We start from the raw sequence: 57671 nt of genomic DNA, 5'->3' as shown, positions 1-57671 counted from the left end.
GTGGCAAATTTTCGACAGGAGAGAGACAGCGTATAGCCATAGCACGTGCATTTTTGAAAGATACATCAGTTTTGATTTTTGATGAAGCCACATCTTCCATAGATAGAGCAAATGAGATGTATATTCAGAAAGCCTTTGAAAATTTAAGAGGCGATAGAGCTATTTTTATTATAGCTCATAGACTTTCAACCATAAAAATGGCTGATGAAATATGTTATATAGAAAATGGCAAAATCATAAATAGGGGTAGTCATAAAGATTTGTTGGTTAACTCTGCTTCATATAGGAGGTTGTTGGGAGGTATAGACTAGTATGGGACGATTAAAGTATGTTTTTTTGCTTTCTGGGTATATTAGTAATTACAAGGTAAGGATGTTTTTTTGTATTGTAATTCATAGTTTATATAAAATGATGCCAATTTGTCTTGGATTTGAAACAGCATTTATTATTTCAACAGCATTTAGTGGAAATTTATATAATCCAGAGCAACATTTTTTTATAGTTTTTGTTATGATTATTTCAACAGCATTGCTAAATTATTTAGATATTCTGATATCACATGATGTTGCGTACAAAATCTTAACTGAATTGCGAAATTTGTCCTATGAAAAAATAGCTCAAATATCACCAGCTGGTTTGGAGGATGAAAAAAGTGGGAATATAATGTCCATTGTTTTGGAGGATATAGAGATTTTGGAATGGTTTTACGCTCATTCCATCATTCAAATTTTTGTTGCAATTATTTTGCCAGCATTGGCGCTGGTAATAATGGGATATTTTTCTGGTTATATATCTATTTTACTATTGTTATTCATTATTTTAATGGTTTCTATTCCATATATATCGAGAAAAAAATCTGACCATCAGGGAATAAAAATACAATCTAAATTAGGTGCTTTGAATGCAATAATAATCGATGGTATACAGGGAATAAAGGATATTGTGACATTCCAGTGGCAAAAAGAATATTTTAGAAGAATGTATAAGAGTAATGATGATTATAATTTATCATTTTATGAATATTCAAAGAGATCTTCCAGTGAAGTTGCAACTATAAATTTTTTAATCGGAATTTCATCGGTAGCTTCCACTTTAATAATCATTTACTTTTCACATATCGGAAAATATTCATCCCAGTGGATATTACCATTGATATCTCTTTCAACATTAATCTACGCTCCATTGCAGGAAACTTTGTCAATGAGCAGTAATTATGGTAGAATTTTTGGTGCAGCAAATAGAGTTTTTGATTTTCTTCAAACTCAGCCTATTGTGAGAAACGATGGAAAAATGAAATGTGATTGTGTTGCAGATGCCGTTAAGAATAAGATTTTTTTTGATAATGTGTTTTTTAGCTATGAAGATAAAGCTTCCGGTAAAAAAAACGATATTTTGAAAGGTATGTCATTCGAGATAAATGAGGGTGAAACTGTAGTTCTTGTAGGGAGCTCTGGGTGCGGTAAAACGACTTGTAGCAAACTTTTACAACGATTTTGGGATGTTGAAAAAGGCGGTATTTATATAAATAATATCAATATCAAGGATATAGATTTGTCAGAACTTAGAAAGCTTATAACAGTTATTCCTCAAGATGTATATATTTTTAATAGAAGCATTAAGGATAATTTAAAGCTAGCAAATAGAAATTCATCAGACGATGATATAATAGCAGCATTGAAAAACGCAAATGCAACTGATTTTGTTGACAATTTAAAATACGGAATAGAAACTGTTGTAGGAGAAAGAGGGATGAGACTATCCGGTGGAGAAAAGCAGAGGTTATCAATAGCACAGGCTTTTTTGAAAGATTCTTTGATTCTGATAATGGATGAAGTGACATCAAATCTGGATTATAACAATGAAAATATTATTAATCAATCACTAGAAAAACTAAAAAGAAATAAGATTACATTGATGATTGCACATAGGTTATCTACAATAAAAGCCGCAGATAGAATAGTATATATAAAAGACGGTATATGTGCTGCTGAAGGTTCATTTTATGAGCTGATGGAAAATAATGAAGATTTTAGAACGTTAATTGGCGACGTAAGTAATAGTTGAAGCTGTAATAATAGCTATTAAAACAACATAAATTATAGTTAGCTTTATAAGCCTTATACCATAGGCGGAGGTCCTATGGTATTTTTCTGAGCAAAATAAACCACCACATGATATAATGTTAGTAATTATGAAAAAAGATAGAGTAATTACAGGATATTATTACAAATTTTAAAATATATAGAAATATTAGGGAGGATTTATGAGTAAAGGGCTTATATATGTTGCAGATGATGAATTAGAAATTAGAGAGCTTTTGAAGCGTTTTTTGGAGGAGGCAGGTCATAAGGTATTAGTATTCGAGAATGGAGAGCTATTACTTGAGGCTTTTGAAAGACAACCAGCGGATTTGGTTATTTTGGATGTGATGATGCCCGGTAAAAATGGATATGAAATATGTCATATCCTGCGCCAGAATTCACTAGTTCCAATATTTTTTCTGACGGCAAAGGATAATGATGCGGATTTTATCATGGGATATACCTCTGGATGTGATGACTATTTTACCAAACCATTTTCTCCGATAAAATTGATGATGAGAGTTGGAGCAATATTAAAGAGACAAAAACTGGAATCAGAGCAGTATAGTAAAGAAAGTATACTGAAATTTGAAGATTTGGAAATGGATGTTTTAGGCAAAAAATGCAGTCTTTCGGGAAGTAATGTAAAATTGACCAAGACGGAATGGGATTTACTATTATATTTATTGGAGAGAAGAGAGCAGGCTGTTTCAAGAGAGGAATTATTGAATTCAATTTGGGGATATAGTGCAGAGGTCGAAACAAGAGCTACAGATGATACCGTAAAAAGGCTTAGAAAAAAGCTTTCTCAGAGTAAAAGCATCAAAATAGATACTGTTTGGGGCTTTGGTTTTAGGCTTTCAAGGATTTAGAAATGGTGGTGAATAGATTTGTTTTTTGAAGCTAAGATGTCTGCTATTAAAAGCAAAAAATCAATTATTAAAACTATGACCAGAAATTTGATTGCGAGTCTATTTATTATTTCAATTTTAAGCTCGGTGGGAATAAATCTGGTTATGAATAATTATATATATAAAATCGCAAAAGACTCTCTTGAATATGAGTTAGAAAACACATATTATTCTGATTCAGTAGATGATACAGGCAATAGAGATGATAAAAGTTTAAGATTACCAACAAATATTTTTATCATAGATGAAAATAGAAGAAAAAAGGTATACTCATCAAATGGTCTATATGATAAGGAAAACAAAAAAGTTAAGCTGTTAAATGAGAAATTATCTAAGGAGGATTTTTCGGATGGAAAAACAAAAACTGTTGAAATAAATGGTGAGAGCTATTTTGTTGAGATGAGAAGCTATAGTGGTTTTTTTGACATTGATAAAATTGTGGAGACAAGATATGATTCAGGTGTAAAGGGTAATGAAGATTCAAAGAAATATCGTGTTTTTGCTTATGTAAATATAACAGAGGCTAAAAAACCATTTATCGACCTGAGCTTGTGGTTTTTGGGAATTTTTGGGATTACAGTATTATTAGCAGGCTTTTTTAATTTTTTTGAGCAAAAGAAATTCTCAAAAGATTTAGTAGAAACTCAAATTTACTTAAAAAGTATTGGTAGCAAAAAGTCAAATATGAAAAAGCCTGAAACTAGCTATGATGAATTTGAAGAGATTTGTGAAGCTGTGGATTTGGTAAATGATAGTCTTTTAAAGAAGGAAAAAATACAACAGGAATTTTTTCAAAATGCATCGCATCAGCTAAGAACTCCGCTGATGTCTATTCAGGGATATAGAGAGGGCTATGAGTCTGGTATTATAGCAAAAGCTGAAGCATTAGATGTTATAAGAAAGCAGACTGAAAAAATGTCTAAGCTTGTAGAAGAAATACTATATATATCCAGATTTGAAGAGCGTGAACTCGACCTGTCAAAGGTAGATTTATCACAACTGTTGTTACAATCATGTGATTTTAATAGACCAATTGACAGAAATATTGAGGTAGAATTTGATTTAGAAGAAAAAATTATTGCTGAGGTTGATGAAAAATCCATAGAAAAGGTATTTGATAATTTGTTTTCTAATGCATTTAGGCATTGCTGTCATAGGGTGATTGTAAAAATATATACGATTAAAAAGAGTGTCTCGGCTTGCTCTGAGATAATAATTCAAATTTCGAATGATGGTAGACTTATAGATAAGAGAGATTTATCTCGTATTTTTGATAGATTTTACAAGGGATATGGTGGCAATACCGGCTTGGGATTGTCCATAGCCAAGGATATTTTAAAAAAGCATCAAGGCAATATTACAGTGGAGGTTGATTCTGAGTTTAATAGATTTACGATTGTTTTGCCACAATTATGCCACAAATAAACAGCTTTTGCCACTTTTTTTATAAGATTTCTCCTAGGTTATTTTGTTAAAATAATTGTAGGTAGTAAGGCTACCGAAAAAGATAGAACACAAAGTTTGTGTAGTTTTTGGTCGTATCAAACTATTTTTCAATTGAGTTGGTAAATTCAACTGAGCTAAGGGATGATTATTTTGAAAACTTCAAGAAAAGGAGTGAGGGATTATGAAATTTACGAAAAGAAAAACAATTAAGGTGATGCTATTGACAGGATTGGTTTTTGCAGGTGCTGGAGTTGCTGGTTTGACAAACTCCTCTGCAGCAGTTAGGTATGAATCAAGCCCCAAAAATTCGAGCATTGAGGAGAGTATTGATTCTTTAAAGAGATTGACTAAGGATGAAGAAGAACAGCTACTAAAGACTGAGTTAGAATTAGAAAGCACGTGGAATGAGATAAGTAATATATTAAAAAAGATAGATGAGATAAACCTTAGAATTTTTGGTAGTGATGAAAGGATTGCAGCTTTGTCAGATGATGAATATGACAAGCTAGAAAAGAAGTCTTTCGATGAAACAGCCGAATTGAGAAATAAATTGGATGAACTATATGAGATAGTGGAAAAAGCCGAAGCCAAGGATGAGCCTATATTGCAAAAATTAGATAGGGAAGAAGGCATTGAATACTAAATAGTGTAAAATAATTTTTCGAGAATAATATAAAATAATACCTTCCTATGCTATAATTAATTTTAGATGATTAATATGGAATAGGGAGGTATTTTTATGGATTTTCTCACAAAGATACACTTGATAAAGGAGAATGCATTTGATAGATTAAAATATATTTTATGTATGAGAAATAAAGCCGTTGATGAAAATATAAATAGAAAATTTAGCAAAATAACTCTTAAATTTAATAGATATTTGAGACAAGAAAGTCATGAAATAAAAGAGAATGATGGCTTGGAAGTATTTCCTTGTATATATTCGGAACAATTGGAAATAAGCTCTAAAAAGGGTACTATTGAGATAAAACAGCATTTTGATGACGAATTGGAATGTGTAAAAATATATTATATGCCTGAGGCTGTTGAAATGTTGTTTGAATATTATAGAACGATAGGTGTTTTTTCTGATTTTTATGAATTGAAGGAGCCTATTATTAAGGAAAATAATAACGATTTTATTGAAGCCGTAATTGACGAATATATATTAGTATTGGAATATTGTAAATCGAAGAAAATTGAAGTAAGAGGCTCCTTTGATTTGTCAGGGCTTCCGAGAAATTATTCAGAGTTTGTAAATCCATTGTTGGATTTCCTTGAATTTTTTAATATTACTGAAATGTTTAATTCACATTTATATTTAAATAAAAGAACAAAATAAGGTATGGGAACGTATTCGAAATAAATAATAAAATAAATTATCTCTTTGTTAGAAAAACATTGACTATTAATTAGAAATATAGTATCATTAGTCTAATTTATTTAAGGAGGTAAACATGAATTGAACAAAAAATTTTCAAAAACTTTATTAGGTGTATGCTTAATAGCAGCTACATTAACTTTACAAGGCTGCACAAATCAAGAAACTAAGGATGCTAAAAAGGAAGATTCCTCATCGAAAAAGGTAAATACTCAGCTGACAGGAAAGGATTACGATCCGGAGTCTGGTGCTGATGGATATGCAAATGCTGGTGACAATAAGGAATCTAGATACTATAAAAATCCTGATTTTTACAATTTAAAGAATGATGATACTCTTACTATCATCGAAAATTTTAGGACTATGCAGCAGACAACAGAGTGGTCTTGTGGTAATGTTACAGCACTTATGGTTTTAGAAAACATGAAATTAAACAGTGATAAGCTTACAGAAATGGACATTGCAAAATCAATGAAATCTTCAACCGATTTAGATAAGCCAAACTCTTTACCTGGTAGTGCTGACAATTTTGGCGAATATGGAACAGATGTAAAGCAGATGTATGAGTTTTTCAGTGGGATAAAGGGTGTTAAAGTTGTTGAATCAAGCTATATAAAGAATCCAAAACCGGAGCAGCTTTACTCTGATAAGAATAATGTTCCAAAGGCTGATGTAGGGAATACAAGGAGAATCTTTGAAAGCACAAGCTTGTACTCAAGTGAAAATAAGGCTGACACTGATAAATGGGTTAATGATGCAAAGGATTCTTACTTTGTAAAATGGTTGACAGGACATTTGAAAAAAGGTAGACCTGTAATGGTCGAATGGGCTGATTGGAATGGACATTGGCAAGCTATCATTGGCTATGATAATAATGGAACTCCTGGTATTGGTGATGACACTCTTATTTTTGCAGATCCATATGATACGAGTGATCACTCTCAAGACGGATACTATGTATACCCGTTAGAAAGATGGTTTTATATGTGGCATGACAGAAGTGTTGCAGTCAAGCCTATGCAACTTCAATCATACATAGTAATCGAAAAACAGTAATTATTGATTGTATTATAATAAAAATATATTGAGATAATAAAGTGACATTGAAATAATAAAATGAAAAAATAATGTAAATAGATAGAATAAAAAAATAGTTAAAATATAATAATTGAATGATAAACGAAAGCCTCTGCTATCAATGAATTTAAAATCATAGCAGAGGTTTTTTTGATATTGCTTTTATTTATTGAAAAAATGTATTACAATAATAATATAATATGACGTTTAAAAGCGTTAAATATTTTAGTTTTATTGGGGGAGGCGATTTAATTTTGGAATTATTTACAGAAAAAAACTGGATTGGTAAGCACATCAAGGGATTGATTCTTTGTTTGGCAATTGCGATTCCAAGTGACTTTTTGGGGCATAAATTTCCAATTGTCGGTGGTGCTGTTATCGCCATTGTTTTTGGAATGATTATTGGAATGACAATTAGTGATAAGTCAGCCTTTGAAGCTGGTATCAAGTTTACTTCGAAAAAAATACTTCAGCACGCTGTTATTCTGCTAGGCTTTGGAATGAATCTAGGTATAGTAATGCAGACCGGTAGGCAATCACTACCTATTATTTTAACGACTATATCAACGTCACTTGTTATCGCATTTTTATTATATAAGCTTGGACATATGCCTGAGAATATTTCGACGCTAATAGGTGTAGGCTCTTCTATTTGCGGTGGCTCGGCAATTGCTGCAACTGCACCAGTTATTGATGCTAATGATGATGAAGTTGCTCAAGCTATTTCGGTTATCTTTTTTTTCAATGTATTAGCTGCAATTCTATTCCCTACACTAGGTGGAATGCTTGGTTTTTCAACAACCTCTGGAGATGCATTCGGTATTTTTGCAGGAACTGCTGTCAATGATACATCATCTGTAACTGCTGCTGCATCAACTTGGGATACACTTTACAATTTGGGAAGTCAGACACTTGATAAGGCTGTGACAGTAAAGCTTACGAGAACGTTGGCGATTATTCCAATCACATTATTTTTAGCTTTCATCAGAGCAAAAAAGGAAAATAAGTCGTCAGGAAAAGGTATTAGTATTAAATCAATTTTTCCATTTTTTATATTATATTTTATGCTTGCAAGCTTAATAACTACTATATGTTCGTATTTTGGCGTAGATAGCTCTTTTTTTGAACCAATGAAAAAATTGTCAAAATTTTTCATTGTTATGGCAATGTCTGCGATTGGATTAAACACAAACCTTGTGAAGCTGGTAAAGAATGGAGGAAAGCCACTTTTGCTGGGGTTATCATGCTGGCTTGGAATTACAATAGTTACTCTTGCTGTGCAACATCTAATAGGAGTATGGTAATCGAATAATACAGTTAATTTTAAGGTCTTTAAATTTGTTAATATTTATAAATAATGTTTAAAAATAAGTATAATGGATATATATCTAACTAGATATAACCATAAAAATATATGTGAAATTATGGTAATACTGTATGGAAATATGGTAGCAGTAAATAATTATTAATAACAGAAAATATAGTAAATTAAGAACAAAATTATTTAGATGATAATAAATGAAAGGACTTTAAAGGTGATTGTTATGGAAAGAAAAATTAAAGCGAAGGTTACTGGTTTCAGAACTGTTGATGGTGCAGGTGTGAGTTTGGTAAGAGTTTTGGGAAATGAAACGGCAAAGATGTTTGATCCGATTTTGATGCTGGATTCTTTTGATAGCACGAATCCAAGCGATTATATAGCTGGTTTTCCGATGCATCCACATAGAGGTATTGAGACAGTTAGTTATCTTTACAAGGGAAAAATGATTCATAAAGATACTTTGGGAAATGTGGATTCGATTGGAGATGGTGAGGTTCAATGGATGAATTCTGGATCTGGTATTGAGCATGAAGAACAAGTTCCAGCGTCTGAAAGGCTTTTGGGAGTTCAATTGTGGTTAAATTTACCTCAAGCAGATAAGATGAGCCCACCTACTTATACAAAGATTAAGAGAGAGGATATCAAAGAGATAGAATTTGACGGTGGTTTTTTAAGACTATTGTCGGGACGCTACAAAGGTGTTCAAGGTCATAGAGGTGGGCATTTACCACTTGATTATTATGATATTCATTTAAAGGAAAACTCAGAATTTGTAATAGAAACCGAAGCTGATGCTTCAGTAATGGTGTTTACACTTATTGGAGATGCTTATGTATCAGACCAATTGATAAAAGAAAAAACTGCTGTAAAGCTTGCTGATGGTGATAGGTTAACTTTGAAAAGCACTGACAAGCCATCTCAGATTTTATATATAAGCTCAAAAGAGTTAAATGAGGAAATTTCATGGGCTGGTCCAATTGTTATGAATACCAAAAAAGAAATTCAAGAAGCATTTTCTGATTTAAGAAACAAGACATTTATTAGAGATATAATAAACTTTAAAAAATAAATATATTTCGTTGTATTTATTAATATTAATCTAATTTAAAACACTTGTACTGTTAGTTGTTAAAAAATCATTGAATTTTATAGTGTTTTGTTTCATTTTCTAAAATACAAATCAAAAAATTATTACTTTTTTCTTTGATGTCATTTTTGTTGGAGTCAACTCAAGGGCTAAATTGAGCTTGAAATGAAGTCTAAGATGGGGTGTTAACGTAGTATTTCACATCCATTTAGATTGTTTATAAAATTGAAGCTACAGATAAAAATAAATATTATATGCTTTAAAAACATGGTATAATAATGGAAGTAAGTACACTGTGTTTTAGGTGTGCAGAGTAGGAGCTAGGATATATCTGCATAGCGAAGCTTTAATACTATTTAGTTTTTTATTTGTAATGGAGGATGATGACATGGATTTTTTAGATTTGGCTAGAGAAAGATATTCTGTAAGAAGGTACAGTGATCAAAAAGTTGAGAAGGAGAAAATTGAAAAGCTTATTGAAGCAGCAAGGATTGCTCCGACTGCGGTTAATCTTCAGCCTCAGAGAATACTTGTGGTAGACAGTGAAGAGGGTATAAAAAGGTTAGAAAAAAGTACGCCCTTTATGTTTGGTGTAAAAACTGCCTTTATTATATTTTACGATCAAGGAGAAAGCTGGAAGCAAACCTACAATCGTACTGACTACGGTCCCATAGATGCTGGCATCGTGGCTACTCACATTTTACTTGAAGCTACTCAGCTAGATTTGGGAGCAGTATTTGTCGGTCACTTTAGAGCTGATGTAGTTTGTGAGGAATTTGATGTTCCAGAATTTTTAGTTCCTATAGCCATTATACCTATTGGTTATCCTGCAGAAAATTCTAGACCGGCAAAATTACATACACAAAAGAAAGATATTTCAGAAACTGTATTCTATAATTCACTAGATGGAGTGAAGCCGGGTGTTGGAAAAGACTATAAATTGGATTAAATTATTATGCATTATATAGTGTTATATAAAAAAAGAATTTTTATATTTTGAAAAAATATATCAGAGCTAATAGAATGAAAAATTATTAAGCTGTCAGTTATTGTACTATTAAGTATTATATTACGATAACTGACATTTTTTGTATTTTTTATAAGTTTTATATGTTTTTATTATCCTGACTTCTTTGATAAGTTGACTTTTTTGTTTATTAAGTATATAATGTGTCTTAATGAACAGCACATTGAAAGGGGGGATAGTATTTTGAAGATTGTAATAACTAATAGTTCAAATATTCCACTATATCAACAAATAAAAGCTCAGATAAAAGATAGTATTTTGATTGGAGAGTTATCGGATGGTGATAGCTTACCATCTATAAGAGTTTTTGCAAACGACCTAAAGGTGAGTGTATTGACGATAAGAAGAGTGTATAGTGAATTGGAAGCTGAGGGATTCATTATCAGTCAAGCTGGACTTGGCACATTTGTATCAGCAGGAAACATTGAGCTCATAAAGGATGCAAAGAGAAGAGTTGTAGAGGAAAAAATGTCGGACATTATTAAAACAGCTAAATCTTTGAAAATATCAAAAAAAGAGTTAAATGATATGATGGAAATATTATTTGAGGAGGAATAACTATGGAAAATGTTTTGGAATTAATCGATTTATGTAAAAAATACAATAAGTTTGAATTAATGGATGTTTCTATTAAGATACCAGAAGGGTGTGTCGCAGGCTTTATCGGTTTAAATGGTCAAGGGAAAACTACGACCATCCATACTATGCTGGGATTATCCAAGAAAAATTCCGGTACAGTGAAAATATTAGGGCTTGATTTTGATGATAATGAAAAGGAAATCAAGGATAGAATTGGAATAGTGTTTGATGAGGGGTATTTATATGATGGATTAAAAATAAAAGATATGAAAAATATTGTTTCAAATTCATATTCGAGATGGGATGATGTTCAATATCGAAAATATATGAAAAAGTTTAATTTGGACGAAAATCAAACCATTTCTACTCTATCAAAAGGTATGAAAATGAAATTTGCTCTGACTCTTGCGCTTTCACATAATGCGGAGTTTTTGATAATGGATGAACCAACTTCAGGTTTAGATCCATTAGTAAGGAAGGAATTGCTAAATATACTGGCAGATTTTATGGAAAGTGGAGGCAAGGGAGTGTTGTATTCGACTCATATAACCTCAGATTTAGATAAATTTGCTGATATCATCATACTTATTGATAATGGTAAAATAATTTTTTCAGAGGACAAAGATTACCTTTTAGACACCTATGCTCGAGTAAAGGGAGATAATAAATATATTAATGATTCTGTTAAGAGATATTTTACTAGCTTAGAGATAGGTGAGTATAGCTTTATGGGCATAACAAAAGAATCAGATGCATTAAAAAAACTGATTCCAGATATGGTTATTGAAAAGATAGTAGTAGAGGATCTAATGCTGGCTTTCGTAGAGGGTAAAGCTGGTAAAACTGAAGTAGAGTAAAAAATTATTACGTAAAGGATTTAAATGTTATAAAAACATTATTAAAAAGGGGGAAATAATATGTTTAATTTATTGAGAAAAGATTACTATATAGCAAAGAAGATGTGGATTGCTATTATGATAATGGCTGTTGTTATTCCAATATTTGTATCATTTGTTGGTAGTGACTTAATAGTTCCTTCAGGTGTTGTATTGCCGATAATAACAATATTGCTCTCTCAAATGCTTCTTAATGCGATAGTTGATGAAGAAGAAAAATATCCAAAGGCAAAGGCTCTAATAACTTCAATGGGGTATAGCAGGAATCAGCAGGTAATAAAGAGCTTTATTCTAATGGTTATAATATTTGTATATTGTACAATCATATACTCAATTGAATCGATTATCATTAAAAACATTGAGGTTTTAAGCTTTGTTGATATAGCAGCTTCTGCACTTATATTTGTATTTGTCACTTCTCTTCACTTAACTATGATGATAAAATATGGCAATAGAGCAGGAAAATATATTTCGATGATGATAATATTAATTATTTCTCTAGGTCCGAGTATTTTTAGTAAGCTAAAAATAGATATAAATTTGAGCTTACATTTGAGTGGCACGCAGACTATTATAATGTCATTAATCGGTGTTGCTATAGTCTATGTTGTTTCTATAAGAACATCAATAATTGCCTATAATAATAAAGAATTGTAGAAAGCATTTTTTTGCTAGTGACACTTAAATACTCATGAAAAATTGGTATCGTTTTTTTAAGATTTTTTTCAGATATGGCTATTAAAATAATAAATATTGGTGTAAAATTACAATATCATGGTATTAATCTATTTATATTGGTAGTGATAAGAAAATTATTGAAAAAATTTCTGCACCAAAAATATTGCTACTATGGAATTGATAAATGAAAAGGAGTGATTTGATGTATAAGAGTATTCTCTCTAGAGTTAGAGAATTTAAGAAACATTCTTTTTTAGCACCTATGTTTATTACCTTAGAGGTTTTTATGGAAATCTTGATTCCATATATGATGGCTAAAATTATTGACGTGGGTATTAAAAACTCAGATATTTCTTATATTGTAAGGCTTGGAATAATATTGTTTGCTATGGCGATGTTGTCGCTATTTTTTGGTGCCATGGGAGCTAGATTTGCTTCTATTGCAGCAACTGGTCTAAGCAAAAATATTAGATCCGATTTATTCGAGAAAATTCAAAAATTCTCGTTTAAAAATATCGATAAATTTTCATCTGCAAGCTTGGTTACAAGACTTACTACAGATATAAATAATGTTCAGATGGCATATATGATGGGAATTATAATGGTTGCAAGAAGTCCGATTATGATGATTGTAGCACTTGTGATGGCTTTTATCGTGAATTCAAAGGTATCGATGATATTTTTGGTCGCAATTCCGATACTGATAGCTATTATGTATTTCTTGATAAAAAAAGCAGATCCAATGTTTGTCAGAGTGTTTGAAGAATATGATACCTTGAACAATACAATATCAGAAAATGTAAATGCTCAAAGAGTTGTAAAGGCTTATGTTAGAGAAGCTTTTGAAAATGAAAAATTCAAAAAATTATCATTAAAGATTTTTAATCTATTTGTGGATGTTGAAAAATTAATAGCGCTTTTTAATCCATCTATAATTTTAGTAGTGTACTCTGTGATAATTGGTGTATTTTTGATTGGTGGAAGGTATGTTGCCAGTTCAGTGATGACTACAGGTGAATTGACAAGCTTGGTCATTTACTCTATTCAGATATTGATGTCTGTGATAGCAGCTTCGTTTGCATTTATTCTTTTGATTATTGCCGAGACATCTATTGAAAGAATTTGCGAGGTGTTTGATGAGGTTCCTTCTATGGATATAAATGAAGACGGAGAGAAAGAGCTTGAAGATGGAAGCATAGTATTTAAGGATGTCGATTTTAGCTATAGCGAAGATGGAGATAGATTGGCTCTTAGAGGTATAAATCTCGAAATAAAATCTGGTGAAACAATTGGAATAATAGGTGGTACTGGTAGCTCAAAATCCACATTTGTGAGTTTGATTCCTAGATTATATGATGTTACAAGAGGAGAGATATTGGTTGGTGGAAAAAATGTTAGAGAGTATTCACTATCAAATTTGAGGGACTCTGTATCTATGGTACTACAGAAGAATACTCTTTTTACTGGAACTATTGCTGATAACGTTCGCTGGGGTGATGAAAATGCATCGCTTGAAGAAGTGGAATATGTGTGTAAATTGGCTTGTGCAGACGAGTTTATTCAAGGATTTCCGAACAAATATGATGAATTGATAGTTGAAGGTGGAAACAATGTCTCCGGTGGTCAGAAGCAAAGGCTGTGTATTGCTAGAGCTCTGCTTAAAAAACCAAAAATATTGATTTTGGATGATTCGACTAGTGCTGTTGATACAAAAACCGATTCAAAAATAAGAGATGCCTTGAAAAAAGAAATGAAGGATACTACGAAAATAATAATTGCACAGAGAATTTCATCTATAGAAAATGCCGATAAGATAATAGTTTTGGATAATGGCTGTGTAGTTGGGTTTGATACTCCAGAAAACTTATTGCGAGAAAATGAGATATACAGGGAAAACTACGAATTCCAAAAGAAGGGCGGTGTTGTAATTGAGGAGTAATCTTGGCTCTAAAAAAACAATAAAAAGATTGTTTGGGTACATCGTCGGAAAAAATAAGGTTAAATTTTCGATTGTTATAATAGGTATAATGCTTAGCTCTCTTGGGACTGTGGCAATTTCGCTATCATTAAAGGTATTGTTAGACGACTATATTGTTCCATTGATAGGGAAAATAAATCCGGATTTCTCAGCATTTTATAGGTCTCTAATTGTATTGGGTTGCATATTCTTTGTAAGCCTAGTTGCAAGCTTTGTCTACAATAGGCTGATGGTTACAATAGGTCAAGGTGTGCTAAAGCGGTTGAGAGATGAAATGTTCGAAAAGCTACAGACTCTTCCAATCAAATATTTTGATAATAATACAAATGGATCCATCATGAGCTTATTTACAAGTGATACTGATGCGTTGAGGCAGATGATTGAACAATCCTTTGCGCAGGTATTGTTAAGTGGGATGACAATCGTTGCTACTTTCATTTCGATGCTAATTCTAAGTCCAATTCTTACTATTTTGGCAGTTGTAGTTGTGATTGTTCTATTTACAGTGACTAGAAAGATAGCGAGACATAGTGGTAGCTTTTTTATGACACAGCAGAAAAATGTAGCATCACTAACTGGATTTATTGAAGAAAGATTTGCGGGTCAAAAAGTAGTTAAGATTTTCAACCATGAAGAAAAATCTATTAAAGATTTTAATAAATTGAACGATGAGTTGTTTGAAAGTGCGAAAAATGCAAGTCTTTATGCTAGTATTGTAGCACCAATAGTTTCTAATATTGGTAATATATTCTTTGTTTTGACTGCAATTATAGGAGGAGTATTGTCAGTAAATGAAGTTGGTGGTGTGACTATTGGGGTGTTAGTTGCGTATATGCAATTTTCGAAAAACTTTACTCAACCATTTATGCAGATTTCTCAGCAGTTAAACTCAATAAACTTGGCTTTGGCTGGAGCGAGTAGGATTTTTGAGCTATTGGATGATGAAGCTGAAGAAGATAATGGATATGTAAGCTTGGTAAATATTGTAGAAGAAGATGGTGAAATAAGAGAAGCTGAGAGTAAAACTGGCTCATGGGCGTGGAAACATCCACATGGCGACGGTACTTTGACTTATACAAAGTTATCGGGTGATGTCAGAATCGAAAATATGTCATTTGGATATACTCCCGAAAAGCCAGTATTAAAAAATATTTCCCTATTTGCAAAGCCTGGTCAAAAAATCGCATTTGTAGGTGCTACAGGTGCTGGGAAAACTACAATAACCAATTTGATAAATAGATTTTATGATATAGATGAAGGAAAAATTAGATATGACGGAATAAATTTATCAAAAATTAAGAAGGAATCTCTCAGAAGATCTCTTGGAATAGTGCTGCAGGATACACATTTATTTACCGATACGATTATGGAAAATATCAGATATGGTAGGCTTGATGCATCTGATGAAGATGTTATTAATGCTGCAAAGCTTGCGTATGCAGACGGGTTTATAAATATGTTACCAAACGGATATGATACTGTATTAACAGGTGCTGGAGATGAATTGTCTCAGGGTCAAAAACAGTTATTGTCTATAGCAAGGGCTGCAATTTCCAATCCGCCAGTGCTAATACTTGACGAGGCGACTTCAAGTATAGACACGAGAACTGAAGCAATTGTTCAAAAGGGGATGGATAATTTGATGAAGGGAAGAACAGTATTCGTTATTGCTCATAGATTATCTACAATTAGAAATAGTGATGCTATAATGGTGATGGATCATGGAGAAATCATAGAGAGAGGCTCACATGACGATTTGATAAAGCTGGAAGGAGCATATTACCAGCTTTATACTGGAAAGGTCGAATTGGAGTGATTAAATACTCAAGGATACAGATTCAAAAGCAAAAATAGTAAAAAAACTCGCAACATTCATTACGTTAATGTAATGAAAATGTGCGAGTTTTTTATACCTTGAAGATTAATAATGCTTCAATAGTTACATATCATTTATAACAATTTATAATTATTACTTCCAGAAATCTGTATCTTGCTTTAAGCTGATATCGGCAGCTTTGAAGTGAGGATCTTTTCCAGCCTTTTTCTGTTTTTCATAATCCTTCAATGCACTTACTGCAATACCACCAAGAATCAAGATTGATGGAACATTTGTAATTACCATTAGACCCTGTGCCAGGTCTGCTGTGTCCCATACGAAACCGGCATCTGCAACTGCACCTACGAAGATTAATACTGTGGCAATTCCTCTAAAAATCATTGTTTCAGTTTTTGTTACATCTCTGTTCAATATAAATCTTAAGCAGCCTTCACAGTAAGAATAATTACCAATCAAGGTAGTAAAGGCGAATAGTGACATTGCGACAGCGATAAATATAGGTCCGAAGCTTCCTAATGTAGACCCTATTGATGCTTGAACGTATCCGGCAGCATCAGCACCACTAGAAGATGCGAAATTAGTAGGCGATACATTAGTGCTTAGACACATAAAGGCTGTAGCTGTACAAATTAATAATGTATCTATGAACACAGATAACATCTGAACTAGACCCTGCTTAACTGGGTGAGATACGTCAGCCATTGCAGCTGCATTAGGAGCAGAACCCATACCTGCTTCGTTTGAGTATAGTCCTCTCTTCAGACCCCACATCAAGCAAGAACCAGCAAAACCACCAAATATTGCCTTGAAATCTAGTGCACTTGAAAATATTCTTCCAAACATATGAGGTATATTTCCAAAATTCATTATAAGCACTATTATTGATACCATAACATAGATAACTCCCATAATAGGAACTAATAATCCAGTTACATTTATAAGCCTCTTTGCTCCACCAAATATGATGACACCGAATAATACCATCAATATTGCACCTATTATAGCCGCAGTTCCACTTCCGTAGAAGCTGAATACCTTAAATGTAGATTGAAGATTATATGCTGCCAGCATATTATAACCAACCGCATATGTGAATATAACAAAACATGAAAAAATAACTCCTAGCCATCTTGCATTCAAAGCATCTCTCATATAGAATGCCGGACCACCATAACTTGATCCATCAGGATTTTTCTTTTTATAAACCTGAGCTAGTGTTGATTCTATAAAGGCAGTGGCTCCACCTATAAAAGCAGTAATCCACATCCAGAATATAGCCCCTTCTCCTCCTAGAATAATAGCTGTACAAACACCTATAATATTACCAGTACCAACTCTTGATGCTGTGGATACCATTAAGGCACCAAATGATGAAACTCCGCCATCTTGACTTGGTTTTTCAGTTACAACTCTGATTGATTCACCGAAGTGACGAATCTGCATCAAACCCGTTCTGAAAGTGAAGTATATTCCTCCTGCAATTAGAAGTAAAGGAACACACCATGGTTGATAGATAACATCAACGATTGCCAATACAATTTTGTCCATTGCTTCAAACATATCTTTTCTCCTTTTTTGCAAATAAAAATAAAGTATATTTTAAAATAACTTAAAATATAATACGATTACTATAAATAGTTTATCATATGCTTAAATATATGTCTATATGTTTTGATCGATTTTAGTCAAAAAATATATTTGAATAAACGTTTTCTTGAATAAAGATAACATATCGCAATATTCTGAATAATGAATATAGTTAATACTTTTCTGGTATTTATATTCGAAATGTTATTAATATAAAAAGTTAACCGAGATATATTTTAGTTTCATTAGGTTTTTCATATAAGTAAATGTTAGTATCTGATATTGTGAATTGAAATGAATAAATTTTAAAAATCAGAAAAAATTTTTGTTAGATAATGGATTTATTAATTTGTTTTTTCTATATATATAGTTGCTGGTTATCAAAAAAAACTATAGTGTTGGTTTAAATGATAGGAAATGAATTATAATTATTGAATAAAAGGTAATTATTGAGTAGAATAGTTATTACGATGAGGTAAATATATGTAGAGAGGTTTTGAGATAAACTATGGAAGAAAGTAAAAAAACAGTAGAAATTGTGGATAAAAGTATAAATGATAAAAGTATAAAAAATGAAAATACAGAGGAGAAAATTAAAAATTCAAATTTAATAAAAAAGGCTACGATTGTTATTGGATTGATTTTTTTAGTAATTATATATAAAAGATATTTGAGTAACATAACGGCTCAAAATATTAGAGTCTGGATTTCAAATTTTGGGGCTTTGGCTCCAATTGCATATATGTTCGTATGGGCATTGCTGCCGATTTTCTTTTTTCCAGTCCCGGTATTGGCTCTTGCCGGTGGACTTTCATTTGGGTTGATTGAGGGTACTGTTTTTACATTGATTGGTGCGATAATCAATAGCTCACTGATGTTTATTATAGCCAAAGTTCTTGCAAAGGATATGGTTAGAAGCTACTTGGAGAAAAAATTGCCAGAAAAGTGGTGGAAGCTTTTTATGGAATCGGAGGGCAGGCAGGGATTTATAATTATTTTTATTTGCAGGCTGATACCTATTATGCCGTATAATGTAATTAACTATGCTGCTGGATTGACAAATATAAGCTTTTTAAATTATTCTCTAGCAACAGCGATAGGAATATTACCGGGAACTTTGGTGTTTATCAATGTCGGCGATAAGCTATTAGATGTGAAATCGCCAGAGTTTGTCGTATCCATCATCTTATTGATTATGTTGATGGTCGTGTCTGTTTTACTTGGAAAATATGCGACAAAAAGACATGATCAAAGATAATAAATAAGGAGGGATGGTCGTGGAAAAAAATTCAGGAATTATATTAGACGAAATTACAGATAGATGTAGCTTGGGTGAAATTACAGAAAAATGTGTCGATACTAATGATAAAAGCTCAAGTGAAGGAAAAAGGTACTCAATGGAATGTATTCATTGTGGGTTATGCACAAAAAATTGTACATTTCTATCAAAATATAGGATGGATTTATCAGATTTTGAAAGTAGACAGGATTTGGCGTACAATTGCTTCTTATGCGGAAGGTGCAAAATTGTATGTCCAAAGGATATAGATGGAAGAAAAATTGCGATTTCAATGAGAAGGAAGCATTTGAGAGCGAATAAGGGAAAGATAAATTTTAAGGGATACAACGGAATAATTTGGGAAAAAAAGAATTATTTGTTCAAAAATTATAGGCGTGCAAGGGTAGGCAAAAGTGCCATTTTCACTGGCTGTAATTTTCTTTCATATTTGCCCAAAACTGCTGATAAATTGATTGACTTGATGAGCAAGTATGGAATAGGTGCTATTTTTGATTGTTGTGGTAAGCCAATTTCTGAGCTTGGGTTTGAGGACAAAGAAAAAAATATTATCGAAGCACTCAATAGACGACTTAAAGAAAATGGTATAGAGGAATTGATTATGGTATGTCCGAACTGTTACTATTTTCTAAAAGGAAAATTAAACGTAAAAATAGTCGATATTTATTCGAAGCTAATTGAACTTGATGCTGATATTGGATTACTCGGCGATGAACACAAAGCGTTTGATAAAGATGTGAATGGTGTTGGGCATGATGATAAGGTATTTTCTTTTTTTAGACCATGTCCGGATAGAGAAAGCAATGAATTATTTGGTGTTGTAAGGTCATTTTATAAGGATGGAAAAATAAATGCTCTTAGAGAACAGTGCTGTGGTGCTGGTGGATGTGCTTCTGCCAGAGAAGGCGAACTTTCAAGAGGATTTAGAACCGACATAAAAGAGCAGTTAAAAGGTGAGATTCTGTATACATATTGTGCAACGTGTGTTGGTTTCTTTAGAATGGAGAATATAGCGACAAAACACGTTTTGAGCGATATTTTAGATATTGAAGAAGATAGTACAGGCAATTCGCTAATAAATAGAGCCAAATATGCTTTTAAATAATTATTACAGAATGTGTTTTAAACAGGTTGTATAATATTTACAATCAACGCTAAATATTATACAACCATAAAAAGACATACCCTACATTCATTTTCATACTGTGGAGAATGTGGGTATGCCATACTTATTTTATACTAATCAACCAATACAAACTAGAATTTTTATTTTACCATAAGAATATTATCAAAAATCTTGTTTGTTTTATCCATAAACAACTTCTTTTCCTGCTGATTTTCTATATGGGTATCTATCATTGAATTATATAAATCTTTCACTTCATTAATATTTAAATATCTCAACCTTTCTCTAACAATATGAAAATTTTCTATTAAGTATTGAATATCTTTCACCTCAAAGTTACTATTTTTTTTCAAAACAGAATATATCACATATTCATTGTAGTTAATTTTTATATTGTTCAAACTAGGATCAAGAGCATTATTTTCGATTATCAGATTAGAAAATTTTTTATAATCGTTTTCCTCTTTTCCTATATCTCCGTCAAAATAGTTCATTCTTTCTAACATAGAATAGAAAGTTTCCATTTTATCAATGAAGTTCAGTAATTCTTCTTTGTCATATTCTTCTGAAACTTCAAGTTTCTTAAACTCATCCATAAATAATTTCTGAGTATTTATGGTTGTTGCATTTCATTTACCAATTTACCATATTCTCTATTATTATAATTCTTTACTACATTCATTGATACAGCTGCAACTATTACCACTGTAGCAACTACTAGACAAGTAATCAATATCTTTTTCATAATACTACACCATCCCTGTATAATATAGTTGTAGCTAATACTACTTTTTTCTTTTTTGTTCTCTATTTTTTTATGTTATGGAGAGTTTTCTATATCTAATTTTTCTGATGAAAATATATTTGTTATTAGAAATTTAACTAGATATAGTATTTGCCTTAGTTTATGAATGTTCATACTGGAAAAGAAAGCTTGTCGCCATACTTGGCAAAGTTTTTCCAGAGTACTCAAGTCTATTTTCAAAATTATATGGTGTTACTCCAAAGGAACTATTGTTAAAATATCCTTTACTAGAAGATATGCTAGCTATTTCCGCTGAGGAAGTTGGTAACTTACTTTGTAAATGTAGCAAGGGATATGTTGGTATAAACAAAGCCAAAGAAATTGGTACAGTTACAGGAGTTGTAGCAATGAAAATGACAAATATTATATTCACGGTACTAAGAAATCAAGAAATTTATGTTCCAAATATTTAGTTTTATTATTATATTTTTTTAAAAATATTCAATCAAGCTTATTTGTTATGTAAGAATATCAATGCAAAACTTATTTATTATTGATATTTGATTAGCCGTTCTTTAAAATGTAAGTGTTTCTTGAACTATTTTTTCGCCTCTCACTCTTTTTAATAATGAATTATCAAAGTTACCGCCAGAATGGTCATAGTACCAATAGTCATTTGTACCCCTCTTACCACCTACAATTATAGTGTGTCTAGCCTGTCCCGTATTTTTTCTTATTATGGAAATAGGAGTTCCATACTCTGTTCTAAAATAGATGCGACTTGTATCTTTAGGTACATCATGTACCGAAATTCCAGCTCTTGCTCCCCAATGATGTTTAAAGTTACTTGCTTGTGCCCATGTGGCTGAATATTTATAAGGGAAACTGTTTCCATTACCATAATAGTACCAATTACTATTATTATACTTGTCTCCATTTACTTCTCTCATTTCCATTCCGCCGCCCTCATACAAACACTGTGAAATGAAATTCGCACAATCTCCGCCATCTTGATGAAAATTATAGTATCCAGGTGCTGTTCTTTTTAAATTTGCTTTTGCATATTCTACAGCACCTTTTGCATTATAACTTGGTAAGGCTCTTGTTGAAATTAAATCCACATTGTATTTTTTAAAATATTCAGATTTACTAGATATATCAGATATCAGTTCGCTGTTTACATTATTTGAAAAATCATTTAGTCTGGTCATTAACGAGTATAGCAAATCCACATACTCTTCCTCCTCTAAATAATAATACTGCTGTTTTAACTCATCATAATGTTGAATAATATACTTCATTTTTGCTTCATCAAACGTTTCTATTCCATCAACAAAGTTTTCGTTCAAAAAACGATTCATTACATATTCATTAAAAGCTATCTTAATATCATACGAATTTGGTTCAAAATAATCACCTATTTCATAAATATAGTCCAAAAAGTTCTTTGCCTCTTGTTCGCTTAAATCATTATCTCTAACAAAGCTAATAAAAGATTTTCTTATATTAGTTGCGTCTTCACCATATAGCATGTCATTCATTTTATTTCGTGCAACATATATATTACTATTTGCACTGCTATTTCTAATAATCTGATTAAGTTTAGAGTTGATATCATCTGTCAGATTTAAATTGTCCTTACCTATGTTAGCATGATAAAGCATACGTTTTCCTGAGCGATTCAAATCAATGGAGTATATGCCTGTACACATAGAAAATACTTATACAATTGATAAAAATACGATCTTTTTATTCATAATTAGAACTCCTTTCAAAGTACTTAATATTAAAAATACAACCAATACTAATCGCGATTATTTCAATTTCATCTTAACATATTTTATTTGACGTGTCAAGTAATTTCAACTAATAGAAAGTTAATGGAAAGCCGATGATTAATGGAAAATTAGTTGTGTTCCAAATAATCGTCGCAGACACATTATATTATAGTGAGGAAAATTATTTGTATTGTATGGATAACTCTTATGAGTCAGGCATTTTTTTGTTGCTATTTATTAAAAATAGGGTATTATAGATATGTATAAAATAATTATTATGTGAGGATAGATATGAAAGATTTTTTATTAAAACAAGGAGTACCTGAAAAATTACTGATTGAGTTAGATCAGTTTAAAAAATATTATAAAGTAGATGAAAGTGTAGCTGGAAGAGTTCCATCTCCAAGATACAAGTATTATGGTGGAGAAGTATTGAGTAAATCAATTGCAGCATTGCTATCAGGCTATAACATTTTGCTGACAGGTCCAAAGGCAACTGGAAAAAATGTTCTATCGGAGAATCTGGCATTTCTTTTTGGTAGACCATTGTGGAATATATCTATGAATATAACATCTGATAGTGGAAGCCTTCTTGGAAGTGATACCTTTGTTAATAATGAGGTTGTTCTGAGAAAAGGTCCTGTCTATAGCGTCTCAGAATATGGTGGTTTTGCGGTTTTTGATGAAATCAACATGGCAAAAAATGATTCTCTATCAGTTATTTACTCGGCGCTTGATTATAGAAGAATTATCGATGTTCCAGGCTATAGCAAGCTTGATATGCACGATGCGACTAGATTTATTGGAACTATGAACTATGGATATATAGGTACAAAGGAGTTAAATGAGGCATTGGTTTCAAGATTTTTGGTTATCGATGTTCCAACTATTTCAGAGGACAACTTCAAGCTGATTTTGGAAAATGAGTTTGATTTAAATGAAGAGTTTTTAGGCTTGTTCACAAAATTATTTATGGATCTTCAAACCAAATCACTCAATGCAGAAATTTCATCAAAGTCAGTCGATATGAGAGGATTGCTTTCAAGTATTGAAACTATGAAGCATGGATTAACTGCAAGACAGGCGCTTGATATGGGTGTGGTAAATAAAACCTTTGATAGCTATGAGAGAGAAGTAGTAGAAGATGTCATCAACACTTTGTTTGGAAAAGATGTGTCATACAAAGAAGTGTTCAAGAATGTTGATCAGAAAATAGTTGATTTTTATTAGAGAAATGGTAGGAGAATTATGAATAGTAAGTTGAGAAATGAGAATATTGTTTGGACGGTATCAGAGGACTATTCGGTTGTTCCTGCTTTAAATTTATTTGATGAGTATGATAATGAAGAGCTTCAGTTTTATAGAATGATGCTGTTGGGTCAGGTGTATAAAGACGTCAATATGGAAAAACTGCTAGAATATCTATCAATAACTATTCCAAAAACTGGTCTAAAGAATGCATTTTTAAAGCTGGTTGAAATTTATCTTGATGATTGCTTTTCGGAAAATCTGTTGAGAAACAGACCTGGAGCCAAAGAGTATAGAGAAAAATTTTATAGAGAAATTGAAGAAAAGTATGTCACTTGTGATTTTGAAAAAATGACTGTGGAGGAGGAAATAGAGTTTGTCTATTCATCAAGGATTATTGGCAAATATGTTGTAATCAGGGATATTACTGATGAAATGATAGGCTTTATGAGAAAAAGAAATAATGAAAGAGACACAGATGAAATTATAAAGGTACTTAATGCCTGTTTTCTAAAATATTTTTATAAAAACTATAGAAATTCAAATTCGAATGATGCTGAATTTGAGCTTTTGAAAATTGAAGAAGAGAAATCTGAGAATGAATTGAAGGAAGATGCTGAAAAAGAAAAGCAAAGACTGAACTTCAAAATGAAAAAAAAGCATATAAAAAAATTTAATCCGAAAGACTTAATAGGCGAGATTTCAATCGAATCTGCTGAATTTACAAAAGCTATTGACGAGCATAAAGCTGTAATAGATGAGAAATCAGATGATAAGCAATCTAGTAGTAACAGCTTAGAGTGCTCTAAAAGCGAGATGGAAAAAATAGTGGAATCAAGATATGGTGAGGCGATTTATCCACAATTTGTGCTTGAAAATATTGAAAAAGACATAAGTACGGGTATCCATGAAGGAATCAAGCTTCACATTACTGAGGGGAATTTCATAAAAGGCAAATATGACCAGTATTTTGCAAAAGTCATAGAGAATCAAAGAGAATTAAATTACGAATATTACAAGGATAATGAGCTGATTTTCAGAAGAACTATAAATGAATTGAAAGAGGTTATTAGAAAAAAATTTATTTCTGATGAAGAGGCTGAGGATAGCTTTTCAAATAGTGGGAGACTTATTTCATCAAGAATTTGGAGAAATAGATTTTTAAATGATGACAAGCTTTTCGTGAAAAACAATTGCTTTGAAATGGAATCTATTACGGTAGACATTCTTTTGGATGCTTCGGCTTCACAATTGGAAAGGGAAGAGTATGTTTCTGCACAGGCATATATTATTGCGGAAGCATTGACATCTTTAAATATACCAACGAGAGTAGCAGGTTTTTGTAATTTTTTTAATTATTTGGTTGTAACGCAATACAGAGATTACAATGATTCAAGAGAAAAAAATATAAATATTTTTAAATTTAGAGCATCTGGCAGTAACAGAGATGGCTTGGCATTTAAGTACATCTCTAATCAAATGAATTTAAGGGAAGAGGAAAATAAAATCCTTATTGTTTTGAGTGATGGAAAACCAAATGATAAGATAAATCTTGGTGTGAGAAGCTTTTCAAGTGTTGATGCTCAGGATTATGAGGGTGACATCGCAATAAAGGATACTGCTCAAGAGGTATTTAATCTAAAAATGCTTAATAGAAATGTGCTAGGTATATTTACTGGCGAGGAGGAAGCTTTGGATCATGAAAAGAAAATTTATGGTAAGGATTTCGCATATATCAAGGATTTAAATAGATTTTCTAGGACTATTGGATATTTTTTACAACAGATTAATTTTTAATATATAGTTGTTTATCTACAAGTTTTATGTGGTATAATATACTAACATAGATTTCATGATTTATAAAAAAATAAGTTTAGAATATTGGATTGGAGGGAAATATGAAAGGATTTATGAAGGAATTTAAAGAATTTGCTATGAAAGGTAATGTACTTGACATGGCAGTTGGGGTTGTAATAGGTGCAGCATTTGGTGCTATCGTTACTGCCTTGGTTGAAAAGGTTATAATGCCACTAGTTGGGATTATAGTAGGTGGTGTTAATATATCAGGCTTGGCTGTCAAAGTTGGAAGTGCAAATCTTGAGTATGGAGCATTTTTACAAGCTATAATCAATTTTCTGATAATAGCATTCAGTGTATTTGCTTTTGTAAAGATAATAAACACTGCGGCTAGTAAGTTCAAAAAAGAAGAGGAAGCTGTTGAAGAGGTACCAGCAGTAGATCCACAATTAGAATTACTGACTGAGATAAGAGATTTATTGGCAAAAAAATAATTAATTATTTTAATGATGTATTTTAAACTATTTGGAGGAGTTCTGGAGGTTGTATATGGATAACAATAGTAGAAGAAAAATGATAATTGAACATTTGTCGAATTCTACAAAGCCTGTTTCTGCTTCATTTTTGGCGGAATTATTTGGTGTGAGTAGGCAGATAATTGTTGGAGATATAGCCCTCCTAAGAGCTTCTGAATATAATATTATTTCAACCAATAGAGGCTATATTTTAGATAATATAATGAGAAAGAGGCATACCAGAGTATTTAAGGTTTCTCATGATGAAAAGCATACCGAGGATGAATTGAATATTATAGTTGATTTTGGTGGCAAAATATTGGATGTTTATGTCATTCACGAGATTTATGGAAAAATATGCGCAAAGCTAGATCTTTCCAATAGAAATCATGTGCAGAATTTTTTGGAGTGTCTTGATGGAAATGTGAACAAACCACTATGCAAGCTGACAGATAATATTCACTATCACACTGTTGGAGCAGAATGTGAGGAAGATCTTGATTTAATTGAGAAAAAGCTTGTTGAGGGGGGATTTCTTATTGATGAAAAATAGTAATAATACATTAGACAGAAAAGGAAATAAAGCTTTATTATACGACTTTCACACTCATGTTGAAAAAATAGATGAGTTGGAGTCGTATTTTGATTTAAACATTATTCCCATTATAAATATTAGTAATTTTCATGAGTGGGAAATTATAAGGAAATGTGACAACTGGGAGAAATATTCCAAGTTGATAAATGATATTTTTTTTATCAGTGCTGGAGTTCACCCTTTTGACAACGCACCATGGAGTGAAAAAACAGAAATATTTTATAATAATATGTCAAAATATTCGTCATTTGTCGGAGAAATAGGAATGGATTCGTGTTGGTCAAATGTAGATAAAAGCATTCAAAAATCAAACTTTGAGAGAAGTTTAGATTTTGCATATAAAAATAATTTTCCTGTTATTTTGCATACAAAGAATATGGAAGGCGAAATTTATGATATAATAAGAAAATACAGTCTGCAATTTATTGTTCATTGGTATAGTTGTAAAAATTATATAGATGAGTATATTTCTTTAGGGTGTTATTTTACCTTTGGACCGGCTTTGCTGGAGGATAAAAATATAAGGACCTTGGCAAAAAGAGTTCCATTGGATAGAATATTGATTGAAACTGATGGCTTAAATGCATTGCAATGGTTGTATAATAAAGCTATCAGTGAAAATGAATTGAGAGATTATCTAGAAATTACGATAGATGAAATAGCTCAAATAAAGGAAATTTCGCCAAGAAAAATGGTAGATATTGTAAATACAAATTCAGAATTTTTATTGAGAAAGGGTTATAAAAATGGTTAATTATAGTGAGGGCAGTCAATCGCCAGTAATAATCAATTATAAGGAAACATATTACAAGGATATTTTTGAGCTTGTCAACAGCAAAGAATTGGAGAAATTGATGCTGAGCTATGTTTCAATAATAAAGAAGAGAAATGGAAAAATTGCGAGATTCTTGATAGGAGAAAAATCAAAGCATCAAGCGGTTAGTGATTTTATTCTTTGCTTAAAGAAAATACTTATATTGGAAATAGATGAAATAGAGGATGATTATTTAAAAAATAAAAATCTATTTTTAAAAACGTTTGAAGATATTTATACTTACTTTAGGAGTAGACTTAAATTTGGCGTGATAGAGTTGAATAATAGCGTGTTAACAGCGAAAAGATTTATTGAGATAGACAATCATTTTAATAATATGGTTTTGAATTTTTATAGAACGATTGGTGAGAAGCTACAAGGTCATCAAAATCAGGTATACAGACAACTAAATCCAGGCTCAAATGCTTGTATCCTATTAAATAATATTGAATGGCAGTCAGGAGATACGTATAGGAAGCTGGCTGCAATTCCATTTATTAGCACGATAATGCTTCATTCGCCTTTATTGATTCATCCAGCTTCAAATAAGAGGGTTGGTACATTTGATGAAATATTTACTCATCCTATGATTGAGTATAATGAAAGCCCGGAAAATTGGTTCTGTTATCCAGCTAAAATAGGTGAAAGTCTTGCATTTATATATTTCCACAAGGATTTTATGCCTAGTGGTGTTTCTCTGGCAAATCTTTTTGAATTGGCAACTATAGATGAAATAAGATATAAAAAACCAGATTTGATTTGCTTATTTGGTATGAATACTGATAAAGAGGGCTGCAAATTCTATCATGACAAGGAAAATGACATATATGTTGGGCAGGTTGCGTACAATAAAAGGGCTGAGTATTTTGGTTATATCAAAAAGACCTGTTTGACACTTCATAATGTATCCATGATATCAAAAAAGAAGCTTCCTATTCATGGTGCAATGGTAAGTATTACATTGATGGATGGAAGCACAAAGAATATCGCATTTTTGGGAGACTCAGGTGCGGGAAAATCCGAAACAATAGAAGCGTTAAGGATGATATCAGATGATCAAATTAGAGATATGGACATTGTGTTTGATGACATGGGAAGCTTCTATTTGAAAGGTGGACAAGTATATGCGAAAGGGACTGAGATAGGAGCCTTTGTCAGATTAGATGACCTTGAAAGTGGTGCCGCATATAGAGATATGGATAGAAGTATTTTCTTTAATCCAGAATCTACAAATGCTAGAGTCGTAATTCCAGTTTCAACCTATAGAGATATAGTAAAGGGCATTAAGGTTGATATGTTCCTTTACGCTAATAACTATGATGAAAAAATTGGACTTAATTATTTTACAAATGCACAGGAAGCAAAGTCTGTTTTTGTTGAAGGAAAAAGAAAGGCATTGGGTACGACTGATGAAAAAGGAATCAGCAAGACGTATTTTGCAAATCCTTTTGGTCCAGAACAGAAGCAAGAGGAAACAGGGCCTTTGATAGATAACATATTTGAAGCTTTGTTTGATACAAACACAAAGGTTGGAGAGATATATACTCAGCTGGGAGTGAATAATTCCGGTGAAGCTATCAAAGAATCTGCAAAGCAATTACTTGACGAGTTATATAGATAGGCGTTGATAAATATGAAGGTTAAAGGTGTGAACAAAAAAATTATTAAGGAGACCTCAATAATAATGATACCATTGTTTTTTGTCAATTTTGTTTTGGCTAAATTTGGTTTTTTATGGGCGATATATCCATATCAAACGATTATTATTTTGTCTTTTTCAATAATTTTTGTATATTCCAAGAATATTTTGAGTAGAGATATTAACATATATAAGAAAAGTAGATTTACAATGCTCTTGATAGGTGCTATTTCTGGTATAACATTGATTTCAGGAATAAGGGATGTCATGAGTGGTGAATTGAAGATTATTGTAAACGGTGTGCTGAGTGTTGAATTTTGTCATTTAATATTATGTGTGTTTTTTATGGGATTGTTCATTTCATATGCCTATATTGAGGTGTTGAACAGAGATATAATTTTACAATTAGATTTGAAAGGAGATGAAGCTGACCAAGCGGAATATAATGACAAACATTAGTTTAATAAAGAGTGTATGGCCGTATTTTAAGAGATATAAGAGCATATTGATAATAGATTTGTTTTGTGCAGCGTTGACAACTGCATCAGAAATGGTTTTGCCTTTGATATTGAGATATATAGCAAATATAGGTATGGTAGATACTTCATCAATAAGCGTGCAAATAATTATCAGACTAGGATTGATATTTGTGATAATAAAGATAATTGAGCTAATTGCTGTTTACTATATGGCTTCAATAGGTCACATAATGGGTGCAAAAATAGAAACTGACATGAGACAAGATGTATACTCACATCTTCAAACATTGTCAGATAACTATTACAATGAGACAAAGGTTGGTCAAATAATGTCCAGAATGACTAATGATTTATTTGATATAACAGAGTTTTCTCATCATTGTCCGGAAGAATATTTTATAGGAGCAATAAAGCTTATCGTTTCATTTATCATTTTGGTTAATATAAATGCTGAGCTTACAATTGCTATTTTCGTTATGATACCTATAATGTTTATGAGTTCAAACAATTTTAAAAATAAAATGCGTAATGAACAGAAAAAGCAGAGAGTTCACATTGGAGAATTGAATTCAAGTATTGAAGACAGCTTACTTGGAATAAGAGTAGTGAAGAGCTTTGCTAATGAGGATATAGAGTTTGAAAAATTTCAAAAAGACAATAATAAATTTCTTTCAATTAAGGAAAGGTTCTATAAATCAATGGCTGGATTTAATACTGTTAATAGAAGTATAGATGGGCTGATGTATCTTATAGTAATTGTATTTGGTGGAATTCTGATAATGAAAGGTAGGATAGAGCCAGGTGATATGTTGGCTTATGTAATGTATGTAACATCATTATTAGCCACTGTAAAAAGAATAATAGAGTTTACGGAGCAATTTCAGAAGGGTATGACTGGAATTGAGAGGTTTAATGAGATTATGTCTATAGAATCCGAAATAGTAGATTCAGAAAATGCTGTGGAGCTTGATTCGGTCCAGGGTGAAATAGAGTTCAATAATATTTCATTTAGATATAAAGAAAACCTTGATTACATATTGAGGGATTTTAATTTAAAAATAAAAAAAGGTCAGAATATCGCATTAGTAGGACCCTCTGGAAGTGGAAAAACAACTGTTTGTGCATTGATTCCAAGATTTTATGATGTAACTAGCGGTGAAATATTGTTAGATGGCAAAAATATTATCGATATTACTTTGAAATCTCTTAGAAATAATATAGGCATAGTTCAGCAGGATGTGTATCTGTTCTCTGGTACAATAAAAGAAAATATTGCCTATGGAAAACAGGACTCAACTGACGAAGAAATAGTTGAAGCTGCAAAAATGGCTGGAGCATATGATTTTATAATGGAGCTTGAGCATGGATTTGATACATACGTCGGCGAAAGAGGTGTCAAGCTATCTGGTGGTCAAAAACAGAGAATTTCGATCGCTCGAGTATTTTTAAAAAACCCACCAATTCTTATTCTAGATGAAGCGACCTCTGCTTTGGATAACAATAGTGAGTTAGTAGTTCAAGAATCATTGGAAAAATTGTCAAAAGGAAGAACTACGATTACAATTGCACATAGATTGACGACAATTCAAGATGCCGATTTAATTATTGTAATGAGTAGTGAGGGAATACTTGAGAGAGGAACGCATGAAGAACTGATGAATAATAAATCATATTATTATAGTTTATATACAAGGTCCGGTAACAACGACAGTATTGTGTATTAGGCATATAAAAAAGATTATCTGATATAACGTTATTCAAAAAATGGAGATACATATTTTATTCAAAAAAATAAATGTGTTATCTCTATTTTTTATTTGTAATTTTTGATAATGATTTCAAGAGGAGCAAATTATTTGCTGAGCTTAGCTTTTATAATTTATGTGTTTACAAAAAATAAAAAAAGCATTACAATAAATATATAAACATATGAATAATTATTCACATATAATTATAAATAGTATTTTTGAAGGGAGAAAACGATGGATCAAGAATTGAAAGATGGAATTATTTTAAATGATAAGGATGTAATGGATTTGATGAATGTAGATGAAATAGAAGCTCGTGTTTTAGAAAACGAAATAAGCATTGAAGTATGTGATATCCAAAAAACTAATGATGAATTGGTTGAAAAAATCAAAAGAAATATACCAGAAAATGAGGTTTTGGACGATTTGTCAGAATTGTTCAAGGTGTTTGGAGATATAACAAGAATAAAGATAATTTATGCAATAAAGGATTATGAAATGTGCGTTTGTGATATAGCAAAGTTTTTGGGAATGACTCAATCTGCCATATCTCATCAGTTAAGAGTGCTTAAAAGGGCGAGGCTGGTAAAATACAGAAGAGAGGGTAAGACGGTGTATTATTCACTGGATGATGAGCATGTAAACAAGATATTCGAGTTCGGATTATCTCATGTCAATGAAATGTACTACTAAGGGAGGTTTTTATGAAGGTTGAGATTATTTTGGGAGGCTTAAATTGTGCACATTGTGCGGGTGTTATTGAAGAAAAGGTTAAAAAGATGGAAAGCGTTGATAGTGCATCTTTAAACTTCGTAAGTAAAAAATTAATAGCAAATATCAAAGACAATGAAAATGTTGCAGAGCAAATTGGATATATTAGAAATATTATCGACACAACTGAACCAGGCTTAAAAATAGAGGTATTGGGACAAGGTACTGAAAATAATTTTGATAGGGAATCAAAAAGTGAATCGTGCTCCTGCTCTTCTTCTTGCTCATTATGTTCTTCTGAAAGTGATAAAAGTAATAGAAGTATATTTAGAATTGAGAATGAAGAAAATCTAAAAATAATATCCATTGCTGTAGCGGTTATTTTTAGTTTGTCGGCATATGTATTCAATTCAGTACTAGAAAATTACATCGTTGCGAATGCATTATTTGTTGTCGCATATTTTGTTGCAGGGTACGAGGTTTTGGGAGATGCTATTAGAAATATATTAAAGGGGAAGCTAATGGATGAAAATTTCTTGATGTCTGTTGCTACAATTGGTGCGTTGATAATAGGAGAATATCCGGAAGCAGTTGGAGTAATGGTTTTTTATTCAATTGGTGAGTTGCTTGAATCGCATGCTGTTTCGAAGTCTAGAAAAGATATCGAATCACTTATGGATATAAAACCGGATGTGGCAAATTTACTAATTGATGGCGAAATAGTTCGAGTAAGTCCTGAAAGTGTGAATATTGGGGATATAATTGTTGTAAGAGTTGGAGAAAAGGTCCCTCTTGATGGAAAAATTATCAAGGGAAATAGTATGTTTGATACTTCTGCGATTACCGGTGAATCTGTGTTAAAAAGTATAAAAATAGGTGAAAGGGTGCTTTCAGGTGTGATCAACAAAAAATCAGTGGTTACAATTGAAGTAGAAAAATTAATGAAGGATTCTACTGTGTCAAAGATACTTGATATGGTTGAAAATGCTACTTCAAAAAAGTCAAAAACAGAAAATTTCATTTCTGTTTTTGCAAAATACTATACTCCAATTGTCGTGAGCTTGGCTTTATTGTTGGCAATTGCTCCAACACTTATTTTAGGAGAACCCTTTTATAAGTGGGCATATAGAGGATTGGTATTCTTGGTAGTATCTTGTCCATGTGCTTTAGTTTTATCAATACCACTTACGTATTTTTCCGGAATAGGAATATCATCAAAAAATGGTATTCTAGTAAAGGGAAGTAATTATCTTGAGGCTTTGAGAAAAGTAAATATAGTGGTTTTGGATAAGACTGGAACAATTACAAAAGGTACATTCGAGGTTTCAAACGTGGTGTTAGGCGATGATATTACAGAAAAAGAAATATTTGAATATGCTAGAATTGCAGAAAGTAGATCGATACATCCGATTGCGACCTCAATCGTGAAGTATGCCTCAAATATTTTGGACATTGATGAGGTTGTAGATGAAGCGAATATGACGGAGTACGAGGAAATATCTTCTCATGGGGTAAGGACGGTGTACAAAGGAAAGGAAATTCTTGCTGGTAACTACAGATTGATGCAAAAATTTGGTATTTCATATTCTGAAAGCAAAAGCTCTTCTACAAAAGTTCATGTGGCAGCTGATAGATTGTATTTAGGATGTATAGAAATATCAGATGAAATAAAAGCTGGAATATTTGAAGCTATTGATGAATTGAAGAAAATTGGAATAGAGAGAGTTATAATGCTAACTGGAGATACAGAACGAGTTGCTAGCGAAGTTTCACATATTGCAGGCTTTGACGAATATCATGCAAATTTACTTCCAGTAGATAAGGTTAATATATTGGAACAGATTATTGAATCGAATATTGGAAAAGGAAACGTAGCATTTATTGGCGATGGAATAAATGATGCACCGGTAATTGCTAGATCGGATGTTGGAATATCCATGGGTGGAATGGGATCGGATTCAGCGATTGAGGCATCGGATATTGTGTTTATGACTGACGAGATTTCAAAGCTGCCTATAGCTATAAGAATAGCGAAATTTACCAGCAAAATTTCTTGGCAAAATATTTTCTTAGCCATGGGATTAAAAATAATTGTTCTAATTATGAGTGTGTTTGGATTAGCAAATATGTGGCTGGCTATATTCGCAGATGTGGGTGTGGCTGTACTGGCGGTTTTAAATTCTTTACGTGTACTAAAGAGGAATTACAGGTAAATACGTTTAAAATACGTTTAAAAAAATAATTTTTTATAAAATATATTAACAAATAAAAATGAAAATGTTATAATTAAATGAAAATAAAGCATATGAGATATTTTAGTAAAGATATCTCATATTATTTGTAAAAAAAGAATAAAAACTTTAAATATACATAAAAAAAAGAGAAAATAGTATTTTTTTATAGTTTTTAGTTTATTTTTTTTTATTACTGCCTATAATATGATTGGAGAGATTAAGATATTGATTTTTGTTTGATGATGTTTACAATATTGGCTTAATTGGAGGTGAAAATCTGTATTTATAATGATTTATGTGTTGTAATATTATTTTTTAATTATCATTTTTCAAGGTCGAATGCAATGTGATTTTTCTTATGTATTTTTTGATGATATGTTGGAGGGAATACATAGCATGTGCAGTGGCAATCTTAGAAAAGAAATTGATGACTTTGTTTGTTATTGTAATGAAAATTATAATAAGGATAAAAATAAAGAATTTGAGCACATACTTGTAGAAGATATTAATGACAGAAAAGACCGAATTTTATTGTGGGAGGCACAGAATGGTAATGATGTTGCTAAGGAATACTTTATTTTGGACAAGATGGATTACGTAAGAATATTAACTAGTCGTGATTCTGATATTATCGCTTTTAAATCTAGAGGCTTAGATGATGACGATTTATTTCAGACTGGTATTATTGGAGTTTTAGATACGATTAAAAAATATGATTTTAGAGCAAATGTAAAAGTCAATACATATTTAACAAATAATGTAAAGTTTAGTATCAGAAATATGTATAGGCAATATGGTCTAATTTCAATATCTAGAGAAGCTGGATCGATATATAAAAAATGTAGCGATAAAATTAGTTTAATAGGAGATTATATTACTAAAGACGATATTGAGAAAATATCAAGAGAAATTCATATTGATGCGAAAAAGATTGAATCTAGTATAAATGCGGTAAAAAGTAGAAGTAATATTTGTACTATAAATATTGATGGTTCCATTGAGTGTGATGTTTCAGCCTATGAAAAATACAACATGAAAACTTATAGGGATTATCTTGAAAAAATGGATGATTATTATGAATATATTTCGATTATCCAGGAAATGAAGAAGCTTTCAAAGAAGGAGTACGATATTATTAAAGGCATTTATATTGAAGACAGAACGCAAAAGGATTTGTCGGAGGAATTAAACATCTCCGTTCCAGCTGTTGGAAAAATTAAGAAAAGGGCCATTGAAAAAATAAAAAAAGGGTTATTATAAAAAACACATGAACGCAAGGTTTATTAATTATATATATATATTTAGAGAGTATGCAAAAGCTTTGTAAATAAAAATAAGTCCTTCTATGGTAAAATGTACCGATCACCAAAAGTTAGACCCCAAAATCTAACGATTGGGAGGTCGGTTTTTTCATGGAAAAATATTCTTTTGAAATTAAGAAAAAAATAGTGTCTGAATACTTATCAGGAAATAAAAGTCCATGCTGTTTAGCAAGAAAATATGGTATTACAAATAAGAGGATGATATTAAACTGAGTAGCTATTTATAAATTGAAAAATAAATTGTATATTACAATGAAAAGAGAATTAAATAGAAGCTAGGATGGATGAGTCATGTTGAATACAGGCTCTTTGCCTTGTTGCATAAAAAATAGAGGCTTATATAAAGTCTCTTTTTTTGTGAATCCATACAGTTCTGTTATTTTGGTAATAAAAAAAGAAATACCACATCGTAAAATCCAGCATTTCCAATATATTCACCATATTTTTAAATTCATTTGGTGGAGATGAGGGGATTGTATATGCTATTTTTTGTTTAATTTTATAATATTTATAAGCGTTGAAAATACAGCATTTTGTATTTATATAACCTATATTTTACCATATTTTATTATGCTTTTATGTTCCAGTTATTGCACAGTTATTGTACGGTATTGCACAGCTAATAAAATCTATATAAATCATACATGCCAACATTTTCCAACATTACATAATTAATAAGTTAGGTTTTGTTGGGTTTAACACGGGTATATATGTTTCCTTTTCTTACCTTTTTAGGGACTCAGATAATGAAGTATTACATAAAAAAGACACCCCGTTATAGGGTGCTTTAAATATCCATATTATGTTATCTTTGCGTTATATATTTCCAAGTATTTTGCTAAGCAATATGAGCTTGCAAATATCGATTTACAGACTGGTGAAGTCAGTAATGATAATTACAAGAAAAAAGCTTTTTTAAGTCAGTTAATTTGGAAAAAGTTGTATATGAAAAACAGCTTTATTCTGATGATGTTTTATTTTCTATTATGGAAAAGATGAAAGAAAAAGCTGTACATAAAGTTAATTATACTAGATTAATTGCAGGTCCTGAATACGAAAAATTCAAAGATTTAGTTCCATTAGGAGTGAGTTATTTTGTGTTATCAAAAAAAGATTTTATAGAGCTTTTTAAAGAATAATATTTTATTCTTTAAAAATTTATAATATATATTATGAAAAATAGATATGAATAATGTGTGTTTGTATAGGATTAAACTTTATTGAAGTTTAATATCGTAGTTTTTTGTTATTGTCTAATTATTTGTAAAAGTAACTTATTATATTAGCTATAATATCCATTAAAAATATCACCGAGTAATTTCCCGATGATATTTTTAATTTTAAATTTTATTTAATTTTAGTCAAAAATGTGAATTCTTCATTTTTTTCTCTAATTCTTTTTAGAAATTTTCTAGTAAAATCTAAATTATATTTATTTTTATTTAGATAGGATATTCCTTCTAAATAAGAGTCATTAATTGAAATTATTTTTATTAGTTTTTCATGAATATCTTCTATATTAGGTATTGTACCTTTTGATATAAATTCTTTTTGATATCCTCCCAATAGTTCAACAAAAATTTTTTTATGTGTTTTAATATCCAATGCTTTGTCCAAGAAAATAAAATTTATATCATAAATCATATCTTCATGATTATTTTTAATTATTTCTAATAATAGATTTATTATACAACTTAACTCTAAATCAGAATTTAATTTTTCTGTATCATTATTATTTAAATCCATGATATTACTCCATTTCTAAATTAAATAGGTGCAACTATTTCTATAGCTATCATTATCCAATATGTAATAGTTTTTGAACCTGTGGCTTTTAATATGGCACTATTTAATCTACCGTATGTAATTTTATCAAGTTTTTCAAGTGCTCTTAACGCTGGTTTTATATTATATATTACATTACCAACTTTTACAGTTGCTTTTCGTCCAAATTTTTTTCCTACAATATTAGTAATTGTTGTTGTGTTTTTAATAATCCATCTAATAGCTTTTTTTGAAATATATTTTGGTGCAGATTTTGGCTGTATTTCATTGAAATTATGTTTATTTATTGTATTTTCAATGAGATAATTTTTTTCCATATTTACATATTGTTTGCCATCGCTATAGAACGCTTCAGATACAATTATTGTTTGAAATCCAATTATAAGTGCCAATATTAAGGGTATTATTTTTTTCATTTTTTTCTACTTTTTTACAATTTTTTATTAATAATTTAATAATATTATTGATTTTAGAATAACAAAAAATAATTATTATGTCAATATAAAAATTACACATATTTTCTGAATTCTCTAGATATTATATTAATTGTATATTATATTGACTGTTATAAATGTATACTTGTATTTTAAAATTAAAATATCTATAATTAAGTTATATAGTTATTTTTAAGTATATAACTTAATTAACATTTTAAAATGAGTATAAAATTATGGATTATTTTTCAATTTTTGAAATTAGTAAAAAGTTAGGAATAGCAAAAGGTAAGATATATTATAAGTTACATTCTGATAATGATTTTAAATTACTTTTTACTAAAGATTTAAAAACAGGTTCATATGTTTCACATAAAGATAACATTGAAAGTATTGGTAAATACTTCAATTTAACAGTTGAAAATATTAAAATAGATTCAAAAAATGATTTAATTGATGATACTATTTTACAATCTAAAGATGAAACGATTTCTATTTTGAAAGATGAAATTGATATATTGAAATCTCAATTAATTGAAAAAGATTTGCAAATTAGTAAATTATTACAGATTTCTCAAAATAATCAAGTTCTATTGCTTGAGGAAAAACTTGATTCAAATTTAAATATTAATGGTTCTATTTTTGATAAAATTGTGAAGTTTTTTAAGAGGAAGTAAGGAGAATAAAAAATAACCAAACGATAACGGTTGACAAAAAAACGTTTTATATGATATGGTGTTGAAGAAGGTGGTGTTACTATGAATTTGAAAAATGAATTTGAGCACCTCTCTGCGATAGGTGTATATTCTTTTACTCCTATTAAATATGATATTTTATTATCGCACGTGGTAATATATCCATTTAAACTAAATGTATTAGTTAGTGCATAATTTAATTTATGTCCACATACGATAAAATTTGTACGTTCGTAATATTGTGGCTCTTTAATGTGTATTAAATGTATGTTTTCTCTTAAACTCATTTTTTATAAATTCTCCTTTTTTCTATTTTTTTTATTAGAAATATATGTCTTATTCGTGGTTACTTTTGGTATAAGTAACCAACATCAACCCTACAATATAGCATTTTCAATACTTTTAAAGTGGGTACTTGGGTACCTGAAAAACTTTAGCACAGTATACTATACACCCATATATATACTACTAATAATTCTATATAGGGTTTACATATTTTATAAGTACCCAGTACCCAAATAGATATAAATATTGATATTTCAATGTGTTCAGTGGGTACTTTTCGTTTTTTTGAAAAAGTACCCAAAGTACCCACTATTATTTAATATTATTGTGTGAGAAAAGTTTTATAAATTCTCCGTTTGATTTTTTGTATATATCACTTGAACAACGTAGATTAATTACATTTTTTATCGGTGGAATTTTCCATAGTTTAGTTTTTTTTCTATCCCACCGCATAAGTCTAACACCTGAGTATTCACACCCTAACATTTTTAATTGTGTTATTATCATGTTCTTGGTAGTATTTTTACTTAAACTATCCCTTATCAAGTCAATTACGGCTTCTGTACGTGCATACAACCATTTATTTTTATCAGTTTCAGTAAAATCAAAGGTACTTTCTAAAACCATACCAATGTAATTTACATCAACATAATTTTTATTTAACTGTTCTAGTAATTGCTTCTCGTCTCTATCTAAGTACCATATACAACCTAACCTAAATGTAGTTACTATTTCAGCCCATAAATCATTTATATTTATTTGTGTGTCTAGGTCTATTGATTTTACAGGAATAACCCAAAATCGCCTATTACCTGTACTATCCTTTAAGAACGTATCTTCATTCACAGTTCCACAAAACATTGTATGTCTAGCAAACTTAATTGACGATTTCGCATAAGGTACACGATATTCAATTGATGTTCTTGTTAATTCATTCTTTAAAAATCCTGTAGCCTCTTTCCTTGTGGTCGTTTCAAGCTCTCCCAACTCAACCAATATATATTTATAAGTTTCTATTTTAGTGTCTTTATGGTCATTTAATATGGCTCCCTCTTTAAAAAATCCTTTAGGTACTAGATTTCTAAACCATGTTGTTTTTCCTATTCCCTGAGGTCCTTTTAATATTAATGTCCCCTCAATATTTGGACTTTCTTTTCTAAATAAATCATCATCACCTATATTAATAGCCACGATACTAATTAAGAATTTTAACACCATACTGTCATAAAGTGTTTTTATCTCTTCATACTCTTGTACTTCCGATATTGGTATATCGTATTCTATTGTGTTAAGTAGCTTTTTAAACTCTTCTGAGGGACTTTTACTACTCTCACAGGTTAATAAATATTCTCTAAATCGGTTATAGGGGCGTTCTCTTGCTAACCAATATATATACTCTTCAAGGTCATTTTTCTTTATGTTAAAACCAATACTACGGCAATATGAATATATTTTATTTATGTAGTATCCTATATCGTGCTTTTGGTTAATATTAGTAATACATACATCATTCAGTAAAACGTCATAGCCAACATCATAACCTAATATATTTAATATAGCTTCAGTATTTTCTTTTGTATGAAGAGGTACGCCCTTTTCATTACGTTTTAATTTAGTTTTATTTTCTAAGGCTTTTTTAATGGTTCTCTCTTTATAGTCGGGTCTGTCCCATTTTTTATGTCTATCTCCTGATATATACATTTGTGAACGCCTATATATACAGTCGATTACTCTTGTATCATCTGTATATCGTGCCACAGTACCACACATAACCATATCAGCCTCGCTACCACTGTCGTAACTTGATATATCACCGTTGAATATATCCATAAACTTTTTATTATTTTTTAATTTGTATAGTATACGTCCTGCTTCTGCCTCTACCTCTGCGTTAAACTCCGTATATGCGATAAACTCTATAGGCTCTATATTATCGTTTTTGAGTGGATTATTTGCTTTGGTTAGGTATTTACCCTCAAACCACTTTAACGGCTCTATATCGTCATTTAGAGCGTTCATACCATTATAGACGTTAGTAGTAAACACAACAGACCTCTTCGACTGATATATTTCTATATTAGGTTTTATATCCTCTGTTTGTTCCCAATTTTCTATAGCTAACGAAATACCTTTATGCTTTCCTGTTTCATTTAATTTAAGGTCATAAACACCACTTAATATAATGTGTATGCCTGTTCCACTAACCGATACCTCTGTATAGCTATTACATTGCTTTATTATCTCCTCAGCACTAGGCAATAAATTTCCTTTATCGTTAATAACATGGTCTAGGTCTATAAACGTATAAGGCTCTGTTATCATCATGCTTAACCCTGATATAGTACGATTTGTTTGAATATCCCATTTTCCTGTATCCTTATTACGTTCATTTTCTATGTATGTATTTCCAACCAACTGTAAAGCTTCTTCCAATTTACCCCATGTATCAGGTTTATTAGCTTTTGCTTTTTTTAGCTTGTTGTACATTAATACAGGTCTATATGGTACTTTGTCTACATTCACACACCATATATTTTTTTCTTTTAACTCTTGTGGTATATTGTCTATATTCAAGTTCTCACCCCTTGTCTTTAATAATGCTTTAAGGGTGTAGCAAAATACGACACCCCCTTTTTTATTTAGCTTTTTATATATCTATTTACACGGATATATGATATAATATAATTACAATTCAAGTTTTATTTAATCTCTAAAACCCTTGTGAGATTAATCATTTACCTCTATTGACGTAGAGGTATTTTTTTTACGTCTTTTTTCTCTTTCGGCACGTACACCCGCTATATATCCCGCCACGTATATATCAGTTAGAGCTATTCGACTTAAAAATAAAACACTACTGTTTGTATATTCTTTTTTGGCTAAATTGTACGCTTCATTATATGAATTTTGACACGCTACCATATCAATAACAGTTATTACCTCTTTACTTATGCGTCTAGCTTCTTGCATACCTTTTGTAATTTTGATTTCGTTTAATTTCATTGGAAATACCTACCTTTCTATTATCTAAATAACATTAATATATACTCTAAACCTATTAACACAGCGTATTTACACGCACCCAATATATCAATCATAATTACACCTCTTTAACTCAAGGGGATAATCTAATTGAAGAGGATATCACACCACAGACTATACAACGTATAAACACTAAATTAAAGGCTTGTTTAAGTTCAGCCGTTAAAGAGGATATATTAATAAAAAACCCTTGTTCATTTGTTGAGCTGCCTAAATGTACAAAACTTAAAAAAAGAGAGGTATTAACACTAGAGGAACAAATAAAATTATGTGAATATATAAAAGGTCATAAGCTAGAATTATTATTTTTAACTGCATTAGGAACGGGTATGCGTTTAGGCGAGTTATTAGGCTTAAAATGGCAATATGTAAACTTTACAGACGGTACAATTACAGTTGAGGAAACATTACAGAAAACATATGTATTTGATGATAACTTAAATAAATCATTACAGGACGTTCAACAAACACCTAAAACAGAAAATGGTGTACGTGTAATACCTTTACCATCTTCTCTAGTACCTAAATTAAAAGAACAACGTAAAACACAATTAGAGAATAGATTAAAATACGGTGAAAGCTATCATATAAGCGATTACGTGTTTACTGATGAAATAGGTAGGACAATAGACAATAAACGCCCTAACAGGACGTTACAAGCGATTTTAAAGAAATTAGATATAAACCCTATTAAATTTCATGGACTAAGAAAAACATACGCCACACGTTTATTTGAGAATGGTGTGCCACCTAAAACAGTACAAACCTTATTAGGTCACGCCGATATACAAACAACACTTAACATATATACTCAGGTTATGGAAGAAGAAAAATATAAAGCCGTTGATACATTAAACTCTATATTTAGTTTTTAACTTTTTTGTGGTAAACCCATCCTTTATATAGGTACGGTAGCAAATATATTAACACAGGTTCTATATAAAAAATAAATAATCAATTTTAGAGCGTTTCCAGTTTTGGAATCGCTACAATATTCAACCCTCTTAATAATCATCTGAAGAGGGTATTTTTTATGTAAATTTCCTGAAGCTGTCCTAGTTATTGCACAGTTATTGCATTATAGCAATAAAAAAGGAAATACCAAACCTCTAAATTCAGTATTTCCAATATATTCGCCATTTATAATATCAAATTGGTGGAGATGAGGGGAATCGAACCCCTGTCCGCAAGCCTATTCCCTGCTACGTCTACATGCTTAGTCAGCTCTTTTAAAGTTTCGAATTCTTCAACACCGAGTGACAGGTTTTGAGTTCATCTAGCCTTGATTATTCTGCTTCAAGTCAAGACATCCTTGAAGGAGTTCCCTGCATAAATGACATCAGTTCTTAATCGGCAGGAGGATTAAGAAGGACGAACTGCTATTAAGCAGCTAATAAATTTTCTTCGTTTGCGTTTGTTTTAAATTTCTCCAGTTGTTACGTGACCCAGAGTAACACGGCATGCTGTTTCAAGTTCCAAACCCACGTCGAAACCAGTACACCCCCATATGTAATAATACAAACGAGAGATTCTGTAGCTACATTATACCATCATATTTAAATAAAATCAAATATTATCCATCTAGTCAATTAATATTGCTCAAAATGGTTTAATTATTTTTTTCAAAATGGTATAATTATTTAGTAGATTTACTAATAAAAATATCGTGGTAAGGTTTTGAGGAGACAATTATGCAAAAAATATTAGATATACTGTCGAAAAATAGGGAGATAATAAACTACTTAGTTTTTGGTGTGCTCACAACTATAGTCAATTTTATGGTCTATTTTTTCGCAAAAGAGGTTGTAAACATCTACTATCTATACGCAAATGTTATGGCATGGTTTATATCAGTTCTTTTTGCATATGCTACAAATAGAGTATTTGTTTTTGAGAAGGTCAATTTCGGTTTTTATCCGATACTGAGAGAAATAATTTTGTTTTTTGTGGCAAGATTACTTTCTGGAGCAATTGAAACGGCACTTTTATTTCTTATGGTTGAGTTAATTAGAATGGGAAGTGATGTTTCAAAGATACTAGTCGCAGTTGTTGTTGTAGTGCTGAATTATGTTTTTAGCAAGCTTATTATTTTCAAAGAAAAGAAAAATGACTAAATTAAATATACGAATTAAATATATGAATTAAATATATAAATTAGATATATGAATTAATACATACAATTAATATTGATATAACTTTCAGGGGGAGGTAGTTTATGTTTTTATCAGTGATTGTTCCTTGTTATAATGAGGAAGGCGTTTTGGAAAAATTATATAGTGTTTTGAGTTCCGAGATTGAAAAAGATTCAAACTTTGGCAAGTATGAGATAATATTTATTGATGATGGCTCAAAAGATAATACTTTGAATGAAATAAAAGATTTAAAAAAATTGGATGATAGAATAGAGTATATTTCCTTTGCCAGGAATTTTGGCAAGGAGGCTGCAATTTTTGCAGGATTAAAAAAATCGAAAGGCGAGCTTGTCGTTTTGATGGATGCAGATTTACAGCACCCACCTGAGCTGATTCACCAGATGGCAGATTTAATAATCAATCAAAATTATGATAGTGTTGGTACGATAAGAAAGGATAGAGAGGGTGAATCGAAAATAAGAGGGTTTCTTTCAACTCAGTTTTATAAAGTTATCAATGGATTATCAGAAACCACAATAAAAAAGAATGCTACTGATTATAGAATGATGAACAGAAGGTTTGTAAATTCTGTTTTGGAGCTTAGTGAATATAATAGGTTTACCAAGGGGATTTTCAGTTGGGTAGGCTACAGCTGCACAGATATTGAATACAACAATGTAGACAGAGTATGTGGTGATAGCAAATGGAATTATATAAAGCTCTTTAAATATTCTATTGAAGGTATAGTTGCTTTTTCGACAACACCTTTGATATTATCTAGCTTTCTAGGGTTTATAATGTTTTTCCTTTCAGCTATTGTGATGCTGGTATTTGTATTCAAGTACATTTTATTTGGTGAAGTTGTTAAAGGTTTCCCAACAGTAATTTGCTCAATATTTTTATTGGGTGGTATTCAGCTTCTTTCTGTCGGAGTCTTAGGACAATATTTGTCGAAAATGTATCTTGAAGTAAAGAATAGACCAATTTATTTGACAAAGGAAGAATCTGAAGGTGTGTCAGATGTTGTAACGAAAGGTTAGGTGTACTTATGGCTATAGTGGAATTGACAGTATGTCCTTTGGGGACAGGAACAACAAGTGCAAGTAAATATGTTGCAGGAGCTCACGATATTTTATCAGCTCAAAGCAGTGTAAAATTTATGCTAAACCCAATGGGAACTGTAATGGAGGGGAATATTGATGAAATATTCTCGCTGATAAGGAAAATACAAGAAGACGTATTTGATAAGGGTGTTGATAGAGTATATTCAATCATAAAAGTTGATGATAGAAGAGATAAAATTTCAACTATGGAACAGAAATTGAATTCTGTGAACTCAAAATTGAAGTAGGTAAAAAAATGAACAGCATAGAGAACAGTCAAGAGCTGCTTGCATATTGTGATGAAATAGCAGAAGCTAAGCCTATAAGAATTACCTTTAGCAGGCTTTCTGATAAAACATATAAATACAAAACAACAAAGGTAGTTCAAAAAAAATTAGATGGCAAATCTGTGTATAGCGTTGAAAGATATACAGAAAAGCAAGTATTTCATACAATAATTAGAGCTGATGAGCTAATTGAAAATATTTTGGAGAAATTGAATTATTATAACCAAATTGATGCAGAATCATCTTATTTCAATTTTAATTTGAGGATAACTAAAAAGAAAAAAATTCTTTTTTCGAAAAAGAAAAAGTCATCCGATACTGCAAGTTGCTTGAAAAATGAACACATTACTTCACATAATAGAAAAAAGAAATATATTTTGGAAGAAGGAATGTACATTCCGGCTTTTATCGATTTGGGTATTTTTACCAAAGAGGGTAAGATAGTAAATTCAAAATATGATAAGTTTAAGCAAATTAATAGATTTATTGAGATAATTGACGATGGTATAAGTAAGCTGGAGCAGAGTGGATATCTTAAAGACAGAAAAGTGTTAAGGATATTAGATTTCGGATGTGGGAAATCATATCTGACTTTTGTATTATACTATTATCTAACTGTTGTAAAAGCATTAGATGTTGAGATTATTGGTCTTGATCTGAAAGAGGATGTTATCAATTCATGCAATGAGATCGCAAAAAAATATGGATACGAAAATCTTGCTTTTGAGATTGGCGATATTTCAAACTATAAATATAACAATAATATTGATATTGTTATAACTCTTCATGCATGTGATACTGCCACAGATTATGCTTTATTCAATGCAATAAATTGGAATGCGAAAATGATTTTTTCTGTACCTTGTTGTCAGCATGAGGTAAACTCTACTATAAGAACCGATGATTTAGAGATCCTTACTAAGTTTGGACTTATAAAGGAGAGAGTAGCATCTTTAATGACGGATTCAATTAGAGCAAACCTATTGGAATATATGGGATATAAAACTCAGGTTTTAGAGCTTGTTGATATTTCTCATTCTCCAAAGAATATTTTGATTAGAGCATACAAGACAAATATAAGCAAAGAGAAGAGAGAAAAATCATTTGAAGAAATAACAAGGCTGAAAAAGATATTTAATTTTGAACAAACATTATATAACCTTCTAAAATCAGCTGGAAGATTTTAATGTTATTTGGCAATATTATTTTGGGGGAGTTTTTTTATGGCTAATAAAGATAAATTTGTTTCGGTAATTTTGCCTGCCTATAATTCGGGTAAATATATTAAGTCATGTATTGATTCCATTTTGAATCAGAGCTATGAGAATTTTGAGCTAATAATTGTAGATGATGGTTCAATAGACGATACACAAGAAATAATTAGCGATTATGTTGACAAAAAAATAAAATACATTTATCAAAATAACAAAGGTGTGTCATCAGCTAGAAATACTGGGATAAAAAACGCAAGTGGGGAGCTTGTAACGTTTATTGATGCTGACGATATGATGAGTAAATACCAGCTGGAGATAATGGCGAAATACTTTTGTGATGGTGTGGACATGGTTATGTGCAGATATCACAGGTTTTCAAAAATGGAAGAGCTTGCAGATAAATCCTGTGATCAAAGAATGGAAGAAGATGATGTGTCTAATATATCAAGAGCTGATGCTTCAAAGCTTATTCACCTTGGAAGCTCGTATGCAGGATATGTTTGGAATAAAATGTATAGAATGAACAAAATATCAGAATTATTTTTTGCTGACAAAGGTAATGGTATGGCATTTAGAGAGGATATTGCGATGTGCGAAGATCTTCTATTTAACAGTATTTATATCGATAGTTGTGATAATATTTGTGTCCTGAATAAAAAACTATATTATTATTTTGAAAATAAGGATGGAATATCTTCAGGAGGATATTCGTCAAAACTCCATACCCAAATAACTGCTTACAGAAATATTTTTGATATCTATCAGAAAAATAAGAGCGAGTACGTAGAGATTATTAGCTTATTAAAAGAAAATGTGTTAAAATTTAGCATTGATCACATAAACAGAATGGTAATCGGTGAGAAAATAAATTTAGCTGAAGTGAGAGAATATAAGGCTTTTATCAGGGAAAATAAAGATTTACAATTAACCAATAATATTTTGAATTCAAAGGATAAATTTCTTATAGGTATTCTTATGAATAGTCCCTTTGCTGTATATAAACTTATATATAAGCTTTGGAAAAAGATTAAATAGCATTCAGAAAAATATAAAAAAATTAAAAAATATAAAAAAATAAATAAATTATTCAAATTCATACTTTTATCATGTAAAATTTTTCGTTACAATTTGGTAAAAAATGTCAAGAATGAGTGATTATATGATAAACTGTATAGTAATACTGTTTTTAAAGTGAAGGCTTTGATGAAAAGTTCAAAACTGAGTGTTATTTATGAGGAGTAAAAATGTCTAGGGTTGAAAGAAAGAGATTAGAAAAGGAACGGAAGAAAAAAACACGTTTCTTTGTGAAGAGTTCAGATAATTTTACAGCAGATGTTGCTGGTTACGATAAAGAAAAATTGAATTTTACTGATAAAATAAAGGAAAATAAGAGTAAGAAGTCAAGCTCTGATGAATACTACGCAAAAGAAATTGAGAAGATGAAAAGTAGTGATAGTTATGGCAAAGATGCTACTTCTAATAGTAGATTGATGACAGCTGATAAAATTATTTCGGTTGAAGATGAGAGAATGATTTTGGAAAGAAGAAAAAGAAATTTAGAAAATCAAAATGAATCTGACGCAAATGTGATGACAGTCGATGATATATTCACAGCTGAGGATATAGAAAATGGGATTACAGAAAGTGTTCCAAAGGTTCAAAAAGAAAAAAATCTAAAAATGAAAAAATCAGAAACTAATATAAATGAAATTAAAAGAATAAAAATTGAGAATGCTACTTTTGAAGATGAGGTAAAAGTAGCCGAGTCTAGATTGGCAGCACAGGGTAAGGAGGCAAATATGGGAAAGGAAGATATTACGCCAGAGAAGAATGAACAAACTGATGAGAAATCCAAGGATAATATTGAGGAAAAGGAAATAATATTAGAAGAAATAAAAGTAAACAAAGAAGGGGCTGTTGGAGAAAAAGCTATAAAATCTGCTCCGATTCAGACTGAAATAAATGATGTTGAGGATCCTGAAAAGGGTAGTGGTATTAAGCGTGCTATAAAGAAATTTTTTGGTGCAATTGTAATTATTCTTTTAGTAATATATGGGATTGGATGCTTCATTTTTAGTATGAGATTTTTCCCAAATACAATTGTAAATGGAATTGATGTTTCTTACAAAACTCCAGATCAGCTTGATAAATTAGCAGCTGATAAAATCGAAGGATATAAGTTAGTAATTGAGGGTAGAAATAATGTCAAAGATTCAATTGCGGGCTCAAGTGTCGCTTTGGAGTATGTGAAGGATTCTAGTGCAAAAAAAGTGAAATCAGAGCAGGGCTTTTTTGGGTGGCCTCTTGCTTTATATAAAGGTGAGAGCATTGATGGGAAGTTAAATATAAAATATGACAAAGATAAATTTGAGAGGATTGTCTCTGAATTAAATATATTTAAGAAAGAAAATATTAAGGAGCCAGTCAGTCCATATCCTGATTATGATGAAAAAGGGAAAAAAGTAGTCATAAATAAAGGTGATTTAGGGAGTACACCAAAAAAAGAGGCTGTGTATGCTTATGTTTCTAATATGTTGGTTTCAGAAGCGACCTCAGAAAAATATCCTGATTCGGTGTACAAGGCTCAGAAAAATAACGCTTCAAACCCAAAGCTTGAAAAAGCAGTTGAATTTATTCAACCGTATACAGAAAATAAGATTGAGTATGATTTTGGATACGAAAAATATACTGCAACAGGTAAAGCTATTGTAGGTATGTTTGATATAGATTCTGAAGGGAATTATGACGTTAAATTAAGCAAGGACAAAGTTAGAGAATTTGTCAGAGGATTGAGTAGAAAATACTCTACTTATGGCGATACTAGAGAAATCGACTCTGCTTCGACTGGTGGAAAGCTAAAGGTTAGTGGTGGTATCTACGGATGGCTGATAGATAGAGAAAAAGAAACTGATGAGCTGTATAAATTGGTCAGTGAAAAAAAGAATATAGCTAACAGAACTCCAATTTATTACCAGACTGCAATGTCAAGAGATAAGAATGATATGGGTGATGAATTTATTGAAATTGATTTGTCAAAGCAGTATATGTGGTATGTTAGAAAGGGTGAGGTCTTGGTTTCAACTCCGATAGTTTCTGGTCAGCCGGGCAAAGGAGATGCTACACCAACAGGAATATATCCTCTAAACTATAAGACGAGAAATGCAACTCTTAGAGGTCCTGGGTATTCATCGCCAGTATCATACTGGATGCCATTCAACGGAAATATAGGAATCCATGATGCTAATTGGCAGCCATATTTTGGTGGCAGTAGGTATTTGTTTGCTGGTTCGCATGGCTGTATAAATACACCTTATGGCAAGGCTGCAAAATTCTATTCATTGGCAAAAGAAGGAATGCCAGTGGTAGTACATAATTAGTAAAAAATATTTAAAATACGTGTCAATGTATCTATATATTGATGCGTATTTTTTGTTTTTTCAGGGTAATAATATAAGAGTATTTTAAAAAGGAGATAACACATGAGAATGACGAACTATATTGAACTGAACAATGAAGTTATAGTGAGAGATATACACGGAGAATATCAATTGCATAAAGATAAAGAAGCATTAGATTTGTACTTAAGGGATTCTGTTGATAAAAGGATGCTTTGCTTTAGTAATATAGGCGAGAAGATAGATTATCTTGTAAATAATAACTATTATGAAAAAAGGATTATAGATAAATATAGTAGGGAATATATTGAGGAATTATATAATTATATAAAGTCACAAGGCTTTGGATTTAAATCGTTTATGAGTGCAAGCAAGTTTTACGAAAATTACGCACTAAAGACAGATGATGGAAAGAATATATTGGAAACTTATGAAGATAAGATATTGATATGCTCTCTAGCAATAGCTAATGGAGATGAGGAAGTAGCAAAAAAAGTTTCGAAATCTTTGATATCTCAGCAATTTCAGCCTGCAACGCCAACATTTTTGAATCTGGGAAGAAAAAGAGCAGGTCAATTGGTAAGTTGTTTTTTGCTTACAGTTGAAGATAGCTGTGAAGGAATAAGCTATGCAGTATCTTCTGCAAATCATCTTTCAAAAATTGGCGGGGGTGTAGCACTTAATCTCACAAGACTGAGAGCCAGAGGAGAATCTATCAAGGGGATAGAAGGCGCCAGTGGAGGTGTGGTAGGAGTGGCAAAAATGCTTGAACAGAGCTTCAGCTATTTCAATCAAATGGGTGCTAGACAAGGTGCTGGAGCAGTATATTTAAATGTATTACACGCAGATTTTGATAACCTGATGGATACAAAGAAAATAAATGCCGATGAAAGAGTTAGGCTTGCTACATTGTCAATTGGGGCTATTGTTCCAGATAAATTTATGGAATTGGCTGAAAAAAATGAAATTGGATATGCTTTTTATCCACATTCAATATTTAAGAAATATGGGCTTCATCTTGATGATTTAAAGATGGATGAGTGGTATGATAAGCTTGTTGCAGATCCTGACATAAGAAAAAAGGAAATAAACCCAAGACAAATGCTTACGAGAATTGCTGCAACTCAAATGGAGAGTGGTTACCCATACATAGTTTATATAGATACGGCAAATAGAGAGCATACCTTAAAGGATGTTGGAATAATAAGGATGTCGAATCTATGCTGTGAAATATTCCAATATCAGACTCCTTCGGATATAAAGAGCTTTGGCTCGATTGAAAGCACATGGGGGCAGGACGTAAGCTGTAATTTGGGATCATTGAATATCACAAATTTGATGGAAAATAAAGAGATAGATAAATCGGTAGATGTTGCAATCAGATTTTTGACTGATGTCAGTGATATTACTAGTATCGAGGAGGTTCCAACTATAAAGAATGGAAATGATAAAAGTCATTCTGTGGGGTTGGGAGCGATGAATCTACATGGATATCTAATTAAAAATAATATTATGTACGATACAAAGGAAGCTGTAGATTTCTGTGATACATTTTTTGCAATGATAAGATATTATGCAATAAAAACCTCTATGGATATCGCAAAGGAAAAAAATGAAAAATTTGAGGGGTTTGAAAAATCGGAATATGCAAAGGGCGAAAAAAGCTCCGTTCTTGGAAAATACTATATTACTGATTTTAAACCAAAATACGAAAGGGTACAGAGGCTATTTGAGGGCATATACATCCCAACAAAGGAAGATTGGAAAAAATTGCTTGATGAAGTAAAGGAAGCTGGAATTTACAATGCATATTTGATGGCTATAGCCCCTACTCAGAGCATCAGCTATGTACAAAATTCTACATCTTCAGTTATGCCAATAACAGAGCAGATTGAAGTAAGAATTTACGGAGATTCAACCACTATTTATCCAATGCCATATTTGACAAATGAAAATATGATATTTTATAAGAGTGCGTACAATACAGATATGATGAAGGTGATTGATGTTGTTGCGGCCGTACAATCTCACGTCGATCAAGGGATTTCAACCACATTATTTGTGACTGATGATAAAACGACTCGAGATATAGCTAGATACTATATTTATGGATACAAAAAAGGATTAAAGAGCTTATATTATACTAGAACAAAAATGCTGAGAGATCTCAACAACGATTGTGTTGCTTGTTCAGTTTAATGTTACAGAAAGAGAGAATGAAAATGAGCAAATTGCAAGAGATAGATCAAGTAAATAAGGTGCATAAGGCAGTAAATTGGGATACAGAGGATGACGAATTTACACAAGCATTTTGGGAACAGAATGTAAAACAATTCTGGCTACCAGAGGAGATTCCTATATCAAAGGATATTCCAAGCTGGTCGAATTTATCAGAAAAAGAGAGGATTTTGTACAAAAGAGTTCTCGCTGGATTGACTCTTTTGGATACAAAGCAAGGAAATGATGGAATACCTTCGATGATGGATTTAACTGAAAACCTTCAAAGAAAGGCAGTTCTGTCATTTATGGGAACAATGGAAGAAATTCATGCTAAAAGCTATTCAAGTATTTTTACAACGCTTTTGTCTAAAAAAGAAATAGACGATCTCTTTATATGGATAGAAGAAGAGCCTTTGCTACAAAATAAGGCTAGAATAGTTCTTAGACAGTATAAAAACACGACAGATCCGAAGAGTCTGTATTTGTCAATGGTGACAAGTGTATTTTTAGAAAGCTTTCTTTTCTACAGTGGTTTTTTCTATCCTCTATTCTTGGCAGGTCAAGGCAAAATGATTTCAAGTGGGGAAATAATCTCTCTAATTCTTAGAGATGAGTCGCTTCATGGTAAATACATTGGTCTTTTGGCTCAAGAAAAATACAATCAATTTGGCTATGATGATAGAAATGAGTTAAAAGACAAGATGTACGACTTGCTAAAGGAATTGATGGATAATGAAGAAAAATATACAAGACTATTGTATGAGGGTACTGGTCTAGAAGAACAGGTTATAAATTTTTTGAAATATAATGCTAATACAGCACTGACAAATCTTGGATTTGGAGAGTTTTATAAAGCTGAACCGGTCAACGCAATTGTATTGAATGGACTTAGTACAGAAACAAAAACACATGACTTCTTTTCAACTAAGGGGAATGGATATCAAAAAGGTATTTACGAGGATTTAGAGGATTCAGATTTTATATTTGAATAATATCAGTATTCGTTGTATAATAGTATACTGTGGTAAAAAATCACGAAATTTTTAATTGTAGCGAGGATGATATGGACGAAAAGAAAAAATCAATATACATAAATAGAAAATTTATGAATGAAAATCAGAAAATTTTCCAAGAAAAACAGAGAATAGCTGTTGAGAAGTTTGGTGAATTATTTGAGGATGAGATATTCTTTGCATTAGAACTTGTTTACAATCAAGAATTTAAGCAAGAGATAAACAAGGAATATAGGAAGATAATAAATAGTAGTAAGTATATTAACTAAAATAGACTGATTTAAAGGTAAGTTCTATGCAAAAAGTATCCTGTATTCTACAAATGTGAAAATGGATGTTTGGATGCTTTTTTGCATAGAGCTTGTTTCCTAAATAGAATTATTTTTGGATGATAGGAGCTTGCCACTACTAATATATGCTTTATCCTCGGTAGCTATGGAGGTGCCTTTGAGTCAACCTCTGTTTTCCTATGCTATAAATGATATTTGTGTGGTCTATTGCAATTGTATTTTATTTTTTTTCAAAATCTTTATACATTAAAGAAGGTTGAATTCCAACGTTATTTTGATATTTTCCACTATTATATAAATCGTAGTCACCGTGAATATCATGATAATATATCTGGCAAATTTCAGTATTTGGATAGATTATTATAGGTTGAACACAGAATATTTCCAAAGTCCAATATCCAGCAAATCCTATATCACCAAAGCCTGCTGTGACATGAATAAATAAACCAAGCCTACCAGTTGAAGAACGACCTTCTAGCATTGGTACATACTTTTCTGTTTTTGTGAACTCATTTGTTCTACCAAGGTAAAGCTTATTTGGCTCTAAGAGCAATCCTTCTTCAGGTATTACTAATTTTTTCACCGGATTTGGAATTTTCATATCCAATACGTTGTTTTCATAAACAAGCAGTTCGTTGAACAGAGATAGATTGTAACTATTAGGATTTATTTTTTTCTTATCAAAAGGCTCAATAATTATATTTTTTGACTCAACATTCCTTAGAATTTCTTTTCCAGATAGTATCATTTTTTAACCCTCCTGTAAACGTAATTATACGACTATTTTATCATATTCAAATATATTTTATCAACTACTTAAAAATTCGATTTTATTCTTTTTAACAGAACTGAGCAGCCTTCATAGATATCGTTATATGTTTTATCGAAATTACCAGTATACCATGGATCGGCGATATCTCTTGGGGAGCTTGTGATATCCAATAGTCTCATTACTTTTTTGGAGTCATACTCTCCGAATTCTCTTTTTATGTTGTTTAAATTATTGTTATCCATCACAAATATATAGTCGAACCTGTCAAAATCGGATTTTTTTAGTTTTGTTGAAAATAATCCGTCTACAGATATGTTAAATTCCTCAAGCTTTTTTCTCGTTCCCTTATGAACTGGATTTCCAATTTCCTCGTAGGATGTTGCTGAAGAGTCAACAAAAACCTTATCTTGAAGATCGTTCTTTATTAGCATATCTCTAAAAAGAGCCTCTGCCATTGGAGAACGGCAAATATTTCCATGACATACAAACATGATATTTTTCATAGGTACCTCCGTATAAATAATTTGATTATATAAAAAGTAATCTTAGATAATTATATCAAAAAAGGATTTTGATATCTACATATCTTCAACAACGATTTTATTTAAAATTGTAACACTAGAGAATTAATTTACTTCTTTTGATATAATGTATATTTGTAAATGATGTGAGACACTTTTAAGAGAAAAAATTTTATCTCTTTTTTTATTTTTTTCTCACCTCAATTGTAACACTACAAATTGATGCCGTACGTTTTTATAGCTTGATAGATTTTATACTTGTAATGTGTTATAATAAAAGTATCTACGGAAAAGGGGGCATGTATAATTGCAAATTGTTTTTACAAACGTATTGATATTATTTATTTTACTATTTATTGGATACATATTAGGTGCAAGGAAAGCTATTGCACATTCGTCGATAAACGACTTCACGAATTTGTTGGTTGATGTGAGCATTCCGTGTACTATTGTTGTTTCAATGATTAGGCCCTTTAGCTCGGAGCTGATAGGAGATGCTACAAAAGTAATACTACTGGCATTTGTTTTCCATATTATTATGGCAAGTCTTGCATATTTGCTTACGAGAATTTTTAAGGTAGACAAAAAGAAGGTGGGTAGTTGGATTTTTGCAATAGTATTTTCCAATAATGGATTTATTGGATATCCATTAATGTATTCATTGTATGGTAATGATGGTTTATTCATTATGGTAATGGCGAATATTGTTCAGAACTTATTGATATTTTCATTAGGAATAAAACTAATTACATTAAATTATAATTTAAAGGACAAGGTCAATTTTAGAAGCGTGATATTTACAAGGCAGAACCTTGCTGTGGTCATTGGGTTGATTATTTATTTTACTCAATTCAAGATTCCAAGACCGGCATTCGATTTGTTGAATTATGTTTCAAGTCTAACTGTTCCACTTTCGATGATAATAGTAGGACTTTCCCTATCTAAATATGATTTTAAAGAGATGTTTACAGATAGAGAAGCATATAGATTGACTTTTGTAAGAATGATTGTGATACCAATTTTTTTACTTTTTTTGATAAAAATATTTAAGATTGATGTCAATTCCAACTTGCCGTATGCTATAATGTTTTATACAGCGGTACTTCCTAGTCCAGCTTTTACAACTATTATGGCTGAGAGGTATAACACGAGTGTTGGATTTTCTTCAAAATGTGTTTTTATCACAACCATATTGAGCGTATTGACAGTGCCGATTTTTGCTGGAATAATTTGATTTTTTAGGAGGTAAATTATGAGTGAGTTTATTATTGCTCTACATGCTTTAGTATGTTTGGCGCATGATGGATGTTCAAGATCCAGTGAGGAATTATCTTCGAATTTATGCACAAATCCTGTTAGAATCAGAAAGGTAATGTCAAAATGCAAGAAAGCTGGTCTGGTAAAAACAAAGGCTGGTGTAAATGGAGGTTACATTATTTCAAAATCTGGGAAAGAAATAACCTTAAGAGATGTATATGATGCAATTAATATACCATTGATTGATACTAGATGGCATTCTGGAGATATTAGCTCAGAATGTATAATTGCAAGTGGAATGGGAGAATATGTTACAGAATTATTTTCATTGCTAAACGATAAGGTGCTTGTTGTTCTTGGTGAAATAACATTAGAGGATGTAGAGCATAGATTAATGAGCATCAAAGAAAGAAAGTAATTGGGACTATACAAATAGTTGTTGGCGATTGAATCTCGTACTATTACTAACTAATTTTTAGTTAAGGTATATATTATAGAATTTTAAGGTATAAAATTTGAAGGGAGGAAATACATGGTATCTAAGAATAAAATGAAGACGAAGTATACTTTTAAGGGTAGTAAAACCGAAAATAAGTATTCGAATATATTTCAAGATTTAGTAGATAAACAAGGTGTTTTCAACGAAAATAGTCTAAAAAAGATACACAAGTCAGGCTCAGAGACAACGGAAGAGCAGAGTCTAGAAGATAAGTTTTCAATAAAAGTAGTAACGCCGGAGGAAGCTAAAGAAAATACATTGAAGAGAAGACAAGCTTCAATGAATGAGCAAATAATTGCGACTAGAAAATCTTCTCCGGTTGTTTCAAACAAAATAACTCCAGATTTTGACAGGGTGAAAAGTATTGAAAAATTAAAAAGAGAGAAGAGAGAGTCAAGACTTGATGATGCTTCTGGCATTGATTTGGGAGAACTGGATAATCAAAATACAATTGAATTCAATCCTTTAGGAGATATTACTGATGTAGAGCAGCTATTGAATAACAGAAATGAGATTAGAGAGGTTGCAAGGGAAAGAGCTGCAATGGATAAATCAAATGTCGAGATATATAAGGAATATTCCGATTTTGAAAGAAGCTCATATTATGACAGTGATAGAAAAACTCAAAAATTTGATGCTGTTGATGAGCATGTAGTAGCCTATGAGGAAGAAATAAAAAAGAGGGAAGGCGAAATTGAAGAGCTGATCAGATTAATGAAAAGTGGAGAAAAGTCAGGTAAGACTTCTAGAATTTCAAGAAAAGCTTTAAAAAGCTCGAAAAAAGATAATGATT

55 protein-coding genes and 1 other RNA gene (2 of these 56 only partly in view) are annotated in these 57671 nt (G+C 31.2%); 45 read left to right on the top strand and 11 right to left on the bottom strand.

Going from position 1 to position 57671, the window contains the following annotated elements; translation table 11 throughout:
- The 15 genes from BM120_RS01590 to BM120_RS01520 all read left to right on the top strand — a co-directional run.
- Nucleotides 1-311: the 3' end of an ABC transporter ATP-binding protein gene (locus tag BM120_RS01590; RefSeq protein ID WP_091992735.1), read on the top strand. It extends 1486 nt beyond the left edge of the window; the window shows 311 of its 1797 coding nt (coding positions 1487-1797); its start codon lies beyond the left edge, outside the window; the stop codon is at nt 309-311.
- A gap of 1 nt (nt 312) precedes the next feature.
- Nucleotides 313-2064, top strand: a complete 1752-nt coding sequence (locus BM120_RS01585) for an ABC transporter ATP-binding protein (protein ID WP_091992734.1) — start codon at nt 313-315, stop codon at nt 2062-2064.
- Nucleotides 2065-2263: 199 nt separating this feature from the next.
- A complete protein-coding gene (locus BM120_RS01580) occupies nt 2264-2953 on the top strand; it encodes a response regulator transcription factor (RefSeq protein ID WP_091992733.1) in 690 nt (229 codons plus the stop codon).
- 18 nt (nt 2954-2971) lie between these two features.
- Nucleotides 2972-4417, top strand: a complete 1446-nt coding sequence (locus BM120_RS01575; RefSeq protein ID WP_091992732.1) for a HAMP domain-containing sensor histidine kinase — start codon at nt 2972-2974, stop codon at nt 4415-4417.
- 202 nt (nt 4418-4619) lie between these two features.
- The gene (locus BM120_RS01570) at nt 4620-5081 is read left to right on the top strand and encodes a coiled-coil domain-containing protein (protein WP_091992731.1); all 462 of its coding nucleotides are present in this window, start codon (nt 4620-4622) and stop codon (nt 5079-5081) included.
- Between the two features lie 96 nt (nt 5082-5177).
- Complete coding sequence (locus BM120_RS01565) at nt 5178-5780, top strand: hypothetical protein (RefSeq protein WP_091992730.1); 603 nt, start codon at nt 5178-5180, stop codon at nt 5778-5780.
- Nucleotides 5781-5900: 120 nt separating this feature from the next.
- The gene (locus tag BM120_RS01560; protein ID WP_242941523.1) at nt 5901-6875 is read left to right on the top strand and encodes a C39 family peptidase; all 975 of its coding nucleotides are present in this window, start codon (nt 5901-5903) and stop codon (nt 6873-6875) included.
- 275 nt (nt 6876-7150) lie between these two features.
- A complete protein-coding gene (locus BM120_RS01555; RefSeq protein ID WP_242941522.1) occupies nt 7151-8200 on the top strand; it encodes a YeiH family protein in 1050 nt (349 codons plus the stop codon).
- Nucleotides 8201-8440: 240 nt separating this feature from the next.
- Entirely contained in the window at nt 8441-9286 is an 846-nt protein-coding gene (locus BM120_RS01550; protein ID WP_091992728.1) for a pirin family protein, read from the top strand.
- 406 nt (nt 9287-9692) lie between these two features.
- Nucleotides 9693-10253 carry a nitroreductase family protein gene (locus BM120_RS01545; protein WP_091992727.1) on the top strand — a complete coding sequence of 187 codons (561 nt, stop codon included), beginning with the start codon at nt 9693-9695 and terminating at the stop codon, nt 10251-10253.
- A 261-nt stretch (nt 10254-10514) separates the two neighbouring features.
- A complete protein-coding gene (locus BM120_RS01540) occupies nt 10515-10889 on the top strand; it encodes a GntR family transcriptional regulator (protein ID WP_091992726.1) in 375 nt (124 codons plus the stop codon).
- Between the two features lie 2 nt (nt 10890-10891).
- Complete coding sequence (locus tag BM120_RS01535) at nt 10892-11767, top strand: ABC transporter ATP-binding protein (RefSeq protein WP_091992725.1); 876 nt, start codon at nt 10892-10894, stop codon at nt 11765-11767.
- Nucleotides 11768-11827: 60 nt separating this feature from the next.
- Entirely contained in the window at nt 11828-12463 is a 636-nt protein-coding gene (locus BM120_RS01530) for an ABC-2 transporter permease (protein ID WP_091992724.1), read from the top strand.
- A gap of 223 nt (nt 12464-12686) precedes the next feature.
- A complete protein-coding gene (locus BM120_RS01525) occupies nt 12687-14423 on the top strand; it encodes an ABC transporter ATP-binding protein (RefSeq protein WP_091992723.1) in 1737 nt (578 codons plus the stop codon).
- Nucleotides 14413-16278 carry an ABC transporter ATP-binding protein gene (locus BM120_RS01520; protein ID WP_091992722.1) on the top strand — a complete coding sequence of 622 codons (1866 nt, stop codon included), beginning with the start codon at nt 14413-14415 and terminating at the stop codon, nt 16276-16278. Before BM120_RS01525 ends, BM120_RS01520 begins: the two co-directional genes overlap by 11 nt.
- Nucleotides 16279-16431: 153 nt before the next feature.
- Here BM120_RS01520 and BM120_RS01515 read toward each other — a convergent pair whose 3' ends face one another.
- A complete protein-coding gene (locus BM120_RS01515) occupies nt 16432-17859 on the bottom strand; it encodes an alanine/glycine:cation symporter family protein (protein ID WP_177187343.1) in 1428 nt (475 codons plus the stop codon).
- A gap of 535 nt (nt 17860-18394) precedes the next feature.
- Here BM120_RS01515 and BM120_RS01510 point away from each other — a divergent pair.
- Both BM120_RS01510 and BM120_RS01505 read left to right on the top strand, forming a co-directional pair.
- The gene (locus tag BM120_RS01510; RefSeq protein ID WP_091992721.1) at nt 18395-19144 is read left to right on the top strand and encodes a TVP38/TMEM64 family protein; all 750 of its coding nucleotides are present in this window, start codon (nt 18395-18397) and stop codon (nt 19142-19144) included.
- Nucleotides 19145-19163: 19 nt separating this feature from the next.
- Nucleotides 19164-20288: a heterodisulfide reductase-related iron-sulfur binding cluster gene (locus tag BM120_RS01505; RefSeq protein WP_242941521.1), complete on the top strand. Its 1125-nt coding sequence runs from the start codon at nt 19164-19166 to the stop codon at nt 20286-20288.
- Nucleotides 20289-20449: 161 nt separating this feature from the next.
- Here BM120_RS01505 and BM120_RS01500 read toward each other — a convergent pair whose 3' ends face one another.
- Nucleotides 20450-20905 (bottom strand): hypothetical protein, encoded by a 456-nt coding sequence (locus BM120_RS01500; RefSeq protein ID WP_091992720.1) that lies wholly within the window; start codon nt 20903-20905, stop codon nt 20450-20452.
- A 17-nt stretch (nt 20906-20922) separates the two neighbouring features.
- Entirely contained in the window at nt 20923-21054 is a 132-nt protein-coding gene (locus BM120_RS11175; RefSeq protein WP_278335307.1) for a hypothetical protein, read from the bottom strand.
- A 296-nt stretch (nt 21055-21350) separates the two neighbouring features.
- Here BM120_RS11175 and BM120_RS10810 point away from each other — a divergent pair, with 296 nt between their 5' ends.
- A complete protein-coding gene (locus BM120_RS10810; RefSeq protein WP_177187342.1) occupies nt 21351-21527 on the top strand; it encodes a hypothetical protein in 177 nt (58 codons plus the stop codon).
- 102 nt (nt 21528-21629) lie between these two features.
- On the opposite strand, the gene BM120_RS01490 is transcribed toward BM120_RS10810, so the two are convergent.
- Nucleotides 21630-22766, bottom strand: coding sequence for an amidase domain-containing protein (locus tag BM120_RS01490; RefSeq protein ID WP_091992719.1), 1137 nt, complete (start codon nt 22764-22766; stop codon nt 21630-21632).
- A 357-nt stretch (nt 22767-23123) separates the two neighbouring features.
- On the opposite strand from BM120_RS01490, the gene BM120_RS01485 reads away from it, so the two are divergent.
- The 13 genes from BM120_RS01485 (at nt 23124) to BM120_RS01430 (ending at nt 37073) form a co-directional block, all read left to right on the top strand.
- Nucleotides 23124-24062 carry an AAA family ATPase gene (locus BM120_RS01485; protein WP_091992718.1) on the top strand — a complete coding sequence of 313 codons (939 nt, stop codon included), beginning with the start codon at nt 23124-23126 and terminating at the stop codon, nt 24060-24062.
- 18 nt (nt 24063-24080) lie between these two features.
- Complete coding sequence (locus tag BM120_RS01480) at nt 24081-25877, top strand: vWA domain-containing protein (RefSeq protein ID WP_242941520.1); 1797 nt, start codon at nt 24081-24083, stop codon at nt 25875-25877.
- A 101-nt stretch (nt 25878-25978) separates the two neighbouring features.
- The gene (gene mscL / locus BM120_RS01475) at nt 25979-26371 is read left to right on the top strand and encodes a large-conductance mechanosensitive channel protein MscL (protein ID WP_091992716.1); all 393 of its coding nucleotides are present in this window, start codon (nt 25979-25981) and stop codon (nt 26369-26371) included.
- A gap of 55 nt (nt 26372-26426) precedes the next feature.
- Complete coding sequence (locus BM120_RS01470; RefSeq protein WP_091992715.1) at nt 26427-26945, top strand: transcription repressor NadR; 519 nt, start codon at nt 26427-26429, stop codon at nt 26943-26945.
- Nucleotides 26935-27741 (top strand): TatD family hydrolase, encoded by an 807-nt coding sequence (locus BM120_RS01465; protein ID WP_091992714.1) that lies wholly within the window; start codon nt 26935-26937, stop codon nt 27739-27741. Before BM120_RS01470 ends, BM120_RS01465 begins: the two co-directional genes overlap by 11 nt.
- Nucleotides 27734-29422, top strand: coding sequence for a hypothetical protein (locus BM120_RS01460; protein ID WP_091992713.1), 1689 nt, complete (start codon nt 27734-27736; stop codon nt 29420-29422). Before BM120_RS01465 ends, BM120_RS01460 begins: the two co-directional genes overlap by 8 nt.
- 12 nt (nt 29423-29434) lie before the next feature.
- Nucleotides 29435-29899 carry a hypothetical protein gene (locus tag BM120_RS01455; RefSeq protein WP_091992712.1) on the top strand — a complete coding sequence of 155 codons (465 nt, stop codon included), beginning with the start codon at nt 29435-29437 and terminating at the stop codon, nt 29897-29899.
- Nucleotides 29886-31643 (top strand): ABC transporter ATP-binding protein, encoded by a 1758-nt coding sequence (locus BM120_RS01450; protein ID WP_091992711.1) that lies wholly within the window; start codon nt 29886-29888, stop codon nt 31641-31643. Before BM120_RS01455 ends, BM120_RS01450 begins: the two co-directional genes overlap by 14 nt.
- 258 nt (nt 31644-31901) lie before the next feature.
- On the top strand, nt 31902-32360 hold the full coding sequence (locus BM120_RS01445; RefSeq protein ID WP_442956739.1) for an ArsR/SmtB family transcription factor: 459 nt from the start codon (nt 31902-31904) through the stop codon (nt 32358-32360).
- A gap of 11 nt (nt 32361-32371) precedes the next feature.
- A complete protein-coding gene (locus tag BM120_RS01440; protein WP_091992710.1) occupies nt 32372-34591 on the top strand; it encodes a heavy metal translocating P-type ATPase in 2220 nt (739 codons plus the stop codon).
- A gap of 417 nt (nt 34592-35008) precedes the next feature.
- Nucleotides 35009-35872, top strand: coding sequence for a sigma-70 family RNA polymerase sigma factor (locus BM120_RS01435; protein ID WP_177187341.1), 864 nt, complete (start codon nt 35009-35011; stop codon nt 35870-35872).
- Between the two features lie 152 nt (nt 35873-36024).
- Nucleotides 36025-36147 (top strand): transposase, encoded by a 123-nt coding sequence (locus BM120_RS10660; RefSeq protein ID WP_143076500.1) that lies wholly within the window; start codon nt 36025-36027, stop codon nt 36145-36147.
- Between the two features lie 716 nt (nt 36148-36863).
- Entirely contained in the window at nt 36864-37073 is a 210-nt protein-coding gene (locus tag BM120_RS01430; protein WP_091992708.1) for a hypothetical protein, read from the top strand.
- A 208-nt stretch (nt 37074-37281) separates the two neighbouring features.
- Here BM120_RS01430 and BM120_RS01425 read toward each other — a convergent pair whose 3' ends face one another.
- Both BM120_RS01425 and BM120_RS01420 read right to left on the bottom strand, forming a co-directional pair.
- Nucleotides 37282-37680, bottom strand: a complete 399-nt coding sequence (locus BM120_RS01425; RefSeq protein WP_091992707.1) for a hypothetical protein — start codon at nt 37678-37680, stop codon at nt 37282-37284.
- A 20-nt stretch (nt 37681-37700) separates the two neighbouring features.
- On the bottom strand, nt 37701-38135 hold the full coding sequence (locus BM120_RS01420; RefSeq protein WP_091992706.1) for a hypothetical protein: 435 nt from the start codon (nt 38133-38135) through the stop codon (nt 37701-37703).
- Nucleotides 38136-38389: 254 nt separating this feature from the next.
- Here BM120_RS01420 and BM120_RS01415 point away from each other — a divergent pair, with 254 nt between their 5' ends.
- Nucleotides 38390-38830 carry a hypothetical protein gene (locus tag BM120_RS01415; protein WP_091992705.1) on the top strand — a complete coding sequence of 147 codons (441 nt, stop codon included), beginning with the start codon at nt 38390-38392 and terminating at the stop codon, nt 38828-38830.
- A gap of 615 nt (nt 38831-39445) precedes the next feature.
- On the opposite strand, the gene BM120_RS01410 is transcribed toward BM120_RS01415, so the two are convergent.
- Complete coding sequence (locus tag BM120_RS01410) at nt 39446-41707, bottom strand: phage NrS-1 polymerase family protein (protein ID WP_091992704.1); 2262 nt, start codon at nt 41705-41707, stop codon at nt 39446-39448.
- Between the two features lie 153 nt (nt 41708-41860).
- Nucleotides 41861-42136 carry a hypothetical protein gene (locus tag BM120_RS01405; RefSeq protein WP_091992703.1) on the bottom strand — a complete coding sequence of 92 codons (276 nt, stop codon included), beginning with the start codon at nt 42134-42136 and terminating at the stop codon, nt 41861-41863.
- A gap of 86 nt (nt 42137-42222) precedes the next feature.
- Here BM120_RS01405 and BM120_RS01400 point away from each other — a divergent pair, with 86 nt between their 5' ends.
- Nucleotides 42223-43050 (top strand): tyrosine-type recombinase/integrase, encoded by an 828-nt coding sequence (locus tag BM120_RS01400; RefSeq protein WP_091992702.1) that lies wholly within the window; start codon nt 42223-42225, stop codon nt 43048-43050.
- Between the two features lie 279 nt (nt 43051-43329).
- Here the strand turns inward: BM120_RS01400 and ssrA are convergent.
- Nucleotides 43330-43680: a transfer-messenger RNA gene (gene ssrA / locus BM120_RS01395) on the bottom strand.
- Nucleotides 43681-43866: 186 nt separating this feature from the next.
- On the opposite strand from ssrA, the gene BM120_RS01390 reads away from it, so the two are divergent.
- From BM120_RS01390 to BM120_RS01350, 9 genes are all read left to right on the top strand, one after another.
- Complete coding sequence (locus BM120_RS01390) at nt 43867-44289, top strand: GtrA family protein (protein ID WP_091992701.1); 423 nt, start codon at nt 43867-43869, stop codon at nt 44287-44289.
- A gap of 101 nt (nt 44290-44390) precedes the next feature.
- Nucleotides 44391-45347, top strand: a complete 957-nt coding sequence (locus BM120_RS01385) for a glycosyltransferase family 2 protein (RefSeq protein WP_091992700.1) — start codon at nt 44391-44393, stop codon at nt 45345-45347.
- 8 nt (nt 45348-45355) lie between these two features.
- Nucleotides 45356-45658 (top strand): MTH1187 family thiamine-binding protein, encoded by a 303-nt coding sequence (locus BM120_RS01380; protein ID WP_091992699.1) that lies wholly within the window; start codon nt 45356-45358, stop codon nt 45656-45658.
- Nucleotides 45659-45666: 8 nt separating this feature from the next.
- Nucleotides 45667-46884, top strand: coding sequence for a class I SAM-dependent methyltransferase (locus BM120_RS01375; protein ID WP_091992698.1), 1218 nt, complete (start codon nt 45667-45669; stop codon nt 46882-46884).
- Nucleotides 46885-46920: 36 nt separating this feature from the next.
- On the top strand, nt 46921-47946 hold the full coding sequence (locus BM120_RS01370; RefSeq protein ID WP_091992697.1) for a glycosyltransferase: 1026 nt from the start codon (nt 46921-46923) through the stop codon (nt 47944-47946).
- 209 nt (nt 47947-48155) lie between these two features.
- Nucleotides 48156-50288: a L,D-transpeptidase family protein gene (locus tag BM120_RS01365; RefSeq protein ID WP_091992696.1), complete on the top strand. Its 2133-nt coding sequence runs from the start codon at nt 48156-48158 to the stop codon at nt 50286-50288.
- A 102-nt stretch (nt 50289-50390) separates the two neighbouring features.
- The gene (gene nrdE, locus BM120_RS01360; protein ID WP_091992695.1) at nt 50391-52505 is read left to right on the top strand and encodes a class 1b ribonucleoside-diphosphate reductase subunit alpha; all 2115 of its coding nucleotides are present in this window, start codon (nt 50391-50393) and stop codon (nt 52503-52505) included.
- Between the two features lie 23 nt (nt 52506-52528).
- The gene (gene nrdF, locus BM120_RS01355; RefSeq protein WP_242941519.1) at nt 52529-53518 is read left to right on the top strand and encodes a class 1b ribonucleoside-diphosphate reductase subunit beta; all 990 of its coding nucleotides are present in this window, start codon (nt 52529-52531) and stop codon (nt 53516-53518) included.
- A 71-nt stretch (nt 53519-53589) separates the two neighbouring features.
- Nucleotides 53590-53808 (top strand): hypothetical protein, encoded by a 219-nt coding sequence (locus BM120_RS01350; RefSeq protein ID WP_091992693.1) that lies wholly within the window; start codon nt 53590-53592, stop codon nt 53806-53808.
- Between the two features lie 241 nt (nt 53809-54049).
- Here BM120_RS01350 and dcd read toward each other — a convergent pair whose 3' ends face one another.
- Nucleotides 54050-54577 carry a dCTP deaminase gene (dcd, locus tag BM120_RS01345; RefSeq protein ID WP_091992692.1) on the bottom strand — a complete coding sequence of 176 codons (528 nt, stop codon included), beginning with the start codon at nt 54575-54577 and terminating at the stop codon, nt 54050-54052.
- 68 nt (nt 54578-54645) lie between these two features.
- Nucleotides 54646-55104: a low molecular weight protein-tyrosine-phosphatase gene (locus BM120_RS01340; RefSeq protein ID WP_091992691.1), complete on the bottom strand. Its 459-nt coding sequence runs from the start codon at nt 55102-55104 to the stop codon at nt 54646-54648.
- 325 nt (nt 55105-55429) lie between these two features.
- On the opposite strand from BM120_RS01340, the gene BM120_RS01335 reads away from it, so the two are divergent.
- The 3 genes from BM120_RS01335 to BM120_RS01325 all read left to right on the top strand — a co-directional run.
- Entirely contained in the window at nt 55430-56356 is a 927-nt protein-coding gene (locus BM120_RS01335; RefSeq protein WP_091992690.1) for an AEC family transporter, read from the top strand.
- 18 nt (nt 56357-56374) lie between these two features.
- Nucleotides 56375-56797 (top strand): RrF2 family transcriptional regulator, encoded by a 423-nt coding sequence (locus tag BM120_RS01330; RefSeq protein WP_091992689.1) that lies wholly within the window; start codon nt 56375-56377, stop codon nt 56795-56797.
- A gap of 114 nt (nt 56798-56911) precedes the next feature.
- Nucleotides 56912-57671 carry the beginning of a C39 family peptidase gene (locus BM120_RS01325; RefSeq protein WP_091992688.1) on the top strand. 1124 nt of this gene lie beyond the right edge of the window, so 760 of the gene's 1884 nt are visible here — the first part of the coding sequence; it begins with the start codon at nt 56912-56914; its stop codon lies off the right edge, out of view.

The organism is Peptostreptococcus sp. D1 (assembly GCF_900112955.1).
Taxonomy (GTDB): Bacteria; Bacillota; Clostridia; order Peptostreptococcales; family Peptostreptococcaceae; genus Peptostreptococcus.
Note: the sequence above shows the minus strand (reverse complement) of the source record. Positions and strands in the feature narration are given on the sequence as shown.

Bases quoted from the DNA above. Each gene is read 5' to 3' on its own strand.
- BM120_RS01585 (WP_091992734.1), top strand. From the start codon at position 313: ATGGGACGATTAAAGTATGTTTTTTTGCTTTCTGGGTATATTAGTAAT.
- BM120_RS01580 (WP_091992733.1), top strand. From the start codon at position 2,264: ATGAGTAAAGGGCTTATATATGTTGCAGATGATGAATTAGAAATTAGA.
- BM120_RS01570 (WP_091992731.1), top strand. From the start codon at position 4,620: ATGAAATTTACGAAAAGAAAAACAATTAAGGTGATGCTATTGACAGGA.
- BM120_RS01565 (WP_091992730.1), top strand. From the start codon at position 5,178: ATGGATTTTCTCACAAAGATACACTTGATAAAGGAGAATGCATTTGAT.
- BM120_RS01550 (WP_091992728.1), top strand. From the start codon at position 8,441: ATGGAAAGAAAAATTAAAGCGAAGGTTACTGGTTTCAGAACTGTTGAT.
- BM120_RS01545 (WP_091992727.1), top strand. From the start codon at position 9,693: ATGGATTTTTTAGATTTGGCTAGAGAAAGATATTCTGTAAGAAGGTAC.
- BM120_RS01535 (WP_091992725.1), top strand. From the start codon at position 10,892: ATGGAAAATGTTTTGGAATTAATCGATTTATGTAAAAAATACAATAAG.
- BM120_RS01530 (WP_091992724.1), top strand. From the start codon at position 11,828: ATGTTTAATTTATTGAGAAAAGATTACTATATAGCAAAGAAGATGTGG.
- BM120_RS01525 (WP_091992723.1), top strand. From the start codon at position 12,687: ATGTATAAGAGTATTCTCTCTAGAGTTAGAGAATTTAAGAAACATTCT.
- BM120_RS01515 (WP_177187343.1), bottom strand. From the start codon at position 17,859: ATGTTTGAAGCAATGGACAAAATTGTATTGGCAATCGTTGATGTTATC.
- BM120_RS01510 (WP_091992721.1), top strand. From the start codon at position 18,395: ATGGAAGAAAGTAAAAAAACAGTAGAAATTGTGGATAAAAGTATAAAT.
- BM120_RS01500 (WP_091992720.1), bottom strand. From the start codon at position 20,905: ATGGATGAGTTTAAGAAACTTGAAGTTTCAGAAGAATATGACAAAGAA.
- BM120_RS11175 (WP_278335307.1), bottom strand. From the start codon at position 21,054: ATGAAAAAGATATTGATTACTTGTCTAGTAGTTGCTACAGTGGTAATA.
- BM120_RS10810 (WP_177187342.1), top strand. From the start codon at position 21,351: ATGCTAGCTATTTCCGCTGAGGAAGTTGGTAACTTACTTTGTAAATGT.
- BM120_RS01490 (WP_091992719.1), bottom strand. From the start codon at position 22,766: ATGTGTACAGGCATATACTCCATTGATTTGAATCGCTCAGGAAAACGT.
- BM120_RS01485 (WP_091992718.1), top strand. From the start codon at position 23,124: ATGAAAGATTTTTTATTAAAACAAGGAGTACCTGAAAAATTACTGATT.
- BM120_RS01480 (WP_242941520.1), top strand. From the start codon at position 24,081: ATGAATAGTAAGTTGAGAAATGAGAATATTGTTTGGACGGTATCAGAG.
- mscL (WP_091992716.1), top strand. From the start codon at position 25,979: ATGAAAGGATTTATGAAGGAATTTAAAGAATTTGCTATGAAAGGTAAT.
- BM120_RS01470 (WP_091992715.1), top strand. From the start codon at position 26,427: ATGGATAACAATAGTAGAAGAAAAATGATAATTGAACATTTGTCGAAT.
- BM120_RS01465 (WP_091992714.1), top strand. From the start codon at position 26,935: ATGAAAAATAGTAATAATACATTAGACAGAAAAGGAAATAAAGCTTTA.
- BM120_RS01460 (WP_091992713.1), top strand. From the start codon at position 27,734: ATGGTTAATTATAGTGAGGGCAGTCAATCGCCAGTAATAATCAATTAT.
- BM120_RS01455 (WP_091992712.1), top strand. From the start codon at position 29,435: ATGAAGGTTAAAGGTGTGAACAAAAAAATTATTAAGGAGACCTCAATA.
- BM120_RS01450 (WP_091992711.1), top strand. From the start codon at position 29,886: ATGACAAACATTAGTTTAATAAAGAGTGTATGGCCGTATTTTAAGAGA.
- BM120_RS01445 (WP_442956739.1), top strand. From the start codon at position 31,902: ATGGATCAAGAATTGAAAGATGGAATTATTTTAAATGATAAGGATGTA.
- BM120_RS01440 (WP_091992710.1), top strand. From the start codon at position 32,372: ATGAAGGTTGAGATTATTTTGGGAGGCTTAAATTGTGCACATTGTGCG.
- BM120_RS01435 (WP_177187341.1), top strand. From the start codon at position 35,009: ATGTGCAGTGGCAATCTTAGAAAAGAAATTGATGACTTTGTTTGTTAT.
- BM120_RS10660 (WP_143076500.1), top strand. From the start codon at position 36,025: ATGGAAAAATATTCTTTTGAAATTAAGAAAAAAATAGTGTCTGAATAC.
- BM120_RS01425 (WP_091992707.1), bottom strand. From the start codon at position 37,680: ATGGATTTAAATAATAATGATACAGAAAAATTAAATTCTGATTTAGAG.
- BM120_RS01420 (WP_091992706.1), bottom strand. From the start codon at position 38,135: ATGAAAAAAATAATACCCTTAATATTGGCACTTATAATTGGATTTCAA.
- BM120_RS01415 (WP_091992705.1), top strand. From the start codon at position 38,390: ATGGATTATTTTTCAATTTTTGAAATTAGTAAAAAGTTAGGAATAGCA.
- BM120_RS01405 (WP_091992703.1), bottom strand. From the start codon at position 42,136: ATGAAATTAAACGAAATCAAAATTACAAAAGGTATGCAAGAAGCTAGA.
- BM120_RS01390 (WP_091992701.1), top strand. From the start codon at position 43,867: ATGCAAAAAATATTAGATATACTGTCGAAAAATAGGGAGATAATAAAC.
- BM120_RS01385 (WP_091992700.1), top strand. From the start codon at position 44,391: ATGTTTTTATCAGTGATTGTTCCTTGTTATAATGAGGAAGGCGTTTTG.
- BM120_RS01380 (WP_091992699.1), top strand. From the start codon at position 45,356: ATGGCTATAGTGGAATTGACAGTATGTCCTTTGGGGACAGGAACAACA.
- BM120_RS01375 (WP_091992698.1), top strand. From the start codon at position 45,667: ATGAACAGCATAGAGAACAGTCAAGAGCTGCTTGCATATTGTGATGAA.
- BM120_RS01370 (WP_091992697.1), top strand. From the start codon at position 46,921: ATGGCTAATAAAGATAAATTTGTTTCGGTAATTTTGCCTGCCTATAAT.
- BM120_RS01365 (WP_091992696.1), top strand. From the start codon at position 48,156: ATGTCTAGGGTTGAAAGAAAGAGATTAGAAAAGGAACGGAAGAAAAAA.
- nrdE (WP_091992695.1), top strand. From the start codon at position 50,391: ATGAGAATGACGAACTATATTGAACTGAACAATGAAGTTATAGTGAGA.
- nrdF (WP_242941519.1), top strand. From the start codon at position 52,529: ATGAGCAAATTGCAAGAGATAGATCAAGTAAATAAGGTGCATAAGGCA.
- BM120_RS01350 (WP_091992693.1), top strand. From the start codon at position 53,590: ATGGACGAAAAGAAAAAATCAATATACATAAATAGAAAATTTATGAAT.
- dcd (WP_091992692.1), bottom strand. From the start codon at position 54,577: ATGATACTATCTGGAAAAGAAATTCTAAGGAATGTTGAGTCAAAAAAT.
- BM120_RS01340 (WP_091992691.1), bottom strand. From the start codon at position 55,104: ATGAAAAATATCATGTTTGTATGTCATGGAAATATTTGCCGTTCTCCA.
- BM120_RS01330 (WP_091992689.1), top strand. From the start codon at position 56,375: ATGAGTGAGTTTATTATTGCTCTACATGCTTTAGTATGTTTGGCGCAT.